Source organism: Streptomyces sp. NPDC053541 (assembly GCF_044544705.1).
GTDB lineage: Bacteria > Actinomycetota > Actinomycetes > Streptomycetales > Streptomycetaceae > Streptomyces.
The window spans coordinates 570,403-625,421 of record NZ_JBITXM010000004.1 but is presented as its reverse complement, the minus strand read 5'-3'; the positions used below and the strand labels follow the sequence as shown (position 1 = coordinate 625,421).

General features: G+C 73.4%; 55 protein-coding genes, 2 tRNA genes, 1 other RNA gene and 2 pseudogenes (2 of these 60 only partly in view). 38 read left to right on the top strand and 22 right to left on the bottom strand.

The genetic code is table 11. The features are described 5' to 3' along the window. Together ACIGW2_RS13485 and ffs are read right to left on the bottom strand one after the other, a co-directional pair. Positions 1-1,599 carry the 5' portion of a DNA polymerase III subunit gamma and tau gene (locus ACIGW2_RS13485; RefSeq protein ID WP_399843433.1) on the bottom strand. Its footprint begins 579 nt before the window's first position, so 1,599 of the gene's 2,178 nt are visible here — the first part of the coding sequence; it begins with the start codon at positions 1,597-1,599; its stop codon lies beyond the left edge, outside the window. Positions 1,600-1,682: 83 nt separating this feature from the next. Next, positions 1,683-1,781, bottom strand: an RNA gene (gene ffs, locus ACIGW2_RS13480) — signal recognition particle sRNA small type. Between the two features lie 141 nt (positions 1,782-1,922). Here ffs and ACIGW2_RS13475 point away from each other — a divergent pair. The 4 genes from ACIGW2_RS13475 (at position 1,923) to ACIGW2_RS13460 (ending at position 5,345) form a co-directional block, all read left to right on the top strand. Continuing rightward, positions 1,923-2,010: transfer RNA gene (locus ACIGW2_RS13475), tRNA-Ser, on the top strand. 191 nt (positions 2,011-2,201) lie between these two features. Further along, positions 2,202-4,619: a helicase-associated domain-containing protein gene (locus ACIGW2_RS13470; RefSeq protein WP_399843430.1), complete on the top strand. Its 2,418-nt coding sequence runs from the start codon at positions 2,202-2,204 to the stop codon at positions 4,617-4,619. Positions 4,620-4,710: 91 nt separating this feature from the next. Beyond that, positions 4,711-4,926 carry a type II toxin-antitoxin system VapB family antitoxin gene (locus ACIGW2_RS13465; protein ID WP_285527918.1) on the top strand — a complete coding sequence of 72 codons (216 nt, stop codon included), beginning with the start codon at positions 4,711-4,713 and terminating at the stop codon, positions 4,924-4,926. Continuing rightward, positions 4,923-5,345: a PIN domain nuclease gene (locus ACIGW2_RS13460; RefSeq protein WP_399843426.1), complete on the top strand. Its 423-nt coding sequence runs from the start codon at positions 4,923-4,925 to the stop codon at positions 5,343-5,345. Before ACIGW2_RS13465 ends, ACIGW2_RS13460 begins: the two co-directional genes overlap by 4 nt. A gap of 57 nt (positions 5,346-5,402) precedes the next feature. Here the strand turns inward: ACIGW2_RS13460 and ACIGW2_RS13455 are convergent. The 3 genes and pseudogenes from ACIGW2_RS13455 to ACIGW2_RS13445 all read right to left on the bottom strand — a co-directional run bounded on the left by ACIGW2_RS13455 (position 5,403) and on the right by ACIGW2_RS13445 (position 9,395). After that, a pseudogene (locus ACIGW2_RS13455) lies at positions 5,403-5,782 on the bottom strand (6-pyruvoyl trahydropterin synthase family protein). 55 nt (positions 5,783-5,837) lie between these two features. Continuing rightward, a complete protein-coding gene (locus ACIGW2_RS13450) occupies positions 5,838-8,516 on the bottom strand; it encodes an AAA family ATPase (RefSeq protein ID WP_391655841.1) in 2,679 nt (892 codons plus the stop codon). 225 nt (positions 8,517-8,741) lie between these two features. Further along, on the bottom strand, positions 8,742-9,395 hold the full coding sequence (locus ACIGW2_RS13445; RefSeq protein WP_391655842.1) for a LuxR C-terminal-related transcriptional regulator: 654 nt from the start codon (positions 9,393-9,395) through the stop codon (positions 8,742-8,744). Between the two features lie 332 nt (positions 9,396-9,727). Here ACIGW2_RS13445 and ACIGW2_RS13440 point away from each other — a divergent pair, with 332 nt between their 5' ends. From ACIGW2_RS13440 to ACIGW2_RS13405, 8 genes are all read left to right on the top strand, one after another. After that, the gene (locus ACIGW2_RS13440) at positions 9,728-10,009 is read left to right on the top strand and encodes a hypothetical protein (protein ID WP_354720413.1); all 282 of its coding nucleotides are present in this window, start codon (positions 9,728-9,730) and stop codon (positions 10,007-10,009) included. A gap of 143 nt (positions 10,010-10,152) precedes the next feature. Next, positions 10,153-10,704, top strand: coding sequence for a stage II sporulation protein M (locus tag ACIGW2_RS13435; RefSeq protein WP_391655843.1), 552 nt, complete (start codon positions 10,153-10,155; stop codon positions 10,702-10,704). A gap of 5 nt (positions 10,705-10,709) precedes the next feature. After that, entirely contained in the window at positions 10,710-11,468 is a 759-nt protein-coding gene (locus ACIGW2_RS13430) for a hypothetical protein (protein ID WP_399843420.1), read from the top strand. Between the two features lie 56 nt (positions 11,469-11,524). After that, complete coding sequence (locus ACIGW2_RS13425; RefSeq protein WP_399843417.1) at positions 11,525-12,151, top strand: hypothetical protein; 627 nt, start codon at positions 11,525-11,527, stop codon at positions 12,149-12,151. Further along, entirely contained in the window at positions 12,148-13,917 is a 1,770-nt protein-coding gene (locus ACIGW2_RS13420) for a hypothetical protein (RefSeq protein WP_399843414.1), read from the top strand. Before ACIGW2_RS13425 ends, ACIGW2_RS13420 begins: the two co-directional genes overlap by 4 nt. Continuing rightward, a complete protein-coding gene (locus ACIGW2_RS13415; protein ID WP_399843411.1) occupies positions 13,914-14,639 on the top strand; it encodes an ATP-binding cassette domain-containing protein in 726 nt (241 codons plus the stop codon). The genes ACIGW2_RS13420 and ACIGW2_RS13415 overlap by 4 nt, the downstream gene beginning before the upstream one ends. After that, positions 14,636-15,658 carry an ATP-binding cassette domain-containing protein gene (locus tag ACIGW2_RS13410; RefSeq protein WP_391655848.1) on the top strand — a complete coding sequence of 341 codons (1,023 nt, stop codon included), beginning with the start codon at positions 14,636-14,638 and terminating at the stop codon, positions 15,656-15,658. Before ACIGW2_RS13415 ends, ACIGW2_RS13410 begins: the two co-directional genes overlap by 4 nt. Beyond that, positions 15,651-16,472 carry an ABC transporter permease gene (locus tag ACIGW2_RS13405; protein ID WP_399843407.1) on the top strand — a complete coding sequence of 274 codons (822 nt, stop codon included), beginning with the start codon at positions 15,651-15,653 and terminating at the stop codon, positions 16,470-16,472. The genes ACIGW2_RS13410 and ACIGW2_RS13405 overlap by 8 nt, the downstream gene beginning before the upstream one ends. A gap of 25 nt (positions 16,473-16,497) precedes the next feature. Here ACIGW2_RS13405 and ACIGW2_RS13400 read toward each other — a convergent pair whose 3' ends face one another. Together ACIGW2_RS13400 and ACIGW2_RS13395 are read right to left on the bottom strand one after the other, a co-directional pair. Continuing rightward, on the bottom strand, positions 16,498-17,058 hold the full coding sequence (locus ACIGW2_RS13400; protein ID WP_399843405.1) for a hypothetical protein: 561 nt from the start codon (positions 17,056-17,058) through the stop codon (positions 16,498-16,500). A 169-nt stretch (positions 17,059-17,227) separates the two neighbouring features. Then, positions 17,228-17,548: a hypothetical protein gene (locus ACIGW2_RS13395; protein WP_361579017.1), complete on the bottom strand. Its 321-nt coding sequence runs from the start codon at positions 17,546-17,548 to the stop codon at positions 17,228-17,230. Positions 17,549-17,762: 214 nt separating this feature from the next. Between ACIGW2_RS13395 and ACIGW2_RS13390 the strand changes: the two genes are divergently transcribed. From ACIGW2_RS13390 to ACIGW2_RS13375, 4 genes are all read left to right on the top strand, one after another. After that, entirely contained in the window at positions 17,763-18,188 is a 426-nt protein-coding gene (locus tag ACIGW2_RS13390) for a hypothetical protein (protein WP_399843402.1), read from the top strand. Further along, positions 18,185-18,859, top strand: coding sequence for an ABC transporter ATP-binding protein (locus ACIGW2_RS13385; RefSeq protein WP_399843399.1), 675 nt, complete (start codon positions 18,185-18,187; stop codon positions 18,857-18,859). Before ACIGW2_RS13390 ends, ACIGW2_RS13385 begins: the two co-directional genes overlap by 4 nt. Then, entirely contained in the window at positions 18,856-21,138 is a 2,283-nt protein-coding gene (locus ACIGW2_RS13380; protein ID WP_399843397.1) for an FtsX-like permease family protein, read from the top strand. Before ACIGW2_RS13385 ends, ACIGW2_RS13380 begins: the two co-directional genes overlap by 4 nt. 118 nt (positions 21,139-21,256) lie before the next feature. Then, positions 21,257-21,490, top strand: coding sequence for a DUF4287 domain-containing protein (locus ACIGW2_RS13375; RefSeq protein WP_361579160.1), 234 nt, complete (start codon positions 21,257-21,259; stop codon positions 21,488-21,490). A gap of 33 nt (positions 21,491-21,523) precedes the next feature. Here the strand turns inward: ACIGW2_RS13375 and ACIGW2_RS13370 are convergent. Then, a pseudogene (locus ACIGW2_RS13370) lies at positions 21,524-22,621 on the bottom strand (MFS transporter); the annotation flags it as partial. A gap of 1 nt (position 22,622) precedes the next feature. On the opposite strand from ACIGW2_RS13370, the gene ACIGW2_RS13365 reads away from it, so the two are divergent. From ACIGW2_RS13365 to ACIGW2_RS13335, 7 genes are all read left to right on the top strand, one after another. Further along, on the top strand, positions 22,623-22,814 hold the full coding sequence (locus ACIGW2_RS13365; RefSeq protein WP_399843396.1) for a hypothetical protein: 192 nt from the start codon (positions 22,623-22,625) through the stop codon (positions 22,812-22,814). 91 nt (positions 22,815-22,905) lie between these two features. Further along, positions 22,906-23,970, top strand: a complete 1,065-nt coding sequence (locus ACIGW2_RS13360) for a DUF5937 family protein (RefSeq protein WP_399843393.1) — start codon at positions 22,906-22,908, stop codon at positions 23,968-23,970. Further along, positions 23,967-24,833: an alpha/beta fold hydrolase gene (locus ACIGW2_RS13355; protein WP_399843391.1), complete on the top strand. Its 867-nt coding sequence runs from the start codon at positions 23,967-23,969 to the stop codon at positions 24,831-24,833. Before ACIGW2_RS13360 ends, ACIGW2_RS13355 begins: the two co-directional genes overlap by 4 nt. A gap of 108 nt (positions 24,834-24,941) precedes the next feature. Beyond that, complete coding sequence (locus ACIGW2_RS13350; RefSeq protein WP_356070793.1) at positions 24,942-26,003, top strand: aldo/keto reductase; 1,062 nt, start codon at positions 24,942-24,944, stop codon at positions 26,001-26,003. A 135-nt stretch (positions 26,004-26,138) separates the two neighbouring features. Then, a complete protein-coding gene (locus tag ACIGW2_RS13345) occupies positions 26,139-27,569 on the top strand; it encodes a winged helix DNA-binding domain-containing protein (RefSeq protein ID WP_399843388.1) in 1,431 nt (476 codons plus the stop codon). Further along, positions 27,566-28,447, top strand: coding sequence for an ATP-grasp domain-containing protein (locus ACIGW2_RS13340; protein ID WP_399843385.1), 882 nt, complete (start codon positions 27,566-27,568; stop codon positions 28,445-28,447). The genes ACIGW2_RS13345 and ACIGW2_RS13340 overlap by 4 nt, the downstream gene beginning before the upstream one ends. Positions 28,448-28,528: 81 nt before the next feature. After that, positions 28,529-28,972: a YciI family protein gene (locus ACIGW2_RS13335; protein ID WP_399843382.1), complete on the top strand. Its 444-nt coding sequence runs from the start codon at positions 28,529-28,531 to the stop codon at positions 28,970-28,972. A 91-nt stretch (positions 28,973-29,063) separates the two neighbouring features. Here the strand turns inward: ACIGW2_RS13335 and ACIGW2_RS13330 are convergent, their stop codons facing one another. After that, positions 29,064-29,654: a rhodanese-like domain-containing protein gene (locus ACIGW2_RS13330; protein WP_399843379.1), complete on the bottom strand. Its 591-nt coding sequence runs from the start codon at positions 29,652-29,654 to the stop codon at positions 29,064-29,066. 81 nt (positions 29,655-29,735) lie between these two features. On the opposite strand from ACIGW2_RS13330, the gene ACIGW2_RS13325 reads away from it, so the two are divergent. Further along, positions 29,736-30,023, top strand: coding sequence for a metal-sensitive transcriptional regulator (locus ACIGW2_RS13325; RefSeq protein ID WP_361578997.1), 288 nt, complete (start codon positions 29,736-29,738; stop codon positions 30,021-30,023). Between the two features lie 33 nt (positions 30,024-30,056). On the opposite strand, the gene ACIGW2_RS13320 is transcribed toward ACIGW2_RS13325, so the two are convergent. Continuing rightward, positions 30,057-30,851, bottom strand: coding sequence for a sulfite exporter TauE/SafE family protein (locus ACIGW2_RS13320; protein ID WP_391655864.1), 795 nt, complete (start codon positions 30,849-30,851; stop codon positions 30,057-30,059). Positions 30,852-31,083: 232 nt separating this feature from the next. On the opposite strand from ACIGW2_RS13320, the gene ACIGW2_RS13315 reads away from it, so the two are divergent. The 5 genes from ACIGW2_RS13315 to ACIGW2_RS13295 all read left to right on the top strand — a co-directional run bounded on the left by ACIGW2_RS13315 (position 31,084) and on the right by ACIGW2_RS13295 (position 35,871). Continuing rightward, the gene (locus ACIGW2_RS13315) at positions 31,084-31,773 is read left to right on the top strand and encodes a TetR/AcrR family transcriptional regulator (protein ID WP_399843374.1); all 690 of its coding nucleotides are present in this window, start codon (positions 31,084-31,086) and stop codon (positions 31,771-31,773) included. A gap of 44 nt (positions 31,774-31,817) precedes the next feature. Then, a complete protein-coding gene (locus tag ACIGW2_RS13310) occupies positions 31,818-32,399 on the top strand; it encodes an RBBP9/YdeN family alpha/beta hydrolase (RefSeq protein ID WP_399843371.1) in 582 nt (193 codons plus the stop codon). Positions 32,400-32,409: 10 nt separating this feature from the next. Then, positions 32,410-33,486: a prolyl aminopeptidase gene (pip, locus tag ACIGW2_RS13305; protein ID WP_399843368.1), complete on the top strand. Its 1,077-nt coding sequence runs from the start codon at positions 32,410-32,412 to the stop codon at positions 33,484-33,486. Between the two features lie 41 nt (positions 33,487-33,527). Next, positions 33,528-34,187: an HhH-GPD-type base excision DNA repair protein gene (locus ACIGW2_RS13300; protein WP_399843365.1), complete on the top strand. Its 660-nt coding sequence runs from the start codon at positions 33,528-33,530 to the stop codon at positions 34,185-34,187. 130 nt (positions 34,188-34,317) lie between these two features. Continuing rightward, entirely contained in the window at positions 34,318-35,871 is a 1,554-nt protein-coding gene (locus tag ACIGW2_RS13295; RefSeq protein ID WP_399843362.1) for a M28 family metallopeptidase, read from the top strand. 30 nt (positions 35,872-35,901) lie between these two features. On the opposite strand, the gene ACIGW2_RS13290 is transcribed toward ACIGW2_RS13295, so the two are convergent. Further along, positions 35,902-37,536, bottom strand: coding sequence for a helicase HerA-like domain-containing protein (locus tag ACIGW2_RS13290; RefSeq protein WP_399843545.1), 1,635 nt, complete (start codon positions 37,534-37,536; stop codon positions 35,902-35,904). 87 nt (positions 37,537-37,623) lie between these two features. Here ACIGW2_RS13290 and ACIGW2_RS13285 point away from each other — a divergent pair, with 87 nt between their 5' ends. Beyond that, a complete protein-coding gene (locus tag ACIGW2_RS13285; RefSeq protein ID WP_009067182.1) occupies positions 37,624-37,920 on the top strand; it encodes a type II toxin-antitoxin system VapB family antitoxin in 297 nt (98 codons plus the stop codon). 141 nt (positions 37,921-38,061) lie between these two features. After that, positions 38,062-38,694 carry a LytR C-terminal domain-containing protein gene (locus tag ACIGW2_RS13280; protein ID WP_399843359.1) on the top strand — a complete coding sequence of 211 codons (633 nt, stop codon included), beginning with the start codon at positions 38,062-38,064 and terminating at the stop codon, positions 38,692-38,694. A 61-nt stretch (positions 38,695-38,755) separates the two neighbouring features. Here ACIGW2_RS13280 and upp read toward each other — a convergent pair whose 3' ends face one another. Then, entirely contained in the window at positions 38,756-39,391 is a 636-nt protein-coding gene (upp, locus tag ACIGW2_RS13275; RefSeq protein WP_391655871.1) for a uracil phosphoribosyltransferase, read from the bottom strand. 108 nt (positions 39,392-39,499) lie between these two features. On the opposite strand from upp, the gene ACIGW2_RS13270 reads away from it, so the two are divergent. The 4 genes from ACIGW2_RS13270 (at position 39,500) to ACIGW2_RS13255 (ending at position 41,183) form a co-directional block, all read left to right on the top strand. Then, positions 39,500-39,688: a hypothetical protein gene (locus ACIGW2_RS13270; protein WP_356070826.1), complete on the top strand. Its 189-nt coding sequence runs from the start codon at positions 39,500-39,502 to the stop codon at positions 39,686-39,688. 204 nt (positions 39,689-39,892) lie between these two features. Continuing rightward, complete coding sequence (locus ACIGW2_RS13265; protein WP_391655872.1) at positions 39,893-40,423, top strand: hypothetical protein; 531 nt, start codon at positions 39,893-39,895, stop codon at positions 40,421-40,423. Positions 40,424-40,545: 122 nt separating this feature from the next. Then, positions 40,546-40,974, top strand: coding sequence for a tRNA adenosine(34) deaminase TadA (gene tadA, locus ACIGW2_RS13260; RefSeq protein ID WP_391655873.1), 429 nt, complete (start codon positions 40,546-40,548; stop codon positions 40,972-40,974). Between the two features lie 124 nt (positions 40,975-41,098). Beyond that, positions 41,099-41,183: transfer RNA gene (locus ACIGW2_RS13255), tRNA-Ser, on the top strand. Between the two features lie 85 nt (positions 41,184-41,268). Here ACIGW2_RS13255 and ACIGW2_RS13250 read toward each other — a convergent pair. From ACIGW2_RS13250 to ACIGW2_RS13205, 10 genes are all read right to left on the bottom strand, one after another. Continuing rightward, positions 41,269-41,574, bottom strand: a complete 306-nt coding sequence (locus tag ACIGW2_RS13250; protein ID WP_399843354.1) for a cupin domain-containing protein — start codon at positions 41,572-41,574, stop codon at positions 41,269-41,271. A gap of 109 nt (positions 41,575-41,683) precedes the next feature. Continuing rightward, the gene (locus tag ACIGW2_RS13245; RefSeq protein WP_399843352.1) at positions 41,684-42,553 is read right to left on the bottom strand and encodes a TauD/TfdA dioxygenase family protein; all 870 of its coding nucleotides are present in this window, start codon (positions 42,551-42,553) and stop codon (positions 41,684-41,686) included. Between the two features lie 40 nt (positions 42,554-42,593). Then, positions 42,594-43,178, bottom strand: a complete 585-nt coding sequence (locus tag ACIGW2_RS13240; RefSeq protein WP_399843349.1) for an FcoT family thioesterase — start codon at positions 43,176-43,178, stop codon at positions 42,594-42,596. Between the two features lie 16 nt (positions 43,179-43,194). Beyond that, entirely contained in the window at positions 43,195-44,466 is a 1,272-nt protein-coding gene (locus ACIGW2_RS13235) for an aspartate kinase (protein WP_361578972.1), read from the bottom strand. Then, positions 44,463-45,689, bottom strand: coding sequence for an MFS transporter (locus ACIGW2_RS13230; protein ID WP_391655876.1), 1,227 nt, complete (start codon positions 45,687-45,689; stop codon positions 44,463-44,465). Before ACIGW2_RS13230 ends, ACIGW2_RS13235 begins: the two co-directional genes overlap by 4 nt. 155 nt (positions 45,690-45,844) lie before the next feature. Beyond that, on the bottom strand, positions 45,845-47,098 hold the full coding sequence (locus tag ACIGW2_RS13225; protein WP_361578968.1) for an ATP-grasp domain-containing protein: 1,254 nt from the start codon (positions 47,096-47,098) through the stop codon (positions 45,845-45,847). Between the two features lie 108 nt (positions 47,099-47,206). Next, entirely contained in the window at positions 47,207-48,103 is an 897-nt protein-coding gene (locus ACIGW2_RS13220; protein ID WP_356062498.1) for a homoserine O-succinyltransferase, read from the bottom strand. Positions 48,104-48,359: 256 nt separating this feature from the next. Further along, positions 48,360-49,709, bottom strand: coding sequence for a diaminobutyrate--2-oxoglutarate transaminase family protein (locus ACIGW2_RS13215; protein ID WP_361578964.1), 1,350 nt, complete (start codon positions 49,707-49,709; stop codon positions 48,360-48,362). Between the two features lie 134 nt (positions 49,710-49,843). Next, positions 49,844-51,160, bottom strand: a complete 1,317-nt coding sequence (locus tag ACIGW2_RS13210; RefSeq protein WP_399843342.1) for a lysine N(6)-hydroxylase/L-ornithine N(5)-oxygenase family protein — start codon at positions 51,158-51,160, stop codon at positions 49,844-49,846. A 487-nt stretch (positions 51,161-51,647) separates the two neighbouring features. Further along, positions 51,648-52,436, bottom strand: coding sequence for a helix-turn-helix domain-containing protein (locus tag ACIGW2_RS13205; protein WP_391655878.1), 789 nt, complete (start codon positions 52,434-52,436; stop codon positions 51,648-51,650). A 243-nt stretch (positions 52,437-52,679) separates the two neighbouring features. On the opposite strand from ACIGW2_RS13205, the gene ACIGW2_RS13200 reads away from it, so the two are divergent. From ACIGW2_RS13200 to ACIGW2_RS13190, 3 genes are all read left to right on the top strand, one after another. Next, positions 52,680-54,221 carry a beta-ketoacyl-[acyl-carrier-protein] synthase family protein gene (locus ACIGW2_RS13200; RefSeq protein ID WP_399843340.1) on the top strand — a complete coding sequence of 514 codons (1,542 nt, stop codon included), beginning with the start codon at positions 52,680-52,682 and terminating at the stop codon, positions 54,219-54,221. A 387-nt stretch (positions 54,222-54,608) separates the two neighbouring features. Continuing rightward, a complete protein-coding gene (locus ACIGW2_RS13195) occupies positions 54,609-54,773 on the top strand; it encodes a hypothetical protein (protein WP_164986384.1) in 165 nt (54 codons plus the stop codon). A gap of 9 nt (positions 54,774-54,782) precedes the next feature. Next, positions 54,783-55,019 carry the 5' portion of a Dabb family protein gene (locus ACIGW2_RS13190; protein WP_391655880.1) on the top strand. 63 nt of this gene lie beyond the right edge of the window, so the window shows 237 of its 300 coding nt (coding positions 1-237); the start codon lies at positions 54,783-54,785; its stop codon lies off the right edge, out of view.

The window sequence follows — 55,019 nt, the reverse complement described above, 5'->3', positions numbered from 1 at the left end:
CTGCGAGAGCAGGATCCAGGTGAAGCGACGCCGGTTCTTGACCGCCTCCAGGATCTGCGGCCACATGGTGCGCACCTGAGCGGCGCCGGCCGCCATGTCACCGGAGGGCGCGCCGCCCTGCGGGGCGGGAGCCTGCTGCGGCGCGGGAGCCTGCGGGGCCGGGGCCGGGGCGGGTGCCGCGGGTGCCGCTCCCGGCCACGCGCCGGGGGCCGCGCCGCCGCCGGGCCGGGCGGCTCCGGGCCAGGCACCGGGCTGCGGCGCGGCGGCCTGCGGGGCCGGAGCGGGCGCGTGGGCCGGGGGCTGCTGGACGGGCGCCGGGGCGGGCGCGGGCGCCTGGGGCGCGGGTGCGGGCGGCGGGACATGGGCCTCCGCCGTCGGCACGTACCCCATCTGCGGGGCGGGCGAGCTGGTCGTGAAGACGGCGGCGGGCGGCGCGGCGGCGGCCCCGCGCTCCAGACGGTCGAGGCGCGCCTGGAGCGAACGCTCGTCGTCGAAGGCGGCGGGCAGCAGCACGCGCGCGCAGATCAGCTCCAGCTGGAGGCGCGGCGAGGTCGCGCCGCGCATCTCGGTCAGGCCGGCGTTGACGAGGTCGGCAGCCCGGCTGAGCTCGGCGGCGCCGAACACGGAGGCCTGCGCCTGCATCCGCTCGATGACGTCGACGGGCGCGTCGACCAGGCCCTTCTCGGCGGCGTCCGGCACGGCGGCCAGGATCACCAGGTCACGCAGCCGCTCCAGGAGGTCGGCGACGAAGCGCCGCGGGTCGTTCCCGCCCTCGATCACCCGGTCCACGACCTCGAAGGCCGCGGCCCCGTCGCCGGCGGCGAAGGCGTCGACCACCGAGTCGAGCAGCGAGCCGTCGGTGTAGCCGAGCAGGGAGGTGGCCATGGCATAGGTCACACCGTCGTCGGCGGCGCCCGCGAGGAGCTGGTCCATCACGGACATCGAGTCACGCACCGACCCGGCACCGGCCCGGACCACCAGCGGCAGCACCCCGTCCTCGACCGGGATGCCCTCGCGGCCGCAGACCTCGCCGAGGTAGTCCCGCAGGGTGCCCGGCGGCACGAGCCGGAAGGGGTAGTGGTGGGTGCGCGAGCGGATCGTCCCGATGACCTTCTCGGGCTCCGTGGTCGCGAAGATGAACTTGAGGTGCTCCGGCGGCTCCTCGACCACCTTCAGCAGGGCGTTGAAGCCCGCCGAGGTGACCATGTGCGCCTCGTCGATGATGTAGATCTTGTAGCGGCTGGAGGCCGGCCCGAAGAACGCCTTCTCGCGCAGGTCACGGGCGTCGTCCACACCACCGTGCGAGGCCGCGTCGATCTCGATGACGTCGATCGACCCCGGCCCGTTGCGCGCGAGGTCCCGGCAGGACTGGCACTCCCCGCACGGGGTCGGGGTGGGACCCTTCTCACAGTTCAGACAGCGCGCGAGGATGCGCGCACTGGTCGTCTTGCCGCAGCCGCGCGGCCCGCTGAACAGGTACGCGTGATTGACCCGGTTGTTCCGCAGCGCCTGCTGCAGCGGGTCGGTGACATGCTCCTGCCCGATGACCTCGGCGAAGGACTCGGGGCGGTAGCGGCGGTACAGCGCGAGAGACGACACGTATACGAGGTTATAGGCGCCCACTGACAACCCGGGAACGATCGCCCGCCCCGCGGCGCCCCGCCCTCCGGGCCCCGCCCGGAAACGCAAGCGCCCCCCACGCACCCGCCAGAGCCGACCTACCCTTGCTGCCTTCCGGCCCTGGGGGAGTTCAGTCAGATAGCGCCACGTGAGGGGCTCCGCCCAGAGTACCCGATCCGAACCCCCACCCCGACCCCCGTCCCCCCACCCCCTCGACCTGCACCCTTCCCCCGACCCCCGCCGCGGACCCCCCTCGCGACGACGTGCGCGAGCACCCCTCCCAGTCATGTAATGTTCTCCCCGGAGGATTCGCCTAGAGGCCTAGGGCGCACGCTTGGAAAGCGTGTTGGGGGCAACCCCTCACGAGTTCGAATCTCGTATCCTCCGCCACCGCCTGAACAGGCGAAATGAGAAGCCGAGTCGCACAGCGACTCGGCTTCTCCTGTTCTCCGGGGCTACCGGTGCCCACCAACGGGGGACTCCTGCCCGTACGACAACTGCGGATCACGGGGATACGACATCCTCGGAGCCATGCAGCGGCTCACCCTTGCCACGGTCCTGATCCCCCGAGGTGCCCCGGCATGACGTCCCCTTCGACGCCGGCGACTTGGCTCGGCGGTCTTGACGGCTGTCGTCTGGCACGCGTGCTCGAGGCGCGGCGGGACGCCGCGTGCCCTCCGGAGCCCCTCTCGGTGGGGGAGCTGGCCGACCGCCTTCAGCGCCCGGGATCGGTGGCGCTCGCCCTGCCGCGGCTCGCGCTGCCGCATCTCCAGGTCGCCGAGGCACTGGCGGCGCTGGGTGCGCCCGCACCGCCCGATGCCCTGGCAGAACTGCTGGGTGCGGCCGACGAGGACACGACCCGCGACCTGGACGCCGTACTGGAGGCTCTGGCCGATCACGCTCTGGTCTGGCCGGACGGCGGGGGAAGGCTCCACATGGCCGGACCGCTGCGGCAGGCATGGGACGCGCCCCTGGGTCTCGACGCCCCGCTGGAGGAGCTGCTCACGGGCACGACCTCGGACGAGCTGCGCGGAATGCTGGCGACACTGGGCGTCAAGCCGCCCAGCAGCAAGGCGCAGCGACTGGCGGCGCTGGTGGACCACCACAGTGACCCGGAGCGCATCCGCTCCGCGGTCGCCGAGGCCTCTGCCGCGACCCGGAAGCTGCTCGAAGACCGGGCGGGAGCAGGGACCGACGGGCCCGTGCCGCTCATCGGCTTCGGGAGCGTGGGCCCCGATCCCGAACCGGACGCTCGATGGGCGCTGGAACGGGGGCTCCTGATCCAGGACCGCTACGGCCCGGCCCGTATGCCCGCCGAAGTGACGCTCGCGCTGCGCGGACCCGACTGGCACGCCCCGTTCCAGCCCGTCCCGCCTTCCGCGGGATGGACGCCCGTCGGCCCGAGGGAGGTCGACCACGAGGCGTCGGCCGCCGCCTCGGCGTTCGCCGCCGGTGCCGCCTCGGTCCTGTCGGCCTGCTCGACGACCCCGCCGGCCCGGCTGAAGTCCGGCGGGATCGGTGCGCGCGAACTGGCCCGGCTCGGCAAGGCGGCCCAGGCCGACGACGTCGTCGTACGCCTCACCCTGGAGACCGCGTACGCCGCCGGGCTGCTGGCCCGGGACGGCGACCAGGTGGCCCCCACCGAGGCGTACGACGCCTGGGCGGAGCGGGAACCACCGGAACAGTTCGCCGTACTGCTCCAGGCGTGGTGGAACCTGTCCCTCACCCCCACCCAGGCCCGCGACGAGGACGGCAAGGCACTCCCGGCGCTCGCCGGCGCACCTCCCTGCGGCGGCTGTGCGCAGGCCCGCCACGGGCTGCTGGCCGCGGCCGCGCGGTTCCCGGCAGGGCACGGTGTGCGGGTCACGGCGGATCTGGGGCCGCTGATCGTCTGGCACCGCCCCCTCGCCGACTCGTCGCCGGACGGGCCGCCGTTCGCCGCCGTGATCCGCGAGGCCGAAGTCCTCGGCGTCCTCGCGCGAGGCGCCCTGTCCGCCATCGGCATCCACCTGCGGACCGGCGACACCGAGGCGCTGGACGTCGAGTGCCGGCGGCTGCTGCCCCCGGCCACCGCGACGGCCCGGATCGGCGCCGACCTCACCGCCGTCGTCACCGGCCCGCCGTCGACGCGGCTGACCTCGCTCCTGAGCTCCGTCGCCGACCGGGAGACCAGCGGCACGGCGTCGGTGTGGCGGTTCAGCGCCGGCAGTGTCCGCCGGGCTCTGGACGCCGGCCGGTCCCCCGAGGACATCACGGCCGACCTGGCCGCTGTCGCCACCGGGCCCCTGCCGCAGCCGCTGACGTACCTGATCGCCGACACCGCACGCGGCCACGGGCGCGTACGCCTCGCCCCCGCCGCCTGCGTCCTGCACGGCGACGAGCCCGCGCTCCTGGCCGAACTCGCCGCCCACCGCGGGCTGGCCGAGCTCGGCCTGCGCCGGCTGGCGCCGACCGTGCTGATCAGCCGCAGCCCGCTCGACACGACCCTCGCCGCGCTCCGGGCCGAGGGGTACGCCCCCGTCGCCGAGACCGGCGAGGGAACGGTACGCATCGAGAGGACCCCGCCCCGGCGCGCCACCGCTCCCGTTCCGGCTCCGCGCGGCCCCCGTGCGAGGCGCGGCCGGATCGCCGTCACGAGCAAGGCGAGGGAATCCGCCGCCTTCGACCCGGGCACGTTGGCGGCCCGGCTGCTGGCCGCCCCGCCCACGACTCCCGAGCCGGCACCGTTCGACGGAGGAGAGCCCTACGCCACGGACACCGAGGAGATCGTCGCGAGTTCGGCGAAACTCCTTCCGTACACCGACGTCCGACAGCTCGCTCATGCCATCGATGCCGGTCGGGCCATCGCGGTCGAGTACGTCGCCGCCTCGGGCAACCGGACCGTGCGCACCCTCAGCAGTCTGACCCTCGATCCGCCGTTCCTCGAGGCCTGGTGCCATCTTCGGGACGCCGAGCGCGTCTTCACCCTCGCCCGCATCCACGGCGTTATGCCGGCATAGCCCCACGGACACGGCCGAGGCCCTGACTCCGATGACAGCGTGAACAGTGAGAGGTATAGTTTTCTCCATAGTTGATATAAGGAGGTGTACAATGAGCCGGACAGTGATCGACCTCGATGACGAGCTGGTGGCGGATGTAGCCAAGGCCCTAGGGACCAGCACCAAGAAAGAGACCGTCAACACGGCCCTGCGCGAGGTGCTGGAGAACCGGCGGCGCGCGTTGGCTCTGACCCGCCTGCGCGCAGCTGCCACCGAAGGTGCGTTCGATCTGACACTCTTCGAGGACAAGCGAAACTACCGACGGTGAACGCCGCTCTCTATCTGATCGACACCAGCGCCCTCGCCCACTTCATGCGGGGCGACGCGGAGCAGTACGGCTGGGACCAGGCTGCAGCCGCCGGCCTGATCGCCACGTGCCCCATCACGGAGCTGGAGTTCTTTTACAGCGCCCGGTCGGCCGCCGACCGGGCACGCGGCATCGAGGACCTCCGCCTGATCTTCGGCTGGGTCCCGGTTGACGACCGCGCCTACGCGCGGGCCTGGCAGGTCCAGGAGGCCCTGACCGAACAAGGCCGCCACCGCGGCGCCGGAGCAGTGGATCTCATCGTGGCCGCGACCGCCGAGCTGCAGGGACTCACTCTTCTGCACCGTGACCACGACTTCGAGTGCATCGCCGCGGTAACCGGCCAGCCCCTCCAGTGGTACGGCCCCGAGGGGCGTGCGTAGCCGAACGGTGGTTGCGGTGCTGGGGCGTCCCCAAGGGCTTATGGCGCCGAGCCGCGGTCAGGTCCGCCTGTGGTCCGGCCGATAGGTCGCCCAGGTCTTGGGGGTTTCCGAGACCCGGACCGCGGTCAGTTCCGGCAGGCGGTCACACCAGAGCTCGAAGATCCACACGGCGAGGTTCTCCGCCGACGGTGAGGTACCCCCTCCATCGCCTCATTCAGGTGCCGGTGGTCGAGGGTGTCGTCCATCCCTTGCTTGAACGCGTCGAGCTCACGGTAGTCGCGGACGAATCTCGCCTCGGTGAGGGCCTCGCGCGGGGCGGACAGTTCCAGGACCACGACGTAGTTGTGTCCGTGCATCCGGGCACACGGATGCCATGCGGGCAGCCGGTCGAGCACATGGCTCGCGAAGAAGTGGAACTCCTTGGTGATGGTCAGCATGGCCGCCCCAGTGTCACACAGCCGCCCCGGACCGCCCCGTCCCCGCCCCGGGGGCTCACGGCCTCCCCCGCTCGGCGTCGAGGACCCTCCGGTTCAACGGGACGGTGCGGAGGAAACCCTCCCGCAGTCGGGCGTCGGTGATGTTGTCGGCCTTGCGCATGATCTCGGCGCGCGCTCGCGCGAGCAGTGCGCCCGCCTCGGCGTGGTTCCCCGCCGCGTGGAGCACGGTGGCGACCTGGTGGAGCACCTCCTCCGTGCGCAGGGCCGGCATGTCGCCCACCTCGTTCAGGACACGCAGGGCCTCCCGGGCGCAGACCTCGGCCTCCTCCCGTTCACCCTGTTCGAGCAGCACACCGCTGCGGAGCGAGAGGGCGGCGATCTCGCTGCGGACCATGCCGCTGCGGCGCGTCTCCACGATGGTGTCCACCAGCAGCCGCGCCGCGCGGTCCCGGGCGTCCGCCGGCGGCTCGGCCGCCTCCAGCAGGGCTTGGGCGTAGAGGTTGCGGACGATCGGCACCAGGTTCGCCAGCCAGGTCCGCTCGGTCTCCGCCCAGGCGTCCTCCATCAGCCGGAGGCCCTCCGCGCTGCCGGACCGGCGCTGGACGAGCAGGTGCGCCAGCAGCGCGGCGTTGTACGCGTGCCATCCGCTGTCCCCGCCCCGCTCGGCCTCGAAGTCCAGGGCCCTGCGCAGGGCCTCCTCGGCCTCCGCCACCTCCCCCAGCGCCACGTACACCTGGGCGAGGTAATTGAGGGCTATGGGCAGCTCGGCCCGAAGGGAATCGCCGGCGAGGCGCTCCGTGCAGCGTCGCAGCCGCACCAGCGCCTCTTCGAGGTGCCCGCTGTCGAAGAGCGAGACGCCGAGCTGCATCTCGCCCAGGTTCCGGGCGTGCTGCAGCACCGGGTCGTCCCGGCGCCCGAGCCGCGGGTCGGTGGCGTACAGCCGCTCGGCCTCCTGGAGCTGGGCGAGCCCGTCGGAGAGCCGCCGCTTGGAGACCTGCCGGCCGTATTCGACCTTGGCCACGAACAGGGCGACCGGATCCCCGTGCGCCTCGGCGAGGTCGACCGCTTCCCGCAGCTTCGCCAGCGAGGGCACGAGTCCCTCGGTCGCCAGGAGGGTCTTGCCGCGCAGGAGCGCGGTGCGGATACGGAGCTCGGGCACCGCGCACCGTACGGCGGCCGCCTCCGCCTCCGCGGCCAGGGCATCGATGTCCGGGCCCCCCGCCGGCGTGCTGTTGCCCCGCCACCGCACCTCCGTGAGCGACAGCAACAACTCGGTGGCCTGAATCAGCAGGCGGTCCCTCACGGGATCGCCCGAAGGCAGCGCCCGGGCCGCGCGGATCGCCTCTTCGCAGTGTTGCTCCGCCTCGGCGAACGACAGCCCCTCGGTCGCCGCCAGCCGGGCCAGTTCGTAGTGGGCCTCGGCCGACGCCGGGAGGCAGCCCGGACCACCGCGGCGCAGGTGGCTCGCGATCTCGAGCAGCAACGGCAGCGTCCTGTCGTCGCCCCGCTCCGCCGCGAGAGCACGCGCGATCTTGGCGTGCCGTGTCCTCGACTGGCCGGGGCTCTGGCTCTCGTAGATGACCCGCCACAGCGCGCCGTGCTGGAACCGATAGCAGTCCGCCGCCTCCGAGCCCGCCCACGACGGCGGGGCGGTCAGCTCGATGAGGCCGGTGCCGGCGATCCGGCGGAGCCGTTCCATCACGTCGGTGTCACGGGCGTCCAGGACGCTCGCCACGACCCGGGACAGGAAGACGGCCCCCTGCGTCGAGGCCACGGCGAGGAGTTCGCGGTCCTCGTCCGACAGGATCCGCATGCGCGCCTCGACGACCCGGGACAGGCTCGGGGGCAGGTCGATCTCGTCGCCGGCGTCCTGACGCCACCCGTCCAGGCAGAGGCGTACGAAAATGGCGTGCCCGCCCGTCAGCTGCGCGAGCTTCTCGGAGAAGGACGCGGGGGCCGTGGGGTGGGTGATCCGTACCAGCTCGTGGATCGCGTCGGACGGCAGTCCGCCGAGGCGTCGACGGGTCAGCACCCCGTCGTCCGCCCAGCGCTGGAGCATCTCCTCCACCATGGCCGCGTGGCCGCCGCCGTGTGCGGCGTCGGTGGTGTGGCTGAGGACCAGGCCGAGCGGAGCGTCCGCGAGGTGCCGCAGGAGCCGGTCGATCACCAGCATGCTGCTCGGATCGATGTGCTGGACGTCGTCGATGGTCAGCACGACGGGCGCGTCAGGGCGGGCGAGTTCGAGCACGGCATCGGTGATCTGCATCGCCACGCCCTGCTGGAAGGGCTGCAGGCTGTCGAGCGGCATCGATCCCGCGGCGAGCGACGCCCGGGTGACCTCCTGGCCGACGGTGAAGGCCGTACCGAGACCGGGCACCATGGCCGAGAGCAGCTCGGGCGCGGACTTCACGAGTCCACGGCGCGTGAAGCTCAGGAACTGGCGCACGGGGCCCGGCTGCTTCACGGCCCGCGCCAGAGGCAGCATGAGGTCCACGACGGGGCCGTACACGAGCCCGGGGCCGATGCCGGGATGGCAACGCGCGGCGACGACCCTCAGGGCCCGGAGGTCGGGATCGGTCTCCGCCAGCCGTGCGAAGGCGCCGAGCAGGGACGTCTTGCCCATGCCGGCGACGCTGTCCAGGACCACCGCCCCGCCACGCCCCGAGAACAGCCCCTCCGCCAGCGCGCGCAGCTCAGCGATGTGCTCCACACGGTCGACGAACTCGGTCCGCACGACGCTCCCCCAAAGCCTCAGCCGGTACAGAACTAGCTTGCTTCCACGCACTGTTCAGGCAATCACCGTAGATCACCAGACCTCCGGTCGGCCTCGATCGGCGCGGTTTCGGCCACGAGCGATACCCGCACGGCGTCGGACCGTTGACGGGGGGGAGGGCCCGCCCCGGCGCCCTGGGGCGGATGCCCTGGGGACGCCGGGGAGAGAGAGGGGGTAAGGGCCGGGTCAGGCGGCGAGGACTTCGATGCCGTGGGCGAAGAGGGCGGCCTGGACGCGGTTGTCGACGCCGCACTTGGTGTAGACGGCGCTGATGTACGACTTCACCGTGCCGGCGCCGAGGCCGAGCCGCTTGCCGATCTGCTGGTTGGTGAGCCCCTGGCCGAGCAGGACGAGCACCTCGCGCTCGCGCAGCGAGAGCGACAGCGGGCCGCCCGGCACGCGGGTGTCCGGCGCACGGGTGTCCGCGCGGACGGCGGCGGCGCCCGTGTGGCGGATCCAGGAGGCGGGCAGCACCGCCGCACCCGAGGCCAGGGTGTGGACGGCGTGCGACAGGGCGCTCGCGTCGGCGTCCTCCGGCAGGTAGCCCGAGGCGCCCGGCGGCAGCCCCACCGCGGCGGGACGCGCGGCACCGGCCTCGCCCAGCAGCGCCACCGGGACCCCCGGCCCGCCGGGCGGCGCCTCGGTGCCCTTCAGTGCGGCGAGCAGGCGGCCGACCCCGGGCAGGGTGCGGGAGGCGAGCACGACCGACCGCCCCCCGTCCCGTACCCAGGCGAGTACCTCGTCCACGTCGCCGTGGCCGGCGACCGCGAACTCGCCGCGTCTTGCGAGGGATTGCGCGAGCGCCTCGCGGATCAGCGGGTGGTGGTGGGCAATCGACACTTTCAACACGGTTCCCCCGAGAACTCGATCGATCGACTGGACGTCAAGCGTGGTCGGGGTCAAGTTACTTCAAAGTATGGGGCGCATGTCAGCCAGTCCCCCTATGTCCCACCTCAGTCGGATTCCCACCGGTCTGCTCTGCTTCGCACCGGCTACGCCCCGGTAACTGCCGAACGGACCCGCCGACAGGCAGTACAGGCGCCCTTCGACGCCCACCAAGATCAACACCGGCCCGGTGCGATGACGCCGGGCCGGACGGTGTGCCCGCCCCGCGCCAATCGGGGCGGGCACGCCCTCCGATCGTAATGAACGCACACGAAGGAACACTCCTCATGAACCGCTCGGCAGCCCGCCGTCCCCTGTCCGCCGCCGCCGTCACCGCCACCGTCCTCGGCGCCTTCATGGTCGCGGCCACCGCCACCCCGTTCTTCCTGAAGAGCGCCCTGAACATGAGCAAGGACTCGGCCTCCACCGCCTACCAGGCGATCATGACCGGCATGGACGTGGCCTCCGCCATCGGTCTGGTCTCCGGCGGCCTCGCCGTCGGCTCCATCGTGATCTGGGGCGTCAAGCAGGCCATCAAGAAGGGCGGCAAGAAGGCCGTCATCGCCTAAGGGCCACACCACCCCGCACCGCGCCCGCCGGCCCCGTTCACCGGGGCCGGCGGGCCGGCGGGGGCCATGAAAGAGCACAGGCTCAGGCTCAGGCGCAGGCACAGGCGCAGGCACACGGACAACGACCGGGCGGCGACAGGCAGATGGAGACGACGACCAGCGGGCTCTTCCGGCGGCAGTGGCCCGCCGTGGTGTGCGGCACCCTGCTGTGGCTCGGCGCCTTCGGCGCCGGCTGGCACTGGGCGCCCACCGACCCCACCGGGGTGAGCCTCGCCCCCAAGGACGGTGACTGGAATCTCTTCACCGAGATCCTCGCGCGGAACGTCGGCGTCTCCGCGGCCCTCTTCCTCGGTGTCCTCACGCTCGGCGTGATGACGATCCCGCTGACCCTCCTGACCGGCGTCCTCGCCGGTTACTACGGGGGCCAGGGCAGCGCCGTCCTCGGCACGGACGGCGTCGTACGGCACCTGCTGCCGCACATGCCCCTGGAGCTGGCCTGCCTCGCGCTCGCGGCGGCGGCCGGCCTCGTGCCGCTGGTGGGCTGGGCGCGCGCCGGGCTCACCGGGCGGCCCTCCGGGGCGCCGGGCGCCGGACTGCTCGCGCGGGCCGGACTGCCGGACGCCTGCCGGCTGTGGGGCGTGGCGGTGGCGGGACTGGTCGTGGCGGCGGGAATCGAGACGTGGGTGAGTACGTGAGCGGCATGAGCAACGTGAGCAACGTGAGCGGCATGAGCAACATGAGCACGACTGGGCGAGACATGGGTACGGACAAGGTGCGCGCGGCGATCAGGACGGACGGCCCCGACGGGCTGCCCGGCTACCGGGGCGACGACGACACCGCACCCGGCCTCGGAACCGGCGGCGGTGCTGCCCGTCTCCCCGGCCGCCGCCTCCACGCCCTCGGCGTCTGCGCCCTCGTCCTCGCCACCCTCGGCTTCGGCGTCCCCCTGTGGGGCGAGATACGGGAGCGGGTCCTCGACCGCGTCGGGCCCGTGTCCGACGGGGCCGTCGGCATCGGCACCGGCATCGCCTGGACGACCAGCGCGCTCGCCAACATCGTCACGCTCGGCGTCCTCGGGGTCCTCGTCGGCGTGCTCGGCGCCCTCGCCGTACGCCACCTCCCCCTGCCCCTCCCCCTCCCCCTGTCCCCGTCCCGGAACGGTGAGCGGCGCCCGCGTCCGACCGCCGAATTCACCGAACTGCGGCGGGCCTTCACGCTCGGTTGGATCGGCTTCGTCCTCGCCAAGCTGACCGGCTGGACCCTGGCCCGGCTCGTCACCGGCGGTTCGACCGCCTGGGCCGTGCCGTCCGTGACCCAGCTCGACGCCTGGCTGCCGCTGCTGCCCTGCGCCCTGCTGCTGACCGGCCGCGCCATCGGGGCCTCCTGGCCGCGCGCCGCGACCGTCGCCGTCGGGATCACCGCCCTGTACGCCCTCGCGCTCGGCCTCCTCCCGTCCTGACCCTGACCCCGACCCTGGCCCCACCACGACCGTCACCACCCGCGTTTCGGAGAAACATGCTGCACCGCCTCCTCTTCGGCACCCTGGCGAACCCCAAGGTGATCCGGTTCCTGCTGCGTTGCCGGACGGTGGTGGTGGACGGCGTCTCCCGGCCCGGGGTACGGATCGCGGGCGGGGTGCTCGCCGCGGCGGCCGGGGTCTGCGCCATCGCGTACTGCGTGGCCTTCCGCCTCACGACGGACGAGACCCGGCGCGCCGTCACGGCCTCCCCCGATCTGCGCGGCGAGCCCGGCAACGTCATGGACGTCCTGCACCTCCTCAGCGTCGTCTGGCTGGTGAGCGGTGTCGTACTGCTCGCGCTCGGCCTGCTCGTCGCTCTCGCCCGCTGGGGCAGCGTCGCGATGATCGTGGGCGGTGTGCTGTGGTGGGCGCCGCTCGGCCTCCTCGGCCTGTACCTGCCGACCGCGACCGCCCCCAAGCTGCTCGCCGCGCTCTTCGTCGGCCTGATCGTCCCGGCGACCCTGCTGTGCCCCGCGCAGCGCTTCGGCGGGACGGCGGCACGCGCGCGTACGGGCGCGGACGCGGAAGACCGTACGGGCGCGGACGCGGAAGACCGTACGGGCGCGGACGCGGGAGACCGCGCGGGCTCGGACGCGGGTACGGGCATGGGCGCCGCCTCGTGAGCCGTACGGCTCCGGGGGCCCCGGCCCGTCCCCGTACCCGTACCTCCCTCGCCTGGCCCCGCACCGTCCACGCGCTCTGCCTCGCCGACGCCCGCCGGCGGCTCAACCTCCTCGTCGGCGCGGGCCCTTCGGCGCGGCGCCGGCGCAGGGCCGCGCGGCTGGTCGTCGCCGGCGGGGCCGCCGCCGTGCTCGGTGCCCTGGTCGTCGTCGGGCGCACCCTCGGCGCGCTGGCCCCGCCCGGGCCCGACGTGCGCACCGAGCTGGCGGCGTGGACGTGGGCGCCGGTCGTGGCGTGGTTCCTGCACCAGGTCCTGACCGCCGAACCGGCGAAGGCCCGCGCCCTGGTCAGCCCGCCCGACGCGAGTGTCCTGCGCACCCTCCCGGTCTCCCGCGCCCAGCTCGTCACCGCCCGGCTGGTCGTTCCCGCCGCCGGGATCGCCGTCCTGGTGCTGGTCGCGGCGACCGCCGTCGGCGCCCCCTGGCTGGCGGGCGGCGCGGAGGGGCGCCGGCTGCTCCCGGTGTTCCTGCTGCACTGCGCGGGCGCGGCCGCGACCGCAGTCGCACTGCACATCGCCCTGGTCACGGCCCTGATGGTCCGGGTCGTGCGGATCCCCCACCTGCCGCGCCTGCTCGGCGCCGCGCTGGTCGGCGGCGCCGTCGGGGCCGTGGCCGCGCCCTTCGTACGCGCCCTCACGGACGGCACCGGCCCGTCCCGGGCCGACGTGGCCCGGCTCGTCGGTGACGCGCTCACCGCCGCCCGTCCCCAGCTGTGGACGGCCGCCCACCGCCCGGAGAACGCACTGTGGACGGCCGCCTCGTACGCCGGCCTCACGCTCCTCCTGACCGCCGCGGCCGTCCTCCGGCTGCGCGCCACCGTGCGCCGCGACGCTGCGGGTACGGGCCTCGGGGACCCGTCCACCACGGCTCCCGCGCGCGCGGGAGCGGGCAGGGCAGGCGGCTTCAGGGCCTGGTCCTCCTCCCCGTACGCCCTGGTCGGGGGGGTGACCTGGCTGCGGTTCCTGCGCGGACATCCGCAGACGGTCGGCGGCCTCGCCCGTCTCCAGCGGCTCGGCGTGCTGCTCGGCACCGGCTGCCTGGGGGTCGCCGTCGGGCTCGGCGGCCCGCTGTGGGAGCTGCCGTTCGCCGCCGTGGGCGGGCTCTTCGTGGCCGCCGCGCTGGTCACCACCGGCGAGGTCGTGCAGGTCTGCGGCATCGAGGCGGACCGGGAGTGCTGGGACGCGCTGCGGCAGGCGCCGCGGGCCGCCGGCGCCTGGGTGGCGGCGAAGGTCGCCACCGCCTCGGTGGCGGTGGCGGCGGTGACCGGTCCGTTCGCGCTCGGGATCGCGGCCCTGTGCGGCGTCCACGGCGCGGCCGGCTGGGTCCGCGCCCTCCTCGCGTACGCCGTGGTGGCCGCGGCCACCGGCTGCGCCGTCGTCCTCACGTACTTCCTCGTGCCCCGCCCCGAGGCCTTCGCCGAGGGCCGGATCACCCGGGCCCCGGCCGCCGAGGTCACGGAGGGCGTGCTCGTCGCGCTGCTCACGCTGCCGGTCACGGCGGGCGCGGGCGTGCTCTCCGCGCTGGGTGACGGGCTGGGTGACGGGCTGGGTGACGGATGGGGGAGGGACCTGGCGCACGGGGTGCTGCTCGTCCTCGCCCTCGCCGCCGGGTGGGCGGCCGTACGCGCGGTGGCGCGGAGCGACCTCCGGCCGCCCTCCGCGGACACCCGCCCCACCCCCGAAACCCCTACCTCCCGGAGCTCCCCATGACCGCCGCCGAGGCCGACATCCATCGCCACATCGACATCGACAACCACATCGACATCGACATAGACACCGACATCGCCATCGACATCGACATCGACATCAAGATCCAGGACCTCGTCGTGCACCGAGGCGAGAGCCGGGTCCTGCGCGGCCTCACCGCCCACGTTCCCGCGGGCACGACGGTGCGCGTCGCGGGCCCGAACGGCAGCGGCAAGAGCACGCTGCTGCGCGTGCTCGCCGGCCTCACCGCCCCCGACGCGGGCAGCGTCACCATCTCCGGAAAGCCGCCCGCCGACCCGGCCGTACGGGCCGTGCGCGGCTTCGTGCAGGAGCCGCCGCCGTTGTACGAACACCTCACCGCGGAGGAACAGTTGGGGCTGGTCGCGGGCGTGTGGGGGCTGCGCGCGGCCGAGCTGCGGGAACGCGCCGCGGGCCTGGGACTCGGCGACCGCTTCGACGTGCTCGTCGGGGACCTGTCCCTCGGCCAGCGCAAGAAGCTCGGCTATGTGTGCGCCACCGCGCACGAGCCGCGCCTGGTGCTGCTCGACGAGCCGTTCAACGGGCTCGACGCCGCCGCCGAGCGCGCGGTGCGCGAGGACCTCGCCCGCTGGCGGGCGGAGGGCCGCACCCTCGTCCTCGTCTCGCACGCCGACGGCTCGGTGGCGGACCTGGTGGACACCACCCTCACCCTGGGCCCCGCCGGCACGCCGGAGGGGGACGCGTGATCGAGGTCAGCGGGCTCGTGAAGTCGTACGGCGGGCGCCGGGTCTTGGACGGACTGTCGTTCACCGCCGCGCCCGGCCGCGTCACGGCCTTCCTCGGCCCCAACGGCGCGGGCAAGAGCACCACCCTGCGCATGGTCCTGGGCCTCGGCACCCCCGACGCCGGCCACGCCCTCGTCCACGGGGTCCGGTACGCCGAACTGCGCGACCCGCTCCGTACGGTCGGCGCCCTGCTCGACGCGTCCGCCTGCCATCCCGCGCGCAGCCCCCGCGCCCACCTGTCCTGGCTGGCCCGCACCCACCGGATCCCGCACGCGCGCGTGGACGAGGTGCTCGACCTGGTCGGCCTCGGCCCGGCCGCCCGCCGGCCCGTACGGGGCTTCTCGCTCGGCATGCGGCAGCGCCTCGGCATCGCCGTCGCCCTCCTGGGCGACCCGGGGACGCTGCTGCTCGACGAGCCGATGAACGGCCTCGACCCCGAGGGCATCCAGTGGCTGCGCGGCCTGCTGCGCGCGCTCGCCGACGACGGCCGCACGGTCCTCGTCTCCAGTCACCTCATGCGCGAGATGGCGGTCACCGCCGACCACGTGCTGGTGATCGGGCGCGGCCGGGTGCTGGCCGACGGCGGCCTCGCCGCCCTCCTCGACACCGACCTGCCGCCGGTCCGCCTCGTCACGCCCCGCCTCGACGAACTGGCCGACGCCCTGCGCGCGGAGGGCGGGCAGGTGACGTACGAGAACACTCCGTCCGAGAACACTCCGTCCGAGAACACTCCGTCCGAGAACACTCCGTACGGGAACACTCCGTACGAGAACATTCCCCGGACCGCGACCGTGACCGGCCTCCCGAGCACCCGCATCGGCGACATCGCCGCCCGCAACGCGTGGAGCGTCCACGAACTCACCCCGCTGCGGCCCTCCTTGGAGGAGGCGTACATGCGCCTGACGGAGGAGGCCGTGGAGTACCGGGCGGCGACCGTCGGCCCGACGACACCCCGAGTACAGGAGACCGTGCATGCCTGACGTGATCGATCCGACGGGCGTGGGCGGTGCGGTTCCCGGCATGGGGACCAGGGGCGGGGTCCGTCTGTACGACGCCGTCGCCGCCGAGTGGGTGAAGCTGCGCTCACTGCGCTCCACGTGGACCCTGCTGGCCCTCGGCGCGGTCCTCACCGTCCTGGTGAGCCTGGCGTTCTGCGCCCTCATCGGCCCCGAGTTCCGCCGCGCGGACCCGGCCCAGCGAGCCGCCCTGGACCCGGTCGGACTCACCTTCACCGGCGTGCAGTTCGGCCAGGTGCCCGTGGTGATCCTGGCGGTGCTGTCGGTCGGCGGCGAGTACGGCACCGGCATGATCCGCACCAGCCTCGCCGCCGTACCGCGCCGGGGCAGGCTCCTCGCGGCCAAACTGACCGTCCTCGGCGCCACCGGCCTGCTCTGGGGCCTGGTCACCGGCGCGGCCACCCTGACCGTCGGCAGCGCCGCCCTCGGCGCCCCGGCCCCGCTCCACGCGGCCGCGCTCCGCGCCCTGGCCGGCGCGGGCCTCTACGCGGGGCTGCTCGCGGTGCTCGCGGCGGCGCTCACCTTCGCCGTGCGCCGCTCCCTCACCGCCCTCGGCAGCCTGCTCCCCCTCCTCTTCGTCGTCTCCGGCGCCCTCGCCGCGACCCCCCGGCTCCGCCCCCTGGCCCGCCTCCTCCCGGACCGCGCCGGCCTCCGCCTGATGCAGGCCCACCAGGACACCGGCGACCTCTCCCCCACGGCCGGCGGCACCGTCCTCCTCCTGTGGGCCCTCCTGGCGGCGGCGGGCGCGTACGCCGTGCTGCGCCGCCAGGAGTGCTGAGCTACAGGGGGTGGGGGGAGGGGCATCACACCGGGCAGGGCCGGTATTCCAGGCTCAGTTCGCGGTCGACGGCGTAGCTGGTGCGCATGGAGGCGTCGGTGACCTTCTCCCAGGAGCCGTACTTCGCGTACAGCTGGTCGGCCGTCGGGCCGAGGGGGTTGCCGTACTTGGCCATGTTGCGCTCCTCCAGGACCCGGACCTCCTCCGGGGTCATGCCGGCGCGGGTGATCTCCTTGGCCTGGTTGCGCATGTCGACGAGCTCGCGGGCGATCTCCTCCTCGGTGGCGCCCGCGGCGCGCATGTCTGCCTCCGTGCGGTGCATGTCCTCCAGGAGTTCGTGGTAGCGGATGCGGGTCCGCTGGGCCTCGACCTTCTGGTCCATCGGCATCACGCGGATGCGGCACACGACGGGGTCGGTGCTCGGACACGGGTCGTCGGCGGCGACGGGCGGGGCGAGCGGGGCGGTGATGATCGAGCCGCACGCCTCGGCAGCGCCCGCCGTGGCCGCGGCCCAGGTGGTGACCAGGGCGACGGCGGTGACGAACGGGACGAGGACACGGCGCGAGAGAGTCGAGGAGAAGCGCATGGGCGCATCCTCGGCAGCGGGCCCGCGCCCGTTCACGCAGGCGCACCGGTCACGCGCGGTGATCAGACCGGCGATCACCCCGGCGAGTGATGACCGCGGCGAGTGATCGCTGCGGGCGAGTGATCACCGGGGACGGTGGAGGGCGTGGCCGCCGTTTCGGGGCTCCGCCTCAGTCCTCGAAGCCGTCGCTGGCCAGCCGCAGCGCCAGCTCCTGGAGGATCGGCTCGGTGGCCGGTACGGCGCCGGAGGCGTCGTGGGCGTCGGCGACGGCCTCGAAGGCCAGGATGAAGCCGTTGACGAGCGCGCTCAGCGGTTCCGAGAGCTGCGCGAGCACCGAGAGCCCGACCTCCTCCGCGGTGGCGTCCGCCGGCACCGCGAACTCCCCCGGGATCACCTCACCCAGCAAATCCGAGATCAGACTCTCGTCGACGCCGCCGCGGAGCGCCGTCAGTGCGGCGATGGCCTTGAGTTTGATCTCGTTCTCCGTCACGGGCAACGAGCCTAGGAGCAACACCCCTTCCGGGGGACGCAAACGCCGCGACACGCGGGGCGGAGGGGGCGCCGGCGGGGCATCACGAGGCGGCTGGGCGGCAGCGGGTTGACGATCCGTTCGTCGGTTCACCAGATGGTGGGAAGGAAACGATCCCGCATTTCACTACGCTGAGCGACGACCCCGATACTCATCGCCACCAGATCTTCTGGGCGTGACGAGTGGAGGAGACATGCGCAAGTGGGTGTCGGTGGCGATCGCCGCCGGGTTGTTCTTCGGAGGAGCCAGCGGGGCGGTGGCGGCCGGTTGGCACAGGCTGGACCTCACCACCAAGGGCGCCGCGTTCGCGGGCGAATACGCCTGGGAGCCCAAGAACAAGAACCATGGAGGTTTCCACTTCAGGGGATACCTGCAGGACTCCGTGGCCGGCGATGGCCACAACGTCTACATCCTGGCCAGGGTGGAGGCGTACCCCTTCAGCCGCTACAACGGCGTGCAGCGCCGCAAGGACGTGCACCTGGACGAGATCCTGTACGACGGCGCCGCCTTGTACTCAAGCACCGCCGACATCCGGGTCTGCCGTGACCGCGGCTCCCTCCGCCCCGACAACTGCTCCCCGACCCGCTTCTTCCGTCGATGAGCGGGCTTCTCCGCGCCGAAGGCGTTGATCTCTACTACGGGGAACACCGGGCCGTCAGCGGCGTCGACTTCACCCTCCGGCGCGGAGAAGTGGCCGCCGTCATGGGGAGCAGCGGGTCCGGGAAGTCCTCGTTGCTCTACTGCCTGGCCGGGGTCCTCGCCCCGGCCGGGGGCCGGGTGGTGTTCGAGGGGGTGGACCTCGCCGGGCTGGAGGACGAGGAGCTGAGCGCGCTGCGGCGCGAGCGCTTCGGGTTCGTCTTCCAGTACGGGGAGCTGCTGCCCGAGCTGACCGTCGAGGAGAACGCCGCCCTGCCGCTCCGGCTTGCCGGACAGCGCAAGGCGCCGGCGCACGCGGCCGCCGGGGAGGTGCTGGGGCGGCTGGGGATGACCGGGCTGCTCCAGCGCCGGACCTCGCAGTTGTCCGGCGGCCAGAGCCAGCGCGTCGCCGTCGCGCGGGCGCTCGTGCACCGGCCCGCCGTCGTGTTCGCCGACGAGCCGACCGGCGCGCTCGACAGCACCAACGCCACCGCCGTACTCGACGAGTTCCTGCGCCTCGCCCGCGACCAGGACACCGCCGTGGTGATCGTGACCCACGACGAGGGCGTCGCCGCCCGCGCCGACGTCCGCTACGCGATGGTCGACGGGGTCCTGAGCGCCGAGGTGAACGCGTGAACCCCTTCCTCCTCGGCCTGCGCCTGCTGTGGCGCGGCGGCAACCGGGCCCGCGCCCGGTTCCTGCTCATGACCGGTGGCTGCGCGCTCGGCGTGGCCTGCCTCGCCGCCGTGCTCACCATCCCCACGATCCTCGCCGCCAACGAGGGCCGCGACGCCGCCCGCAACATCCGCCTGGTCGACCCGTACGCCAGCCCGCGTCCCGTCTCGACCGTCGACGTCGCGGAACGTGAGGACGCGTACGGCGCCGAGCCGATGTACCGGGTCTTCGTCGCCCGCACCAGGCCCGGCGCCACCCCGGTGCCTCCCGGACTCGAACGGCTGCCCGCCGCCGGCGAGGCCGTCGTCTCGCCCCGGCTGCGGCGGCTCCTCGCCGAACGCCCCGCCCTCGCCGGGCTCGTACCCGGCCGGATCGTCGGCGTCATCGGGCCGGCCGGGCTCGCCGCCCCGGACGACCTCTACGCGTACATCGGCCGCACCCGCACCCAACTGCCGTCCGACTCAGGGCCCTTGGCCGGGTTCGGCAAGGGCTACGCCGACCACCAGGTCGTGGAACCGTCCACCCTCGACATCCTGCGCTTCACCCTCTCCTGTGTCGTCCTCCTCCCCCTCGCCGTCTTCCTCTCCGTCTGCGCCCGCCTCTCCGCCGAGACCCGCGCCCGCCGGCTCGCCGCACTCCGCCTCGTCGGGCTGAGCGTGAAGGACACCCTCCGGGTCAACGCCGGCGAGACCGTCGCCGCCGCCTTCCTCGGCGCGGTCGTCGGAGTCGTCGGCTACCTCGGCTTCAACGAGGTCATGGCGCGGATCGGCCTGCCGGGACTGCACTGGTACCCGGCCGACGGACGACCCGAGGCCGGCACCCTCGCCGTCTGCCTCCTGCTGTGCCCGGCCCTCGCCTGGTTCGTGGGCCGGCGGTCCTCGCGCGAGGCGGCGCTCAGGCCGCTCAACGTCCGCCGCACCGCGCAGCGCAGGCCGCCGCGGAAGTACGGCACCCTGCTCCTGCTCCCCGGCCTCGGGGTCATCGGCGGCTACTGCGTCCTCAGCGTCATCGGCCGCGACCCGTCCGGCGGCGCCGCCTCCAGTCTGCTGATCCCCGGAGCCGTGCTGCTGACCGGCGCGGGCCTCGTGTTCGGGCTCGCCCCCATGACCGCCTGGCTCGCCCGGAAGCTCGCCGACCGCGTGCAGTCCCTGCCGCTCGCCCTCGCGATGCGGCGCGCCGAGGTCGAACCGGGCAGCGCGCTGCGGGTCGTCACCGGCCTCGTGCTGCTGGTGTACGCGACCTCGCTCACCCAGGGCGTGCTCGTGGAACTGGACCAGGTGAGCCGGCGCACCGCGCCCGTACAGGAGTACCAGATCCCCCTGAACGAGCTGGACGACCGCCAGCGCGAGCAGTTGGCCCGCATCGATGGCGTCCGGGCGAGCGTCGTCGGCCTCTCGTCCTGGACCCCCGTCGGCAGCGATCCCTCCCCCTACGTGCAGGCCGTGGTCGCCACCTGCGCCCAAGTGGCCGCCTTCGTCGAGTCGTCGAAGGGCTGTGTGGACGGCAAGGTCATCCGGCTGCACCGGCCGGGGGACCCGCCGGACTACGACGCCAAGCCCGGCGCCTCCTACCCGTTCGAGCTGAGGGACGGACGGCATCGCACGCTCACCGTGCCGCACGAGCAAGTCGTAGTCGAGGTCTACGACCCCTCCGTCATCTCACCGGGCGGACTCCTCATCCCGCCGTCCGTCCTGCCGGGGGCCGAGCTGTCACGCGACGAGGCCACGCTCTACCTCGTCACCCCCGCCGACCCCACCACCGTCCGCGCCACCCTCGACGCCATCGGGGCCATCGCCCCCACCGCGCACGTCGAGCCCGTCGGCATCGTCGTGGAGTCGCTGCACCAGCTCACCGTGATCCGCAGCCTGCTCGTGTCCGGGATGGTGCTCGGGCTCGTCGTCGGGGTGGCGGCGTTCGGGGTGTCCGTGGCCGATCGGGCGATGGAGCGGCGGGGGCAGGTGGCCGCGCTCGCGCTGTTGGGGGCGCGGGGCGGGACGTTGCGGGTGGCGCAGTGTGCGCAGGTCGTGCTGCCGCTCGGGGTGGGGCTCGGGGCGGCTGTGGTGACCGGGTGGCTCGCGGAGTCGAGCTATCTGATCACCGGGGGCGGGGCCGTGCACTGGGACTGGGAGGGGTTGCCGCTGCTCGTGGGGTGCGCGGTCGGGGTGCTGGTGGTCGGTGGGGTGGCGGCGCTGCCGGTCGTACGGCGGCACGTCGATCCGGAGCACATCCGGCGGGACTGAGCAGGAAGTGACGGGCAACACGAAAGGATCGCGGGGCGCGCCGATGAGTTCTCGGCGCGCCCCACGTCTACCTCTTCGCAAGCCCCACCACGGCGTCCCGACGAGAAGAGGTCACGTCATGTCCAGCACCGCTGCCACCCCCGCCAAGGCGCCCGTCAAGGGTCCCGCCAGCTACTTCCCCTCCATCGAGAAGAAGTACGGGCGCCCCATCGCCGAGTGGCTGGAGATCGTCGACGCCTCCCCGCTCGTCAAGCACATGGAGCTGGTCGGCTGGCTCAAGAGCGAGTACGGGCTCGGGCACGGCCACGCCAACGCCCTCGTCGCGCACGTCCTCGCCGGCCGGAAGGCATAGCTCCCGTTCGAGGTCCGTCGTGGCCGTGCGTTCCGTGACGCGGGACGTCAGGGCGAGCGTCGCGGCCGCGGTGGCGAGGCCGGCGGCGAGGGCGGTCCACCAGAGGGCGGCGGGGCCGAGGCCCGTGTAGAGGGTGACGCCCAGGGTGAGGGAGCCGAAGCGGGCGACGCCCCAGGTCCAGCTGAACGCGCCCTGGTAGCGGCCGCGGGCGTGTGCCGGGGCCAGGTTGGCGACGACGGCGGCGCCGATGCCGGCGACCACGACCTCGCCGAGCGACCAGACGACGACCGAGACGGCGAAGCCGGCCGTGCTGTCGGCGAGTCCGGTGAGGGCGACGCCGACGGCGATGAGGACACTGCCCGCGACGTGCACGGGCAGTTGCGGCAGGCGGGCGAGCCGCGCGGTGGTGAAGGGCTGGAGCCCGACCACCAGGACGGCGTTGAGCGCGGCCATCGTGCCGTACACGGCGGGGGACAGGCCGTGGTCGCGGATGGCGAGCGGCAGGGCGACCTCGGTGAGGGAGTAGACGAACAACTGCACGCCGAAGAGCGGCAGGAGGAGGACGGCGAGGCGGTCGCGCAGGACGACGCCGTACCCGAGGCCGTCGCCGGCGGGCCGGGGGCCGCGGGGCGGCTCGGTCAGCCGGGTGGCGACCACCACCGCGTACAGCAGCATCGAACCGGCGTCGACGGCGAACAGCAGCCAGTACCCCTGCGCGGCGAGGAAGCCGCCGAGGACGCCCGCGACCGCCGTGCCGATGTTCACGCCCCAGCCGAAGAGGGCGTACGCGCGCTGCCGGCGCTCCGCGTCGACGGCGTCGGCCATCAGCGCGTACGCCGCCGGGGACACGGCCATGCCAGTGGCGCTGATCAGCAGCGCCGCGGCCGCCATCGTCCACACCCCGGGCGCCACGAACAGCGCGCCCTGTGCCAGGGCCGAGCCGAGCAGACCGATCAGCATCGTCGGGCGGCGGCCGACGCGGTCGGCGAGGACGCCGCCGACGGCCGGGCCGACGAGGTTGCCGGCGCCGAGCGCGCCGAGGACGTACGTGGTGTCGGTGCCGGTGACCCCGCGCGAGGCGAGGAAGAAGACGAGGAACGGGGTGACGAGGTAGCCGAGCCGGTTGATCACCGTGCCCGCGAACACCGTCCAGACGACGGACGGAAGGTTCCCGAACGAGGAGAAGGAGGAGGAAGAGGAAGAGGAAGGGGAAGAGGGGGCAGAGGAGGTGGGCGAAGGGGCGGTCTTCGCGGGGTTGGAGGGCTTGGAGGGCTTGGAGGGCATGGGAGGAGCTTGCGAGGGTGTCCCCCGGACCCTCCAATGATTAAGCTCCAGCCGAATCTATCCGCCGTCTCACCGTCCCACCGTCCAACCGTCCACCCGACGACCGCCGTTCACGGGGGCAGCAGGCACACATGGACTCCGCGCTCAGCTTCTCCGCCGCCGACCTCGCCCAGACCCGCTTCGCGGTCTCCCCCATGTGGGAGGTCGTCACCAGCTTCCGTCTCCTCCGCAACGCCAACACACCATCCCTGCACCGGCGTTGGGCTGACCAGGTACGGCCCCGCGTACGCGCCGCCGGGCTCGACCGGGGGCGGCTCGCCGCGCTCGTGCCGGCGCGCGGCTACCTCGCCGACTTCCTCACTCCCACCCCCGCCGGGCCGTTCCCCACCCTGGAGGGGGAACTCGACGCCATCGAGCGCACGCCCGCCGAGCAGATCGCCCGCGACCTGGAGACGCTCGGAATCACCACCCGAAACCCGCCCGGGAACCCGCCCGCGAACCCGCCCGGGAACCCACCCGGCACCACGCCGGCGCCCCTGGCCGGGCTCCGCGACGAGCTCCTCACCTACTGGGAACTCGCCCTCGCCCCCTACTGGGCGCGCATCCGCGGCCTCCTCGAAGCCGATGTGTTCCACCGTGCCCGCCAGGTCGCCGAACACGGATCGGCGCGCGTGCTCGGCGAGCTCCACGAGACCGTGCGCTGGGACGACGGCACGCTCCGGCTCGTCCGGCGGGCCTGCGCGCTCACCCGGGACCAGGCGGGGTCGGGGCTGCTGCTGATCCCGTCCGCGTTCGCGTGGCCGCGGGTCCTGACCCGCTCGGTCGCCCCCGATCCGCCCCAACTGGCCTATCCGGCCCGGGGCATCGGCAACCTCTGGGAGCCGCGCACCACCTCCACCGCCACCGAGGCCGTCGCCGGCGTCCTCGGACGGTCCCGCGCCCTGCTGCTCGCCGAGCTCGACACCCCGGCGTCCACCACCCAGCTCGCGACCGTCCTCCCGCTCTCCGCCGCCGCCGTGTCCCAGCACCTCACCGCCCTGCGCCACGCCGGTCTCGTCACCGCGCACCGCAGCGGCCGGTCCGTCCTCTACGCCCGCACCGCCGTCGCCGATGCGCTGCTCTGCCCGGACGCCACCGGCTCCCCCGCCCGGACCGACTCCCCCACCCGGACCGACTCCCCCTTGGAGCCCCGATGACCACGGCCCCCTGGACCGAGCACGTGCTCGTACGGAAGAGCGCGCGCGAGCCCGAGGGCGTACGGCTCTCCCTGCGCGACTGGGGCGGCGACGGGCGGCGGCCCTTCCTGCTGCTCCACGGGCTCGCCGGGCACGCCGGCGAATGGGACGGGCTCGCCCGGCGGCTGCGCGCCGACGGACATCGGGTCCTCGCGCTCGACCAGCGCGGGCACGGGGCGAGCGAGCGGCACCCGGTCGACGTGTCGCGTGCCGCGTACGTCGCCGACGCCCTCGCCGTACTCGATCACTTCGCGCTCGACGGGGCCGTCCTCCTCGGGCAGTCGTACGGCGCGCATGCCGCGCTCCTCGCCGCCGGCAGCCCGGAGGCGGAGCGGCGGGCGGCCCGTCTCGCCGCCGTCGTCCTCGTCGAGGCCGGTCCCGCGGCGGCCGAGCCCTCGGTCCTGGACGAGGTCGGGGGCTGGCTGCGGGCCTGGCCGGTGCCGTTCCCGGACCGGGAGGCGGCCGTCGCGCATCTCGGCGGCGGTCCCGTAGGGGAAGGCTGGGCCGACGGCCTGGAGGTACGGGACGACGGCCTCTGGCCCCGATTCGACCCCGAGGTGATGGTGGCCTCACTCGCCGAGAACACCCGCCCCGACCACCCCGGCTGGTGGCGGGAGTGGGCGGCGATCCGCGTCCCCGTCCTCGCCGTGCTCGGCGAGAAGGGGATCATCGCGGCCGAGGAGTACGCGGAGATGGCCCGGCTCCAGCCCGACCGCCTGCACGGCGTCGGCCTGCCCGGAGCCGGCCACGACCTGCACCTGGAGCGGCCCGAACTGCTCCACGCGCTCGTACGGGCCTTCCTCGCCGGGACGCGACTCGCGTAACCCGCAAGGCCGGAGGGCAAAGTCCACAGCCCACCCCTCCCCCCTTCCGGCCCCATGGGACCCAACTCCCTTGCCCTGAAGTGCACTCCAACACCTAGGGTGCGGCGCATGCGTTATCGGGTACTCGGCGGGACCGGGATCGAAGTCAGCACGTACTGCCTCGGCACGATGATGTTCGGGGCCATCGGCAATCGCGACCACCAGGACTGCGCGCGGATCATCCACAGCGCCCTGGACCAGGGCATCAACTTCGTCGACACCGCCGACATGTACTCGGCGGGCGAGTCCGAGGAGATCGTCGGCAAGGCGCTGAGCGACCCGCGGCGCCGGGACGACACCGTCCTCGCCACCAAGGTGTACTTTCCGGTCGGCGACGACGGCCCCAACCGAGGCGGTTCGTCCCGCCGTTGGATCGTGCAGGCGGTGGAGAACAGCCTGCGGCGGCTCGGCACCGACCGGATCGACCTCTACCAGGTGCACCGGCCCGACGAGCGCACCGACCTCGAGGAGACCCTCGACGTCCTCGGCGACCTCGTCACCCAGGGGAAGATCCGGGCCTTCGGCTGCTCCTCCTTCCCCGCCGAGCGGATCGTCGAGGCGCACGCCGTCGCCGAGCGGCGCGGGCTGCGCCGCTTCCGCACCGAGCAGCCGCCGTACTCGCTGCTCGCCCGGGGCGTCGAGACCTCCGTGCTGCCCGTCGCGCAGCGGTACGGGATGGGCGTGCTGACCTGGTCGCCGCTGGCGTCCGGCTTCCTCACCGGCAAGTACCGCAAGGGGCGCCCGATGGACCTCGGCTCCGGGCGGCCCACGCTCCATCCGCACCGCTTCGACCCGGAGCTGCCGGTGACCGCGGCCAAGCTCGACGCGGTCGAGGAGTTCACCGCGCTCGCCGAGGAGATCGGCCACACGCTGCCCGAACTCGCGATCGCCTTCGCGGCGGCCCACCCGGCGGTCACCTCCGTCATCCTCGGGCCGCGCACCCAGGAGCAGTTGGACGGCCTGCTCAAGGGCGCCTCCCTGGAGCTCGACGACGAGGTCCTGGACCGGATCGACGCCATCGTGCCGCCCGGCACCGACGTCTACCGGCCGGACGGGGTCTGGCAGCCGCGTTCCCTCACCGACCCGAGGGCCCGGCGCCGCCCGGCCGGCGAGCGCGCCGCCGCGGACTGAGGGCCCGCGTGATCCGTGATCCATGATCCGTGATCCCGGATCCCGGATCGGAATCGGGATCGGGATCGGGATCGGGATCGGTCCATCCGTGATCCTGCTCCTGCGTCGCACTCCAGCTCCTGCATTCTTGGGGCCATGGGTGAGAGTGGGACGACAGCACCGCTGAGAACGATCGCTCCCGAGGAGCGCCGGGCCCGGCTCGCGGTGCGCCACCGGCTGGCGGGCGCGGCCAGGGCGGCGACCGCCGAGGAGGTCGCCGACTCGCTCGTGGCGCTGCACGCGACGGACCCGGCGACGGTGTTCCTGGCGGCGGGCGCACGGCTGGCGCCGGGACGTGACCCGGTGGCGGAGGTGGAGCGCGCGCTGTACGGCGAGGGGGCGGGGTACCGCGAGGGGGCGAAGCCCGGCAGCGGGATCGTGCCCGGCAACGGGATCACGCCCGACGGAGGAACCCCGCCCGACGGAGGAACCACGTCCAACGGAGGAACCCCGCCCGACGAAGGAACCACGTCTGCCGAAGGAACCACGTCTGCCGAATCCGGGGCCTTCCGCCGGGCGTCGACGGCGCTGACGCGGATGCACGGCATGCGGCACACCGTCTTCGTCGTGCCGTCGCGGCTGGCCGCCGTCGTCCACGCCTCGACCGCCGACGCCGCCTCCGCCCGCGAACGCGCCCGGCTGGTCAAGCAGTTGGTGGCCGGCAGTGACTACGACGCGGCCTGGCTCGCCGAGACCGAGCGGCAGGTCCTGGCCGAGCTGGCGGCGCGCGGCGAGGCGACCGGCACGGAGCTCGGGGCGGCCGTGCCGCGGCTGCGGGCGCAGTACGTGTACGGGGTGGGCACCAGCCAGGAGGGGCCTCAGTCGGTCGGGAGCCGGGTGCTGCGGGTGCTGGGCATGGAGGGGCGGATCGTGCGGGGCCGGCCGCAGGGCGGCTGGACGTCGAGCCGGTTCCGCTGGGCGCCGGCCCCGCCGTACGCGGAGCTCGCGCCGGACGAGGCGCAGGCGGAGCTCGTACGGCACTGGCTGGCCGCGTACGGTCCGGCGACCGAGGCGGACCTGAAGTGGTGGACGGGCTGGAAGGCCACGGACGTGCGGCGCGCGCTCGCGGCGGTGGGCGCGGTACGGGTGGCCCTGGCGGACGAGGCCGGGACGGGGGCCGGGTCCGGAGCCGGAGCCGGAGCCGGGCCCGAGGTCGTGGGGTATCTGCTGCCGGACGACCTCGATCCCGTACCGGCGCCGGAGGAACCGTGGGCGGCGCTGCTGCCGGCGCTCGATCCGACGCCGATGGGCTGGCAGTCCCGCGACTGGTACCTGGATCCTGCGCACCGGGCCGCGCTCTTCGACCGGAGCGGGAACATCGGGCCGACGGTGTGGTGGAACGGGCGGATCGTCGGCGGCTGGGCGCAGCGCGCGGACGGCGAGGTCGTGTGGCGGGCGCTGGCGGAGCTGGACGGCGAGGCGGTCCGCGCGGTGGACGCGGAGGCGGCGCGGCTGGCGGACTGGGTCGGCGCGGTCCGGGTCACGCCCCGTTTCCGTACGCCCCTGGAGAAGGAACTCACCTCGTGACCGGCACCGACCTGCTGCTGATCTCCGCGCAGCGCACCTCCACGGCGCTGCTCCTCGCCGATGCGGCCCGGCGGCGCGGGATGGTGAGCCGGGTGCTCGACGGGCGGGCGGTGGCGGACGGCGTGGTGCGCCCGGGCGAGGCCGTGCACTGGCACGGCGGACCGCGGCTCGCCGACCGGATCACCCGGCGGCCCGGGCCCGACCTCGAACCCGGACCAGGACCCGGACCCGGCCTTGGCCTCGGCCTTGACCTCGGGCTTCTGGAGCCGGGGGACGGGTGGCTGGCGGGGCTGCCGCGGGAGTTCACGCGCCGGCGGATCACGCTGGAGCCGTTCTCGTCCGTACGACGGGAGGCGCGGGGGCCGGTGTTCCTGAAGCCGCCGTCGGACAAGTCCTTCGCGCCGGGGGTGTACGGCTCCGGGCCCGACCGCGGCCCCGCCGCACGCGACCTCGCGGACCTCGCGGACCTCGCCCGCACGCTGGCCCCGCATACCCCGGTGCTGGTCTCGGACCCGGTGACGTTCACGGCGGAGTACCGCCTCTTCGTCCTCGACGGGCGGGTGGTGACCGGCAGCCGCTACGCGGTGTACGGGCGGCTCGACCCGGGCCCGCTCGCGCCGGGGGCTCGCGGTTTCGGCGAGGAGCTGCTCGCGGCGGTGGGCGGGACGCTGCCGAGCGGGGTGGTCGTGGACGTGGGCACCCTGGAGGGCGGGGGCTGGGCGGTGGTGGAGGCGAACATGGCGTGGTTCGCCCAGTGCTACGCGGCGGACCCCGACGCCGTCCTGGACGTCGTGCTGCGGGCGGCGGGCCCCCTCTCGCGGGTCACGGAGCGGGACCGCTCGTTCCTCCGGGTGACATCGCGCCCGGAATCGGGCTGAGCGGTGGCCGCCGCGGCCGTGCTCCGGCGTCCTGGTGGAAGAAGCACATACGCACAGACTTCCTTGGACGAGGAGCACGCCGTGAAATACCTCGTGATGGTGCAGGGCTCGCAGGCCGACTACGACGCGATGAAGGGCGAGGCCTCGCCGCAGAGCCCGGCCTGGAGCGAGCAGGACCTGCGGGCGATGTTCGCCTACATGAACTCGATCAACGACGACCTCGCGGAGAGCGGCGAGTGGATCGACGGCCAGGGCCTGGTCGAACCGTCCAGGACCCGCTTCGTCACCGCCGACTCCGAGGGCCGCCCCGTCGTGCAGGACGGCCCCTACGATCCGGCCCAGGCGGTCCTCGCCGGCTACTGGGTCCTCGAATGCACGAGCCTGGACCGCGTCACGGAGATCGCCGCCCGCGTCGCCCAGTGCCCCCAGCCCCCGGGCGCCCCCGAGTACCCGGTGGTGATCCGCCCGATCGACGAGTCGGGCGGCTCCGACCTCGGCCCGGCCACGGACACCGCCACCGGGTGACCTGGCCTCTGTCGCCCCCCCCGGTACCGGCACCGGTACCGGGGGGGCGCCCCCGGGTCTTCGCCGCCTCCCCGCCGCCCCCTGGCCCGTCTCAGGCGTCCTGCCTGAGACGGGCCAGGGTCGTGTCGAGGTCCAGGGCGCAGGAGGTGGTGCGGTTGTGGGGGAGTTTGGCGAGGAGGGCCGCCATGCCGCAGGTGTTGGTGAGGGCCGAGAAGACCAGGCCGGCCGCGATCGCCGCCGAGAGGAGCTGGAAGGCGGGGTGGGCCAGGAGGGCGAGGAGGAGGCCCAGGAGGACGAGGGTGCCGGCGGTGAGGCGGACCTGGCGGTCCATGGCCCAGGGTGTGCGGGTGGGGGCGGGGCCCTGCGGGTGGGCGAGGGCGTGGCCGAGGGCGGACCAGGCGGAGGTGCCGCCGGCGAGGTCGAGCGCCGGGATGCCGTGGGCGGCGAGGCGGGTGCAGGCGGTGCGGGAGCGGTTGCCGGACTGGCAGACGACGAGCAGCTCGCGGCGGGCCGCGGCCTCCTTGAGTGCGGGGACGGCCCGGTCGAGGCGGTCGAGCGGCACGTTGAGGGCGCCGGGCAGGTGGCCGCCCGCGTACTCGGCGGGGGTGCGGACGTCGATGACGGTCAGTTCGGCGAGCCGGGCGTGCGTCCGGTCGACGTCGAGGGAGGCGGGGGTGGGCATCGCAGGTGTCATCCTTGGTTTTCGACGGGACCCCGTGGTGGGGAGTAAATTACCCCCTGGGGTATCTGCTGAGGAGTGGTTGTGGAACTGGATCTCGCGGGCGCCGAGCTCAAGGCCGTGCTGAACCGGCTGCGCCGGGCGCAGGGGCAGATCTCCGGCGTGATCCGGATGATCGAGGAGGGCCGCGACTGCGAGGAGGTCGTGACCCAGCTCGCGGCCGCTTCCCGGGCCCTCGACCGGGCCGGGTTCGCGATCATCGCGACCGGTCTCCAGCAGTGCCTGACGGACATGGAGAACGGGCGCCGCGACGGCGAGGACCCCGAGCAGATGCGGGCCCGCCTGGAGAAGCTCTTCCTCTCCCTGGCCTGACCCCCACCCGCCCCGGGCGCGCCCCGCACCCGCCTACACGGCGAGGTCCAGGAGCATCAGGGCCGCGACCGCGAGGAGCACCACCCCGAAGGCCCGGCGCAGCGCGTCCGCCGGGATGCGGGAGGCGAGCCGCCGGCCGTCCCAGGCCGCCAGGACCGCCGCGCCCGTGAACGGGGCCACGACCGCCCAGTCCACCGGCGCCGAGCCGCCCGCCCTGGCCAGCAGCGCGACCAGCGCGTTGACCGCGACGACCAGCAGGCTGGTGCCCACCGCGGGACGCATCCGCAGGCCGACGACCTGCACCAGCGCCGGTACGGTCAGGAAGCCGCCGCCCACCCCGAGCACCCCGGTCACGGCGCCGAGCCCGGCGCCCGCGCCCACGACGGCCGGGGCCGAGCGGCGCGCGCCGGCCCCTTCGCCCGGCTCCCCGCCCCGCTCCCCGGCCGGCGCCTCGGCAGGCTCCCCGGCCGGCGCCCGGCGGATCATCCCGAGCGCCGCGACCGCCGCCACCCCCGCGAAGCCGAGGGTGAGCAGCCGGTCCGGGAGGCGTGCGGAGAGCAGGCCGCCCAGCGCCGCCGGCAGCAGTCCGGCCGCGGCGAACAGCGCTCCCGTACGCCACTGGACCTGCCCGTCGCGGGCGTGCCCGTACAGCGCGGTGGCGGCCGTGCCGAGCACGATGACCAGGCTGGCCGTCGCGGCGGCGGCCGGGCCGAAGCCGAGCAGGTAGATCAGCGCGGGCACGGCGAGGACGCTGCCGCCCCCGCCCAGCGCGCCGAGCGCGAGCCCGACCACACCCCCGGCCGCCAGCGCGGCCACGGTGGTCACCATCGCCCGTCCTCCTCCCTGTCTCCGAAACCACAGCCCGCAACCCACCCCCGAGATACCTCGGGGGGTATACGAGCGAACGGCGTCGACCCTAACAGAATTACCCCCGGGGGTATATTTCGCGATCAAGCGGAGCGCTATCCGGTTCCTTCGGTGCGGGGCGGTATCCTCGACAGCGAGAACGGAACGGCGCACGCGAGGGGGACGCGCGGACCAGGAAGGCAGGAAGCGGCCGATGAGCACCACCGGGCGGCAGCACGACGACGGATCCACCCCCGGGTCCACCGGCCCCCTGCTCGACCTCCTCCCCGGCGTCGGCGGCCCCCCGCCCGAGCGGGCCGACGCCGCCCGCAACCGGCGCAAGATCCTCGACGCCGCCGCCCGGATCGTCGCCGAGCAGGGCCCCGAGGCCGTGACCATGAACCAGGTCGCCCACGCCAGCGGCATCGGCGTCGGCACCGTCTACCGGCGCTTCGGCGACGTCTCCCAGCTGCTCTGGGCGCTGCTCGACGACCGCGAGCGCCAGTTCCAGGAGGCCTGTCTGAGCGGGCCGCCGCCGCTCGGACCCGGCGCGCCCGCCGCCGAGCGGCTCGACGCCTTCCTCGACGCCCTGGTCGACCGCGTCGTCGAGCAGCGCGACCTCCTCCTCGCCGCCCAGACCGCCGCACCCGTCGCCCGCTACACCAGCGGCGCCTACCTCGCGATGCACACCCACGTCACCCTGCTGATCGCGCAGGCCCGCCCCGACACCAACGCCCCGCTCCTCGCCCACCTCCTCCTCGCCCCGTTCTCGCCGAGCCTGATGCACCACCTCTCCCACGAGCAGCAGCTGTCGGCCGCCGAACTCAAGGTGGGCGTACGGCAGTTGCTCGGCCTCCGGCCCGGCGCGGCCCCCGCCGCCCCGGCTCCCCCGTCCAGCACCTGAAACGCCCTGGACCCCGCCCGCGGCACGGCGCCACGATCGGCACCATGACCCACACCTTTCTCGTCCTCCACGGCTTCCAGAACCACCGGCCGCCCGGCCACTGGCAGCACTGGCTGGCCGGCGCGCTGGCCGAGCGCGGGCACGAGGTGCGCTACCCGCAGCTGCCCGAGCCCGACGCGCCGCGCCTCGCGGACTGGCTGACCGCGCTGGACGAGCACGGCACCCGGCCGGCCGGCGACGGCGAGTTCGTGGTGCTCGCGCACAGCCTCGGCGTCCTGCTGTGGCTGCGCGCCCTCGCCGCCGGACGGGCGCCCGAGGCCGACCGGGTGCTCCTCGTCGCCCCGCCGTCGCCGCAGGTCACGGCGTCGATCCCGGAGATCGCCGGGTTCGCCGACGGCCTGGACCTCGCCGCCGTACGCCCGAAGGCGCCGACCCGGCTCGTGTACGGGGACGGCGACCCGTACTGCGCCGAGGGCGCCGACGTCCCCTACGGGATCCCGCTCGGCCTCGACCTCGACCACGTGCCGGGCGGCGGGCACCTCAACCCCGACCACGGGTACGGCGCCTGGCCCGACGTCCTCGCCTGGTGCGAAAACCCGGAGGTCCGGGTGGGCGGCAACCGCTAGCGTCGGCCGGATGGCCACCTCACCCACCGGTTCCACCGGTTCCACCGGTTCCACCGAGCCCACCGAGCCCACCGAGCTCAACGAGTCCACCGGTTCCGCCGGATCTCCCGGCTCCCCCGCGTCCCCCGACTCCGTCCCGCCCGTCCACGACTCCGGGCTGCTCGACGTCGGCGACGGCCACCGCGTCTTCTGGTCCGTCGCCGGCAACCCGGACGGAAAGCCCGCGCTGATCGTGCACGGCGGCCCCGGCTCCGGCTCCTCGCCGACCGCGCGCCGGGTCTTCGACCCGGCCGTCTACCGCATCGTCCAGCTCGACCAGCGCGGCTGCGGCCGCTCCACCCCGCACGCGAGCACCCCTCCCGCCCAGGCCCCTGCCGCCGACCTCGCCGCCAACACCACGGCCCACCTCGTCGCCGACATGGAGCGCCTGCGCGAGCACCTCGGCATCGACCGCTGGCTGCTGTACGGCGGCTCCTGGGGGTCGACCCTGATCCTGGCGTACGCCGAGGCGCACCCCGAAAGGGTCTCCGAGATCGTCATCGCCGCCGTCACGACCACCCGCCGCTCCGAGATCTGCTGGCTGTACGAGGGCGTCGGCCGGTTCTTCCCGGAGGCGCAGGAGCGCTTCCGCGCGGGCGTGGACGACGCCGAGGACGTGCTGGGCGCCTACGCGGCCCGGATGAACGACCCCGATCCGGCCGTACGGGAGCGGGCCGCGGCCGACTGGTGCGCCTGGGAGGACGCCGTGCTGTCCGGAGAGGGCCAGGGCACCCCGTACGCCGACCGGCCCGACGCCGCCCGGCTCGCCATGGTCCGGATCTGCTCGCACTACTTCTCGCAGGGCGCGTTCCTGGAGGAGGGCGTCCTGATCCGCGACGCGCACCGGCTCGCCGGCATCCCCGGCGTCCTCATCCACGGGCGCTTCGACATGGGCGGCCCGCTGACCACCGCCTGGGAACTGGCCAGGGCCTGGCCCGGCGCCGAGCTGCACGTCGTGGAGGGCGCAGGCCACCTCGGCGACGGCGAGAGCCGGCAACTCGTCCGCGCCGCCCTCGATCGCTTCGCCCAGGCGGGTCCGACCGGGTGAGCCACCGGGCGGGAGCGGCCGCCGGGCCGGATGATCGGGGCATGAGCCCCGTGATCCACCTCGCCCAGCAGCCGGAAGCAGACGAGCTGCTCGGCCGCTCCCCGCTCGCCGCGCTGGTCGGCATGCTGCTCGACCAGCAGGTGCCGATGGAGTGGGCGTTCTCCGGCCCGTACACCATCGCCACCCGCATGGGCCACGACGACCTGGACGCGCACGAGATCGCCGCCCGGGACCCCGAGGCCTTCGCCGCCCTGCTCTCCGAGAAGCCGGCCGTGCACCGCTACCCCGGCTCCATGGCCAAGCGGATCCAGCAGCTGTGCCGCTTCCTCGTCGACGAGTACGGCGGCGACGCGGAGGCGGTCTGGCGGGACGCCGCCGACGGCAAGGAGCTGCTCGCCCGTCTGGAGGCGCTGCCCGGCTTCGGCAGGCAGAAGGCGCAGATCTTCCTCGCGCTGCTCGGCAAGCAGTACGGGGTCGCGCCGAAGGGCTGGCGGGAGGCGGCCGGCTCGTACGGCGAGAAGGACTGCTACCGCTCGGCCGCCGACATCACCGGCCCGGACTCCCTGGCGAAGGTGCGCGCCCACAAACAGGAGATGAAGGCGGCGGCCAAGGCCGCCAAGACTCCGAAGGCCACGAAGGCGGCCAAGACCTCCAGCCCCGCCAAGACCGCCAAGGCAACGCGGAGCGCCACATCCTCCTGAATCTCCCGGAATTGGGGATTCCCTCACTCCATCCTGTTCGACCTGACAGGAATCCCGCCCGATGTGTTCACAGGATCCCCCGGCGATCGCTAACTTCCCCTCAACCTCGTCCGCACCGGGAAGGACTTCTGTGAACGCATCACAGCGCAGGGCAGCCGCCGTACTGGCCGTCGCAGCACTCGCCACCCCGCTGATGCTCGCCGCGCCCGCCACCGCCACCCCCGCGCCCGGGGCCGCGGAGGCCCGCGACGCCGCCCGGCTCGCGAAGAGGCTGGTCCGCGAGACGTCCGCCGAGGGCGCCTACCGGCACCTGCAGAAGTTCCAGGCGATAGCCGACTCGGCCGAGGGCAACCGGGCGGCCGGCACCCTCGGGCACGACGCCTCCGCCGCGTACGTGTACACGCAGCTCAAGAAGGCCGGCTACGCCGTCACGTACCAGAAGTTCGACTTCGTCTACACGAAGACGCTCGCCGAGAAGGCCTCCGTCGTCTCCCCCGCCCCGCGCGACCTGCCGATCCGGGCGATGACCTACACGAAGTCGACCCCCGTCGGCGGCGTCAGGGCCGCCGTGGCCGCCACCCCTGTCGACGCCGACGGCAGCAACGGCTGCGAGCCGGGCGACTTCGCCGCCGGCGCGTTCACCGGCAAGCTCGCCCTGATCAAGCGCGGCGGCTGCGCCTTCGCCGTCAAGCAGGCGAACGCCGCCGCGGCCGGCGCCGTCGGCGCGATCGTCTACAACAACGTCGAGGGCGTGCTCTCCGGCACCCTCGGCGACGTGGAGTCCGGGAAGATCCCGACCGGCGGCATCACCCTGGCGGAGGGCGAGCGGCTCGCCGCCGACCTCGCCAAGGGGCCGGTGACCCTCGACTTCGAGATCCGGCAGTTCCAGGAGAAGCGTTCCACCAACAACGTCATCGCGGAGACCAAGGGCGGCAACGCCGCCAACACCGTGATGCTCGGCGCCCACCTCGACTCCGTCACCGCGGGCCCCGGCATCAACGACAACGGCTCCGGCTCCGCCGGCCTCCTCCAGACCGCCCTGGAGCTCGCCAAGTCCAGGGACCAGGTCCGCAACAAGATCCGCTTCGCCTGGTGGTCCGCCGAGGAGGTCGGGCTGCTCGGCTCCGAGCACTACGTCGCCAACCTGACGCCGCTCGGCCGCAAGGAGATCAAGCTCTACCTCAACTTCGACATGATCGCCTCGCCGAACTACGGGCTCTTCGTCTACGACGGGGACAACTCCGACGGCGTCGGCGCGGGCGCCGGCCCCGAGGGCTCCGCCCAACTGGAGCGGGACATCACCGACTTCATGGACCGGATCGGCGCCCCGCACGAGGGCACCGACTTCACCGGCCGCTCCGACTACGGGCCGTTCATCGAGGTCGGCATCCCCTCCGGCGGCACCTTCACCGGCGCCGAGGGCATCAAGACCGCGGGCCAGGCCGAGAAGTTCGGCGGCCAGGCGGGCGTCGCGTACGACGTGAACTACCACGCGCCGGGCGACGACCTCAGCAACATCGACATGACGGCCTTCGACATCAACATCGACGTCATCGCCCACGCCGTGGGCACCTACGCCCACGACATCAGCTCCCTCAAGAAGCCGGTCGTCTCCGTGCCGACCACCGGTGACGCGGGCAGCGGCGGCGGCCTGCACTCCGACCACGACGAGGTCACCGAGTAGCCGGTCCGGGGCTCCTCCGCCTCCCTCCGCCTACCTCCGCCTGCGCGCGGTCCCGAACAGCGAGCGGCTGATCTCCCGGCCCAGCTGGGTGCCGACGGACCGCGCCAGTGACTTGAACAGGCCGCTCCCGACGACCTGTTGGGCGAGCGAGGGTTCCTCCTTCGGCCGGCTTCCGGCCCGAGGGGCCCTCGCCGCCTCCTTCTCCTCCGACGCGCGCTCCTTCTCCTCCGCCGCGCGCAGCGCCTCCGCCTCCGCGGCCTGCTGCTCGGCGGTCAGCTTCTCGTACGCGGACTCGCGGTCCACCGCCTCCGCGTACCGCCCGTACAGCAGCGAGCCCCGCACCGCCGCCGCCAGATCGGGCGCCGGGACCGGTCCCATCAGGGACTCCGGGGCGCGCAGGCGGGTGGCCGCCACCGGGGTCGGGGCGCCCTTCTCGCTGAGCACGGTGATCACCGCCTCGCCGGTGCCGAGGCCGGTGAGCACCTCCTCCAGGTCGTACGCCGAGTTCGGGAAGGTCCGTACGGTCGCCTTCAGCGCCTTGGCGTCGTCCGGGGTGAAGGCGCGCAGCGCGTGCTGCACCCGGTTGCCGAGCTGGGCCAGGACGTCACCGGGCACGTCCTTCGGGGTCTGGGTCACGAAGAACACCCCGACGCCCTTGGAGCGGATCAGCCGCACGGTCTGGGTGACCGACTCCAGGAACGCCTTGGAGGCGCCGTTGAACAGCAGGTGCGCCTCGTCGAAGAAGAAGACCAGCTTGGGCTTGTCGAGGTCGCCGACCTCGGGCAGGTCCCCGTAGAGGTCGGCGAGCAGCCACATGAGGAAGGTCGAGAACAGCTGCGGCTTGTCCTGCACGGCGGGGAGCTCCAGTACGGAGACGATCCCGCGCCCGTCCGGGGCGGTGCGCAGGAACTCGCCGGTGTCGAACTCCGGCTCGCCGAAGAAGGAGCCCGCGCCCTGCTGCTCGAAGGCGGTGATGGCGCGCAGGATCACCCCGGCGGTGACGGTCGACAGGCCGCCGATCCCCTTCAGCTCCGCCTTGCCGGTGTCGGAGACCAGGAAGGCGACGACGGCCCGCAGGTCCTTGAGGTCGACGAGTTCCAGGCCCTTGCTGTCGGCGTAGTGGAAGATCAGGCCGAGGGACTGCTCCTGGGTCTGGTTGAGCTGGAGCACCTTGGACAGGAGCACCGGCCCGAAGCTGGTGACGGTGGCCCGTACGGGAATGCCGGTGCCGCCCTTGGCGTTCTCGGAGGCTCCTTCGCCGCCGCTGTCGCCGAGGGCGTAGAACTCGCAGGGGAAGCCGGTCGGCGTCCACTCCTGGCCGACCTGGGCGGCCCGCTCGCGCACCTTCTCGCCGTCGGCGCCGGGCGCCGAGATGCCCGAGACGTCGCCCTTGATGTCGGCGAGGAAGACCGGCACGCCGTGCGCGGACAGCTGCTCGGCGATCAGCTGGAGGGTCTTCGTCTTGCCGGTGCCGGTCGCCCCGGCCACCAGACCGTGCCGGTTGAGCATCGGGAGCGGGATGCGGATCTGCGCGTCCGGGTGACACGCGCCGTCCCAGAGCAGCGCGCCCAGGTCGAGCGCGGGGCCGTCGAAGGCGTACCCGGCCGCGATCTCCGCCCGGGGGCCGGCGGCCGTGTCCGCACCCGGCTGCTCGCTCACGCTCATCATGGACCCCTTCGTCACGGTTTGTCCCAGCATCGCACCGGCGTCGCGTGGCTGCGCCGGGAGCCGCTTGCCCGGTAGGCTTTCCGTGTGATCTTCAAGCGCATCGGAAACGGCCGGCCGTATCCCGACCACGGCCGGGAAAGCACCCGGCAGTGGGCGGACGTGGCACCGCGCCCGGTCCGCCTCGATCAGCTGGTGACCACCAAGGGCCAGCTGGACCTGGAGACGCTGCTCGCCGAGGACTCGACCTTCTACGGCGACCTCTTCGCGCACGTCGTGAAGTGGCGGGGCGATCTCTACCTGGAGGACGGGCTGCACCGCGCGGTCCGGGCCGCGCTCCAGCAGCGGCAGGTCCTGCACGCCCGCGTGCTCGAAATGGACTGAGGACCGGGCGACGGACGGCCTGGCGCCGGCCACCTCGGGCGGCCTCCCGGGTGATCCTTTCGAGGTCTGTTCGCGCCCATCCGGACGCGATCACATGATCATCCAGTAGGCATCCTCCACGGGCGGCATTACGCTGCGTTCATGAGCATGCTCACTCCCCCCGGAATGGGCGGAAAGTACCGCATCACGGGGGACGTCTACCCCCGCATGCGCCGCCCCCACCGCCGGCGCAGGATCGTCCTCGGGGCCGCGGCCGCCGTGCTCGCGCTCGGCGCGGCCGGCTGGGGGACGCTGCAGCTCGTCGACGTCTTCTCCGGCGGCGACGAGAAGACCAAGACGGCCGCCGGCAAACAGACGGACTGCAAGCCCGCCCCGGCCCCCACGCCGAGCGCGCGGGCCGCCGCCCTCCCCAGGCCCGGCCAGATCACGGTCAACGTCTACAACGCGACCCCGCGCGCCGGGCTCGCCAAGTCGACCGCCGACGAGCTGAAGAAGCGCGGCTTCGTCATCGGCAAGGTGGGCAACGCGCCCGTCGCCTACGACAAGAAGGTCCCCGGCTCCGGGCTGCTGCTCGGCTCCCCCGGCGCCACCAAGGGCACCTTCTCCGTGGTCGGCACACAGCTCAAGGGCGCGACGACGAAGGTCGACGCCCGCACCACGGCGGACGTCGACCTGATCATCGGTACGGCGTTCAAGACGCTGGACCCGAAGGCGGCGGCGGACGCGGCCCTCGTGGCCCTCAACAAGCCCAAGCCGGTGCCGGGCCGCTGCTGAGGAGCCCGCCGGGCCCCCGGGGCCCGGACCGCTCCTCGTGGCGCCGCGGCGCCGCGGCGCCCTATTCGGCGGAGCCGTACATCCGGTCGCCCGCGTCGCCGAGGCCCGGCACGATGTAGCCCTGCTCGTTGAGCCGCTCGTCGACCGAGGCCGTCACGACGGTCACCGGCGTGCCCGCCAGCTCGCGCTCCATGACCTCGACGCCCTCCGGGGCGGCGAGCAGCACGACCGCGGTCACGTCGTCGGCACCGCGCTTGATCAGCTCCTGGATCGCCGCGACGAGCGTGCCGCCGGTCGCCAGCATCGGGTCCAGGACGTACACCTGGCGGCCGGACAGGTCCTCCGGCATCCGGGTCGCGTAGGTCGACGCCTCCAGCGTCTCCTCGTTGCGGATCATGCCCAGGAAGCCGACCTCGGCGGTGGGCAGCAGCCGCACCATGCCGTCGAGCATGCCCAGACCGGCCCGCAGGATCGGGACCACCAGCGGCCGCGGGTGCGAGAGCTTGACGCCGGTCGTCGGCGTCACCGGGGTCTCGATGTCGACCTGCTCCGTGCGCACGTCCCTGGTCGCCTCGTAGGCGAGGAGGGTGACCAGCTCGTCGGCGAGCCGGCGGAAGGTGGCGGAGTCCGTGCGCTTGTCGCGCAGGGTGGTGAGCTTGTGGGCGACCAGCGGGTGATCGACGACGTGGAGACGCATGCCTCAACAGTAGCCGGGACCTGGCCGAGGACTGGCGTCAACCCGTGGCGGAGGGGGAAGGTGGGGGCTACAGGGACCCCTGTCACGCGGTGGATGGGTGGTGTGTCCATGCCCGACAGTCCAGAGGAACCGGACCCGGCCGAGCGGCCGGAGACGGACGCGGAGCGCCGCAGGCGCCGCGCGCAGTTCCTGCGCGAGCTGAACGAGGCGAAGGCGCTGCGCGACCGCGTGCAGCCGCGACGCGCCCGGGCGGCCCGGATGCGACAGGCGATGCGGATGCGCACGTTCCGGTGGTGAGGCGGCCCCACGGCACCCCCGCCGTGCGCCCCCTCCGTGCGCCGGGGTCGCACGCCCGCCCGATCCGGGCGTCGTTCAGACTGATGCACGACGCAAGAGCCGAAGACCTCTCCTGAGGGCGAGGTTTCTGTCACGATGCCGATTGGGCGGGGCATCAGGAGCGCGCCGCCGGATCATCACACCTCTGATCAGTGGGAGAGTCAGGTGTACTTCGCCGCACTGCTCGCGCGCACCGAAGACGGGTGGGAAGCGAGCGATATCGAGCTCGACAACGTGGAGACGCTGGCGGACCTGGCCGATCTGGCCCGGGAGTCCGCCGCCGACGACGGGGAAACGGTGATCGTCTTCATCGAGCAGGAGGACGCGTGGTTCGGCCTCGTGCGCGTCGACGGCGAGGACGACCCCCGGGTCTTCGTCTCGAACGCGGCCGCCGCGGCCCGCTCCTCCTACGGGGAGATCCTCACCTCGGAACTCCTCGGCGACGACGACCGGGACGGCGCGCTCGACGAACTCACCGACCTGGACGGCACCGAGGACGGCGAGCCGGAGCACGAGGACGAGGACGACGACGTGGCCGCCACCGCCGGGATCGCCCCGGCCGGCCCGCTCGGCGAGGGCCGCATCCTGGCCGACCTCGGGATGACCGAGCGCGACCTGATCGACCTGACCGAGGACGCCCTCGGCGAGATCGCCGACGCCATCGGCGCCTCGGACATCCTGGAGGCCGTGCGCTAGTGGCCTCCGCCGTACGTGGCCCGGGCGCGGGCGCGCATCCCGTACGGGATCCCGGGCCGGAACCCGGGCCCGCTCCCGTACCTCCCGTAGCGGATCCCGTACGGGACCCCTGGCGGGAGTCCATGGGGCTCGCGCTCGCCGAGGCCGAGCTGGCCGCGGCGGCCGGCGACGTGCCGGTCGGCGCGGTCGTGCTGTCCCCGGACGGCACCGTCCTCGCCCGCGGCCACAACGAGCGCGAGGCCACCGGCGACCCCACCGCCCACGCGGAGGTGCTCGCCCTGCGGCGGGCCGCGGCGGCGACCGGCGAGTGGCGGCTGACCGGCTGCACGCTCGTGGTGACCCTGGAGCCCTGTGTGATGTGTGCGGGCGCGCTCGTCCAGGCGCGGGTCGAACGGGTGGTCTTCGGCGCCTTCGACGAGAAGGCCGGCGCCACCGGCTCGCTCTGGGACCTGGTCCGCGACCGGCGCCTCAACCACCGCCCGGAGGTGATCACGGGCGTTCTGGAGGCGGAGTGCTCGGACCGCCTGACCCGCTTCTTCCGGGACCGCTGACCCCTGCGCAGGCCCTCGGCCGACCCTCCGCCGGGCCGCTCTCGATCCCTCCGCCGACCCCGCCCCTGACCTGCTCGGGAACGCGGATTTCAGTCCACGGCACCTTTGGGCTAAGCTCTCTCTCGGTAGCGTGTCCGAGCGGCCGAAGGAGCTCGCCTCGAAAGCGAGTGTGGGGAAACTCACCGAGGGTTCAAATCCCTCCGCTACCGCTGACAACGCCCCCCTGAAGCAGCACGCTTCAGGGGGGCGTTCGCATGTCCGGCCGCGTCCGGGCCTGCCCGGCCGCGACTCCGGCTACGACTCCGGGACCTCCACGATCAGCAGGGTGCCGTGGCTGCCCGGGCGGACCGCGTGCCGCGCGCCCGCCGGGACGAGGCAGAGCTCACCGGGGCCGGCGGTCATCGGGGCGTCGTCCACGACCAGTTCCAGGCTTCCGTCGAGGACGATCAGCGCCTCGGCGACCCGGTGGGCCTCCTCCTCAACCGGCAACTCGTCCATCCGGAGCACCTTCACGCAGGCCGTGCCGACCTGGCCCAGCGTCTGCGAGCGCCAGGCGGCGGGAAGTCGTGACGCGACGTCGAACAGGTTGACCGGACTCATGGGGCCTCCAGCGGTACTACGGATGTCTGGAAGCTACCCCGGCGGCGCCGGTCGCTGGTCGACCGGAGGGTAAAGGATCGCGGTCACCCCGCCCCGGCCCCGGCCCGGGTCACCAGTGGTGGCCGTCCTGGACCGTGACGCGGAAGGACACGGCGGGCTCCGGCTGCGTGGTGTGCAGGGCGCGGTGGATCAGGCTGCGGTTGTCCCAGATCAGCAGGTCGCCCTCGGAGAACGTCTGGAGGTGGATGTTCTCGTGGGTGAAGGTGTCGTCGAGCTGCCCGGTGGCCTCCAGGAGGCTCTGCAGCAGCGTGGCGTCGAGCGGCGTGCCGGACCCGTCGACGAGCTCCTGCACCACGGCGGCGCTGATGTAGAGCACGTCCTCGCCGGTCACCGGGTGGGTGACGACGGTCGGGTGGAAGACGTCCGGGCTCTCCTCCTCCATCTCGGCGATGACCTCGGACAGCGGGCGGAAGACGTCCGTGGGCCGGATCTTGAAGTAGCGCCGCACGCTGTGCCGGGCCCGGGTGCCGGCGGCGGCCCGCTTCAGGGCCTCCGGCAGCTTCGCGTACGCCTTGCCCATGTCGATGAAGTAGGTGCCGCGGTCCTTCTTCGGCACCACCTGCGGGTAGATGAAGGTGAGCGCGAACGGCCGGGGCATGAACGAGTAGTCGGAGTGCCAGAACTTGCCGGTCTGCGGCACGCCCACCCGCTTGTCGCCCTCGACCACGTTCGAGGACACGAAGATCTCGGGGACCTCCGGGTGGTGGTACATCGGCTGGTAGTACGTCTCGGGCTCGCCGAAGCGCCGGCCGAGGGCCAGGAACTCCTCGGGCGACAGGTGCTGGTCCTTCAGCACCACGATCTTCTCCGCGTACACCGCCTTGCGGACGAGTTCGACGTCCTCGTCGGAGGCGGTGGCGGCATCGAAGCCCTGGACCACGACGCCGAGTTCGCGGTCTTCCTGGGGGATCATCTCCATGAGCGGGGGTCCTTGGGGTCGGGGTGGTGGATGGTCACGGTCATCTGCGGGGCGGGTCGACGACGACGAAGCGGACCTTGCCGTCCGCGCGTCCCCGCCCGTCGTCCCAGTAGCGGCAGGTGCTCTCCGCGAGGACCAGCGGCTGCCGCCCGTCCGCGCCGTCGCGCTCCCGCACGCTCGTGACGGCGATCTCGCCGTGGAAGCGCCGGCCGTCCATGGGACGCCGGAACGTGCTCTCGAAGTGGGAGATGAGGATGCTCGACAGCTGGCGCTCGCGGAAGTCGTCCAGGTCCCACCGGTCGAAGGGGGCGACCAGGGCGTCCCTGACGCTCTTGGCGATCAGGTAGTAGGCCATCTGGTTGTAACAGATGTTGAACTCCACCGAGTTGAAGTGCCCGGTGTCGTCGATGTAGCAGGACTCGGGGATGTGGAAGGTGCACCGCGCCGCCGGAAGTCCGTCCCGCAGGAAGACCGTGGCCTCCTGCAGGTAGCGGCAGTTCGGGCGGTACGGTGCGAGCACCTCCGCGAGGAGGTCCGCGTCGGTCGGAGCCCCCGGGGCGGGGGCCGGGGCCGAAGTCGGGGCCGGGATCGGAATCGGAGCCTGGGCCGGGGTCAGGACGGTCATCGGTGCGTGCCCCTCCTCAGCGGCCGGTTCCGGCGTGGACCACCGCTTCGCCCTCCGCCCGGTCCAGGGCGAAGCTCGTGTGCACGGCCCGGGTGGCGGCCCTGACCTGGTCCTCGTGGACGAGCGCGGCGACGGAGCTGCCCGAGGAGGACACGAGGCGCACGTCGACGCCCTCCGTGGACAGCGCCTCGACGAAGGTCGCGGCGATCCCGGGGGTGGTCCGCACGCCGGCCCCCACCAGGGAGATCCGGGCGACGTCCAGGTCGCAGTCGAGCGAGGTCCAGCCGACGCCGGGCCGGATCTCGTGCAGGACGGCCGCGGCGCGGTCCACCTCGCCGCGCGGCACCAGGAAGGACACGTCGGTCAGGTCCGGGGCGTCCGGGGAGACCTTCGCGGTCACCATGTCGATGCTGAGTCCGGCGTCCGCGAGCACCCGGAACAGCCGGGCCATGTCCTGCGGCTTGTCCGGGACGCCCCGCACCACGACCCGGGCGGCCGAGGTGTCGTGGGCGACACCGGAGATGACGGCGTGCTCCACCTTCTGATCCCCTGTCGGTTCGTGGCTGATCCAGGTGCCCGGCTGCCCCGTGAAGGAGGAGCGGACGTGGATCGGGATGTCGTAACGGCGCGCGTACTCGACGCAGCGGTGCAGCAGCACCTTGGAGCCGGAGGCGGCGAGCTCCAGCATGTCCTCGAAGGAGATCCAGTCGATCTTCTTCGCCTTCTTCACCACGCGCGGATCGGCGGTGAACACGCCGTCCACGTCGGTGTAGATCTCGCAGACCTCGGCGCCCAGTGCCGCCGCCAGCGCGACGGCGGTCGTGTCCGAGCCGCCGCGACCCAGCGTCGTGATGTCGTCGCCGTCCACCGAGACGCCCTGGAAACCGGCCACGATCGCGATGCTGCCGCGGTCCAGGGCCGCGCGGACCCGCCGCGGGGACACCTCCACGATCCGGGCCCGGTTGTGGGCCGAGTCGGTGAGGACACCCGCCTGGCTGCCCGTGAACGACTGGGCCTCGTGGCCCAGGTTCTCGATCGCCAGGGCCAGCAGGGCCATGGAGATCCGTTCCCCGGCGGTCAGCAGCATGTCGAACTCACGGCCGGCCGGCGCCGGCGCCACCTGCTCGGCGAGATCGATCAACTCGTCCGTCGTGTCGCCCATCGCGGACACCACGACCACCACCTGGTGGCCCTGCTCCTTGGCCGCCACGATCCGCCGCGCCACCCGCTTGATGCCCTCGGCGTCCGCGACGGAGGAGCCCCCGTACTTCTGCACGACCAGACTCATGACCGCACCGCCTCCGCCTCGATCGAACGTGCCGGGGCGTCCTCTTGACGTACCGTCAACAGGCGGAACACCAGTGGCGCCGCCACGACACCCAGGCCCGCGCTCACCAGCCAGGGCCACAGCGGCCCGAAGCCGTAGAGCAGCACGCCGAAGGCCGGTCCCAGGGACATCCCGGTCGACTGGCAGAAGCCCAGGAAGGACTGGTAGCGGGCCTCCGCGCCGCGGGGAGCGGCGGCCGTCGCGGCAGCGGCGGCGACGGGCGAGATCAGCATCTCGCCGACCGTCCACAGCAGCACACCGCCGATGAGCACCGGCCAGTTCGCGCCCAGCGCGTTGACGGCGAACCCGCCGAAGACGCACACCGCGCCCAGGGTGATCGGCACCCGGGTGGGCAGCTTGCCGATCAGCATGGCCAGCGGCACCTCGCAGAGGATCACCACGACCGCGTTCATCGTCAGGAGCGCCCCGAAGGCGCTGGTGCTGAAGCCGCCGTCCTTCATGGCGAGCGGCAGCGGCCCGGTCTGCTGGGCGTAGACCAGCGCGATGACGCCGAGCAGCACGCTCACCCCGACGAAGCGGAGGTCGGCGAGCACGCCCGCGCGCACCGCGCCGGCGCCCGCACCCCGCTTCCCGGCCCCCTCGGCCCCGGCCCCGCCGTCGGCGGTCCCGGCCGCGCGCCGCGGCACGTCCCGTTCGAGCCCGAGGAGCAGCAGCAGACCGGCGAGCGCGGACACCACCGCGTTGCCGACGAGCAGCGAGCCCATGTCGCTCGCGGCCCAGAAGCCGCCGATCAGCGGGCCGATCGCGGCGCCGATGTTCAGCGCCATGCGGTAGAGCGCGAAGAGCGTCACGCGTCGCTCGGCGGGCGCCGCCTCGCCGACCACGGCCTGGGCGACGGGCCCGTACGCCTGGACGGCGGCGCCCATCAGACAGGCCAGGACCAGCGTCCCCCAGTAGCCCGTGACCTCGACGAGGGCCAGGGAGAACGCCGAGGTCAGGAAGGTGGCGAGGAGCAGCGTGCTGCGCCGCCCGATCCGGTCGGCGATCAGCCCGGACACCCCGGCGCCCGCCATGCCGGAGACGGCGACCAGGGCGAGGCCCAGGGTGATCTCGCGCGGGCCGTAGCCGCGGTCGGCGAGGACGAGGGTCAGGAAGATGGAGAAGAAGCCGCCGACGCGGTTGAGGAAGACGCCGAGGGAGACGACGGCGATCGGCCGCGGCACCCCCTTCCCGGCGAACCTCCCGAAGAGCCCGCCGGAGCCCCGGACCGGGGCCTCCCCCGCCGGTCCGGCGGGCCCGGGGCCGCCGCCCGCGGCCCCGGGCGCCTGGCCCGCGGCGGACCCGTCACGCGCCCCGCCGCGGGTGTCACGGGGGACCGTCACGACGTCACCAGCGGCTCGTACTCCAGGTGCACCAGGCTCTCGGCGGCGTCGAGCCGCTTGGCGCACTCGTCCTCGTCCGCGCCCTCGGCGACCACGAACGCGTACCGCGCGACGAAGTCGCCCGGCGGGACCCGCAGTTCGGCGCCCGGCGGGACGGCCGCGACCATCTGCACGATGCCCTCCAGGGCGCCCGGCTCGTCGAAGGTGATCGACCGGACCCGCAGGTCCTCCTGGGGGCCGAGGAAGCGGATGCCGAGCGTCTTGGCGTGGGTCTGCGCGAACTCGGGGCGCCGGCCGGTGACGACGTCCACCGCGATCAGACCGGGGTCGATGCCCGTGGCGAGCTTGCCGAGGTACGGGATGAGGTCGCCGCCCAGCCGGCCGTTGACCTCGACGATCACCGGGCCGCGCGAGGTCAGCTTGATCTCGGTGTGGGTGGTGCCGTGCGTGATGCCGAGCGCGGCGTGCGCCTGCTGGAGCATGTCGACGATCTCGGGGTCCGTCAGGAGCGGGTCGCCGGCCGAGACGAAGTGCCCGGTCTCGACGAAGTACGGCTCGCCGCCGAGCTGCTTGCGGCCCACGAAGAGCGGCGTGTACGCGCCCTCGAAGACCGCGCCGTCGATGCTGACCTCGGGTCCGTCGAGGTACTGCTCGATGATGTAGTCGTCCGGCACGTGCACGCCCGGGTAGACCGCGGACGTCGTGATCTCGAAGGCCTCCGCCATCTCCTGCGGGCCGGACACCTTCACCACGCCGAGGCTGGACCCGAGCGTGCGCGGCTTGAGGACGACCGGGTACTCCAGCCGCTCCGCCGCGGCGAGCGCCTCCTCGGCCGAGCGCACGGTCGCGAACTGCGGCTGGCGCACCCCGGCCGCGGTGAGCCGGGCCCGGCTGAGCTTCTTGTCGCGGCAGCCCAGGACGGTGTCGACCGACATGCCCGGGACGCCCAGCATCTCGGTGACGTGCGCGGCGGACAGCAGGGTGCCCTCGTCGGGGCAGAACATGCCGATGAGCCGGTGCTGCTCGGCGAGGTCGCGGGCCGCCTGGACGACCGCCTCGGGGTCGTAACAGTTCAGGGCCGTGGCGCCGACGACGTACTCCGACTGCCAGGTCGGCTCGTCCGAGTCGAAGAGCCACAGCTTGAAGCGCTGCGCGGCGGCGGAGAGCAGGTACTCGCGGTAGGGGCGGCTGTCCCGGTCCTTCTGGCTGCCGATGCCGATGACCAGCAGGATTCCGTCTGTGTCAGTCATGTGCGCTCAGGTTTCCTCGTACGGATGGAGGGCGGGGGTCGGGGGTACGGATGGGGGCCCGGGTACGGCCGGGGGCACCGGGCGTACGGGCGCCGGGGGCGCGGGCGCTCAGCGGGCCGCCGGGCGCCGGCTCAGGACGTAGTGCTGGAGCCAGTTCGCGTAGAGCAGCCGGCCGTGCGCGTGCCAGTTGCGCACCGGGCGCCGCGCGGGGTCCTCGTCCGGGTAGTAGCCCGGCGGCACGTGCATGGGCAGGCCCTTGGCGACGTCCCGCTCGTACTGGTCGCGCAGGGTGTCGCGGTCGTACTCGGGGTGCCCCGACACGTAGAACTCGCGGCCGTCGCGGCGCCCGGCGACGTAGAAGCCGGTGTCGGCGGCCTGCGCCAGCACCTCGATCTCGGGCTCGGCGAGCAGGTCCTCCAGCGCGGTGCCCGTGTAGCGGGAGTGCGGGACCCGGAACTCCTCGTCGAAGCCGGCCACCAGCGGCGCGTTCTCGTCGACGGCCTGCGTCGCGAAGTTGCCGAACAGCTTGCCGCCCAGGTGGTGCTTGGCGATGCCGTAGCGGTGGTAGAGCGCGGCCTGCGCGCCCCAGCAGATGTACATCGTGGACGTGACGTTCTCGAACGCCCAGTCCATGATCCCGCGCAGCTCGTCCCAGTAGGTGACCTCCTCGAAGGCGATCTCCTCGACGGGCGCGCCGGTCACGATCATCGCGTCGAAGCGGCGGTCGGCGACGTCGGCGTGCACCTGGTAGTGCTCGTCGAGATAGGCCTGCGGGGTGCTCTTGGAGACGTGGTTCGCGGGGCGCAGCCAGGTGGTGCGCACCGGCAGCGGGGAGACGGAGAGCAGCCGGAGCAGCTGGGTCTCGGTCACCGGCTTGTCCGGCATGATGTTGAAGACGGCGACGTCGAGCACATCGGTGCCGGCCGGGACGTCGTCGACGATCGCGATGTTCTCCTTGGCCAGTTGGGCCTTGGCGGGCATCGGCTTGGGCAGGATCAGGGGCATCCGCTGGCTCCCGGTTCGGGTCGGTCGGATCAAGTCGGGTCGGTCGGATCCGTGGGCCGGTCGGGTCGGCCGGGTCGGTCGGATCGTCGGGTCAGGGGTGGTGCGGGGGCCGGAAGCCGGTTGGCTCCGGGGCTTCCGGCCCCCGCACCGGTCGGGGGCCCGGGCGGATCGCCCGGGCGCGGGAGGACGCCCGATCGGGCCGTACGCGCCCTCAGGCCGTACGTGGCGCCTGTCGGGACATCGGGCAGTCAGGCCGTCAGGCGGTCAGGCGATCCAGGACCCGGTCGAGCACGTCGGCCGCGAAGTCGGCCTCGGCCTCGGTGAGGATGAGCGGCGGCAGCAGGCGGACGACGCAGTCGTCCCGGCCGCCGAGCTCCAGGATCAGTCCCTCCGCGAGGGCCGCCGACTGCACGGCCTTGGCCAGGGCGGAGCCGCGCGCGCCGGTCTCGGGGTCGGTCAGCTCGATGCCGAGCATCAGGCCCTTGCCGCGGACGTCGCTGACCCAGGCGCACCGCTCGCGCAGCGCGTGGAGCCGGCCCATCAGCTGCTCGCCGCGGGCGCGCACGTTCTCCAGGATGCCGTCGCGGCGGATCACCCGGATCGCCTCCGCGCCGGTGGCGAAGGCCATCTGGTTGCCGCGGAAGGTGCCGGAGTGGGCGCCGGGTGCCCAGGTGTCCAGCCGCTCGTGGTACATGATCACGGCGGCGGGCAGGCCCATGCCGCTGAGCGCCTTGGAGGCGACGATCACGTCGGGCTCGATGCCGTACTGCTCGAAGGCGAACCAGGTGCCGGTCCGGCCGCAGCCGGTCTGCACCTCGTCGACGATCAGCGGGATGTCGAGCTCCCGCGTCACGTCCCGCACCCGGCGCACGAAGTCGCGGTCGGCGGGGATCACGCCGCCCTCGCCCTGCACGAGTTCGAGGATGACGGCGGCGGGCTTGGCGATGCCGCCGTTGGGGTCCCGCAGGGACTTCTCCAGGTAGGTGGCGCAGTTGGTGCCGCAGCTGTCCGGGCGCAGCCCGAGCGGGCAGTCGTGGCACGCGGAGTACGGGAAGAAGTGGACGCCCGGCATGCCGTTGGCGATCGGGCTCTTCTGCTCGACGAGGCCGGTCAGGGCCATCGCCGCGTGCGTGCTGCCGTGGAAGCCGCCCTGGAAGGAGACGATGTCGCCGCGACCGGTGTGCGTCTTGCACAGCTTGACGGCGGCGTCGACGGCGTTGGCGCCGGTGGGGCCGCAGAACTGGATGCGGGTGGTGTGCCGCATCGGCTCGGGGAGCATGGAGAGCTGCTCCTCGACGAAGTCGTCCTTGGGCGCGGTCGGCAGGTCGAGGCCGTGCACGAAGGTGCGCAGCTGGCGCTCGGCGGCGGCGACGAGGTCGGGGTGGCCGTGCCCGAGGGACAGCACGCCGGCGCCGGCCAGACAGTCGAGGAAGACGTTGCCGTCGAGGTCCTCGATCAGGCTGCCCTCGGCCCGGGCGACCGCGATGGGCAGCCGGCGCGGATAGCTGCGGGCGTTGGACTCGCGGTCGGCCTGCCGTTTGAGGAGACCGGCGCTGCGGGGGCCGGGGATCTCGGTGGAGACCCGGGGGACGGTCAGCGAAGTCATGGGTGGGGCCTGGGGCCTTTCGGTGGGAGAAGGAGGCGGGATCCGGGTGGCGGCGGCCGGCGGTCGTACGGACGCGGTCGTACGGTGGCGGTCGTACGGACGCGGTCGTACGGGTCAGACGGACGCCGTACGGGTCAGGCGGACGCCGTCGCGGATGCCGTGCTGCTCGCCGCGCCCGCGCGCTTGCGGATGCCGTCGAGGAGGGTCTGGGCGCGCAGGGACAGCAGGCTGAAGGAGCCCGCGTCGCCGATGCCGTGGGAGGACTCGCACAGGCCGTTCAGGAACAGCGGCGGGGTGCCGGCGGCCTCGTCGAGCGCTTCGAGCGCGTAGTCGGCGGACACCTGGAGGGCGCCGGACTCCTCGGTCCGGAAGCGGCCGGCGACGTCCTTGATGACCTGCGGGAAGAGCTCCTGGTGCGGGCCGGGGCCGAGGTCGCGGAAGCCCGTGGCGACGACGACCAGGTCGAAGGAGTCCGTCTCGACCGCGCCGGTGTTGAGCTCGCGCAGTTCGAGGACGACCTTGCCGTCCTGCTCGGCGGCCGTGACCGCCTGGAGGTTGCCGTCCACGGAGACCTTCTGGTCGCCGTCGAGCCGCTGCTCGTAGATGAGCAGGTACAGCTCCTTGAGGACGTCGCCGTCCACCGAGGAGTAGTTGGTGGCGTGCATGTACGCGTCGAGGCGGCGCCGCGCCTCGGGCGAGACCTGGTGGTAGTAGTCCGTGAACGCGGGGAAGTAGCCCTCCTCGCTGAACGGGCTGGTGTCCTTCAGGCGCAGGCTGAAGGAGCGCACCAGGTTGCGCACCCGGGCGCCGGGGAAGCGGTGCGCGAGGTCGAGCGTGAGCTCGGCGGCGCTCTGGCTGCCGCCGATGACGGCCACCGACTCGGGCGCCCGGTCGGCGGTGAACTCCGCGAGCCGGAACAGGTAGTCGGTCAGGTGGAAGACCCGGCGGCTGCCGGCGGAGGCGAAGGGTTCGGGGACGTACGGGGTGCGGCCGGGGCCCACCACCAGGGTGCGGCCCAGGTAGGTCTCGCCGGTGTCGGCGGTGACCTCGTACAGCTGCTCGCCGTCCCGCTCGACGACCCGGACCTCGCCCGCGCGCCGCCCGTAGTCGACGACGTGGTCGAACTGGCGGGCCACCCAGGTGATGTAGCGGGCGTACTCCTTGCGGAGCGGGAACTCGATGGGGAGGTTCAGGTGCTCCAGGAGCCGCCCGTTCTCGTGCAGGTAGTTCAGGAACGAGTAGCGGCTCCGCGGATTGCGCAGCGAGACGAGGTCGCGGGAGGGGTGGTTCTGGATGTCGGAACCGTCCAGGAGCATGCCGGGCTGCCAGGCGGGCTCCGTGCGCGCCTCCAGGAAGCGGGCGCTGAGGCCGGCCTCCTGCTCCTCAAGCGCGATGGCGAGAGCCAGGTTGGCCGGACCGAAACCGATGCCGATGACGTCGTGGATTGTCACGTGATTGCCTTCTGCTCGAAAACGCAAAGAACGGCGGGCGACTGCCTTGCGGATGCCCGGCGAAGCGACGCACATAAGCGACGGAATTCCGCCGACGGCGATTCACTCGGGGCAGCAACTCATGAAAGCCATTCACCAGGCATTCACGAGAGCCATTCATGCGGGGCTTACGCCGCTCTCGCACGACAGGAACACTGACACCGGGTCCACGACCCGTCAAGCGGCAAGTAATTGCCGCACGGCGGCCCCGCGAGGGCCCTCCCGGCCGACCTGACAGACTCGTCCGGCATTTTTCTGCCGGTGCCCCGGGAATGCCCCCGTAATGGCCCGGGAATCACGCCCTCCGCAGAATGCGGCACTTTTTTGCCGCTGTACACCCGACTTCTCGCCGTGTCAGGGTGACCGGGCCGAAACGAAAACCCCGGCCCCCTCGAAGGGGGCCGGGGCGGGCGCGGATGCCAGGGGGGCACGCGTTCGGGGCACGGGTTCAGCCGGGGGGCGCCTGCACCTCGGGAGCGTCCCTGCGCACCAGCAGGACGCAGCGGACGTCCTGGTGGTACGCGGGAGTGAGCACCACGGACTGGAGGACCAGTTCCCCGGCGGCGACATGAGGGAGGGAAAGCCGGAAGTGATGCCCTTGGCGGTAGGCGACGACCTGCGGTCGGCGGTCCCAGACCTTCCGGACCCCGGGATCCCGGAGGAGCTCGTCGAGCAGGGCGCCGAGCTCGGCGCTCTCCGGCCGGCTGGCCAGGGCGAACCTCAGCATCGCGAGGTAGACCTCGGCGTGCACGGGCCAGTCGACGAACTGCTCGCGCGCCTCGTCCGTGGTCAGCGCCCAGCGCATCAGGTTGGCGCCGGGGGCGAGCACCCAGGGGAACCACTCGGCCATGGGGGCGTTGTACCCCCGGATGTTCCACATGTGGTCCGTCAGATAGGCCGGCAGCGGATGCGCCTCGATCAGCTTCGTCAGGGCGTCCAGGTCGGCCGCCGCGGCGGCGGAGTCGGGGGCCGCCAGCGAGGTGCCGCCGAAGGTCTGCCCGTACAGCACCATGCGCTCGTCCTGCCCGAGCACGAGCGCCTCGGCCAGCCGGCCGAGCACCTCGGGGGTCAGTGAGACGGCGGCGCCGTTCTCCAGGCCGCGGTACCAGCGCTCGCTGACGCCCATCCGCTCGGCGACCTCGGTCTGCGGCAGCGGCTTGCCCCGGCCCAGTTTGACGCCGGCCACGACCCGCCACGCCCGGAGCAGTTCGGGGAGTTCTATGAAACCGTCTCTCACGAAAACTGCCCCCGCCCGCTCACACGTATCTCAAGAATCACATGATACAGCATCAGGTCTGCTGAATAGCGGGGGCGCGGACCGGTCCGCATTCGTTAATGAAGCCTTCACACCACTCCCCTTTCGGGACCCCCTCCCACGGGTCTCCCTCCACCCTTCCCCCTGCCCTTCCCCCTGCCCTTCCCCCGCCCTTTTCCCCGCCCTTTCACCCAGGTCCATCGCCCTTCGAAAGCAGCCACCGTCATGAGCCTGCCCGCGGACGTCTCCACCGACAGCATCACGCCCCTGCCGACCGCCTTCCGGGACGGTGACCGGATCACGCTCCCCAGCAGCCACGCCGAGCGCCCCGGAGTGCGCACCTACACCCGGCGCTGGGGCCGCTGGCACGAGAGCCTGGACCGCAGGGGCGGCCGCCCGCTGTCCGACGCCGAGCTGCGCGGGCGGGCCGGCGCCGAGGGCGGGGCGATCGGTTACGAGCCCGCGCCCAGGGCCGCGGCGCGGGTACGGGAGCGCTCCGGCGGCGGCCGCAAGGTGGTCGTCACCGGCCTCGGCGCCATCACCCCGCTGGGCCTGGGCGCGGCCGAGCTGTGGGCCGGGCTGCTCGACGGGCGCTGCGGGGTGCGGCCGCTCGACCGGCCGGACTTCGCCGACCAGCCCGTACGGATCGCGGGCACGGTGCCGGTCGACCCGGCCGGGCTGCTGCCCCCGGCGAAGGCCCGGCGGATGAACCGGGCCGCGCAGTTCGCGGTGATCGCGGCCCGCGAGGCCTGGCGGGACGCCGGCTTCGCGGAGGGCGGCACCGCCGAGAGCGGTCTCGACCCGGACCGGGTCGGCGTCAGCATGGGCACGATCATCGGCGGGGCGCCGGTCCTGGTCGAGGGCGACCGCCGGCTGCGCGACCGCGGGGTGCGGGCGGTCCCGCCGCTCACCGCCCCGATGACGGTGCCCTCGCAGGCCGCCTCCCAGATCTCCCTGGACCTCACCATCACCGGCGAGGCCCGCACCGTGGTCAGCGCCTGCGCGTCCGGCACCGAGGCGATCGGGCAGGCCGTGGACCGGATCCGGTACGGGAAGGTCGACGTGATGCTGGCCGGCGGCACCGAGGCGGTGATCACCCCGGCCGTGATGGCCTCCTTCTGCGCGATGCGCGCCATGTCCACCCGCAACGACGAGCCGGGCGCCGCCTCGCGCCCCTTCGACCGGGACCGCGACGGCTTCGTGCACGGCGAGGGCGCGGGCCTGCTCGTCCTGGAGTCGGAGGAGCACGCCCTGGCCCGCGGCGCCCGCATCTACTGCGAGGCGGCCGGCTGGGGCCTGTCCGCGGACGCCCACCACATCGCGGCCCCCGACCCCTCGGGCCGGGGCGTCGCGCTGGCCCTCCGCCGCGCTCTCGCCGACGCCGACGGGCACGCGGTGGACGTGCTGCACGTCAACGCGCACGCCACGGCCACGGTCGAGGGCGACCTCGCCGAGTCCACGGCGCTGCGCGAGGTGCTGGGCGACCCGGGCGCGTACCCGGCGGTCCCGGTCACCGCGGTCAAGGGGAACATCGGGCACCTCCAGGGTGCCGCCGGCGGCGTCGAGGCCGTGGCCACCGCGCTGACCCTGCACCACGGGCTCATCCCGCCCACCATCGGCTGCGAGGAGCAGGACGCGGCGATCCCGCTGGACGTGGTGCGGCGGGCGCGCCCGCTGCCCGCCGACGGGGACCTGGCCCTGAGCAACTCGTTCGGCTTCGGCGGCCACAACGCGGTCCTGGCCCTGCGCCGCCACCCGGCGGCCTGAGGATCGGAGGACGTGAAGGGGAGCAGGAGGAGCCGGAGGAGCAGGAACAGAAGGAGCAGAGGGGGGAAGGGGGAAGGACGGGGGGAGCGGCATCGGGGGGACAAGCCGCTCCCCCCGGCGAGAACCGGACCCACAAGCCCTGCGCCGCGTTCAGGGGGGAAGCTCGCGGCGCGGGCCCCGCAGTGAGGGCCGGTTCCTCGGCCCCGCGGATTCCTGCCAGATCCGCCGGGCTCGACATCCATCCTGCGCGTCCGTCACCCTTCCGGGGGTCGGCGAAAGACCCCGATCCACGGGCCCTTGGTCCATAAAGGGCACGCAAAAGGCCGCAAACACGGCTCGGCTAGACTCGGCGACCGCTCAGGGGCGGCTCAAGGGGAGGGCAGACGGATGGCGCAGGCGAAGAAGATCGCGCTCTATGCGGTCGTGGTCTTTGTGCTGTACACAATCATCACCTCCCCGGCCCGGGCGGCGGACCTCGTCCAGGTAGGGTTCGAGGGCATATCGAGCGCCGCTCAAGGAGTCGGTCAGTTCATGACCGAGCTCGTGAATTAGGAGACGACAGTGATCCGCCATCTGGTCCTCTTCAAGCTCAACGACGGCGTGCAGCGCGACGAGCCGCGCGTCGTCGCCGGTGTCGAGGCCTTCCGCGCCCTCGGTGCGCAGATCCCGGAACTGACCTTCTGGGAGTGCGACTGGAACATCAGCGACCGGCCGATCGCGTACGACTTCGCCATCAATTCCGCCGTCGCCGACCTCGACGCCCTCCAGCGCTACCTGGACCACCCCGCCCACCAGGCG

Excerpts from the sequence above, each read along its gene's own strand:
- ACIGW2_RS13470 (WP_399843430.1), top strand. The coding sequence starts at position 2,202 with ATGACGTCCCCTTCGACGCCGGCGACTTGGCTCGGCGGTCTTGACGGC.
- ACIGW2_RS13465 (WP_285527918.1), top strand. The coding sequence starts at position 4,711 with ATGAGCCGGACAGTGATCGACCTCGATGACGAGCTGGTGGCGGATGTA.
- ACIGW2_RS13440 (WP_354720413.1), top strand. The coding sequence starts at position 9,728 with ATGAACCGCTCGGCAGCCCGCCGTCCCCTGTCCGCCGCCGCCGTCACC.
- ACIGW2_RS13435 (WP_391655843.1), top strand. The coding sequence starts at position 10,153 with ATGGAGACGACGACCAGCGGGCTCTTCCGGCGGCAGTGGCCCGCCGTG.
- ACIGW2_RS13430 (WP_399843420.1), top strand. The coding sequence starts at position 10,710 with ATGAGCAACGTGAGCAACGTGAGCGGCATGAGCAACATGAGCACGACT.
- ACIGW2_RS13425 (WP_399843417.1), top strand. The coding sequence starts at position 11,525 with ATGCTGCACCGCCTCCTCTTCGGCACCCTGGCGAACCCCAAGGTGATC.
- ACIGW2_RS13415 (WP_399843411.1), top strand. The coding sequence starts at position 13,914 with ATGACCGCCGCCGAGGCCGACATCCATCGCCACATCGACATCGACAAC.
- ACIGW2_RS13405 (WP_399843407.1), top strand. The coding sequence starts at position 15,651 with ATGCCTGACGTGATCGATCCGACGGGCGTGGGCGGTGCGGTTCCCGGC.
- ACIGW2_RS13400 (WP_399843405.1), bottom strand. The coding sequence starts at position 17,058 with ATGCGCTTCTCCTCGACTCTCTCGCGCCGTGTCCTCGTCCCGTTCGTC.
- ACIGW2_RS13385 (WP_399843399.1), top strand. The coding sequence starts at position 18,185 with ATGAGCGGGCTTCTCCGCGCCGAAGGCGTTGATCTCTACTACGGGGAA.
- ACIGW2_RS13375 (WP_361579160.1), top strand. The coding sequence starts at position 21,257 with ATGTCCAGCACCGCTGCCACCCCCGCCAAGGCGCCCGTCAAGGGTCCC.
- ACIGW2_RS13360 (WP_399843393.1), top strand. The coding sequence starts at position 22,906 with ATGGACTCCGCGCTCAGCTTCTCCGCCGCCGACCTCGCCCAGACCCGC.
- ACIGW2_RS13355 (WP_399843391.1), top strand. The coding sequence starts at position 23,967 with ATGACCACGGCCCCCTGGACCGAGCACGTGCTCGTACGGAAGAGCGCG.
- ACIGW2_RS13350 (WP_356070793.1), top strand. The coding sequence starts at position 24,942 with ATGCGTTATCGGGTACTCGGCGGGACCGGGATCGAAGTCAGCACGTAC.
- ACIGW2_RS13345 (WP_399843388.1), top strand. The coding sequence starts at position 26,139 with ATGGGTGAGAGTGGGACGACAGCACCGCTGAGAACGATCGCTCCCGAG.
- ACIGW2_RS13330 (WP_399843379.1), bottom strand. The coding sequence starts at position 29,654 with ATGCCCACCCCCGCCTCCCTCGACGTCGACCGGACGCACGCCCGGCTC.
- ACIGW2_RS13320 (WP_391655864.1), bottom strand. The coding sequence starts at position 30,851 with ATGGTGACCACCGTGGCCGCGCTGGCGGCCGGGGGTGTGGTCGGGCTC.
- ACIGW2_RS13315 (WP_399843374.1), top strand. The coding sequence starts at position 31,084 with ATGAGCACCACCGGGCGGCAGCACGACGACGGATCCACCCCCGGGTCC.
- ACIGW2_RS13310 (WP_399843371.1), top strand. The coding sequence starts at position 31,818 with ATGACCCACACCTTTCTCGTCCTCCACGGCTTCCAGAACCACCGGCCG.
- pip (WP_399843368.1), top strand. The coding sequence starts at position 32,410 with ATGGCCACCTCACCCACCGGTTCCACCGGTTCCACCGGTTCCACCGAG.
- ACIGW2_RS13300 (WP_399843365.1), top strand. The coding sequence starts at position 33,528 with ATGAGCCCCGTGATCCACCTCGCCCAGCAGCCGGAAGCAGACGAGCTG.
- ACIGW2_RS13290 (WP_399843545.1), bottom strand. The coding sequence starts at position 37,536 with ATGAGCGTGAGCGAGCAGCCGGGTGCGGACACGGCCGCCGGCCCCCGG.
- ACIGW2_RS13280 (WP_399843359.1), top strand. The coding sequence starts at position 38,062 with ATGAGCATGCTCACTCCCCCCGGAATGGGCGGAAAGTACCGCATCACG.
- upp (WP_391655871.1), bottom strand. The coding sequence starts at position 39,391 with ATGCGTCTCCACGTCGTCGATCACCCGCTGGTCGCCCACAAGCTCACC.
- ACIGW2_RS13270 (WP_356070826.1), top strand. The coding sequence starts at position 39,500 with ATGCCCGACAGTCCAGAGGAACCGGACCCGGCCGAGCGGCCGGAGACG.
- tadA (WP_391655873.1), top strand. The coding sequence starts at position 40,546 with ATGGGGCTCGCGCTCGCCGAGGCCGAGCTGGCCGCGGCGGCCGGCGAC.
- ACIGW2_RS13250 (WP_399843354.1), bottom strand. The coding sequence starts at position 41,574 with ATGAGTCCGGTCAACCTGTTCGACGTCGCGTCACGACTTCCCGCCGCC.
- ACIGW2_RS13245 (WP_399843352.1), bottom strand. The coding sequence starts at position 42,553 with ATGGAGATGATCCCCCAGGAAGACCGCGAACTCGGCGTCGTGGTCCAG.
- ACIGW2_RS13240 (WP_399843349.1), bottom strand. The coding sequence starts at position 43,178 with ATGACCGTCCTGACCCCGGCCCAGGCTCCGATTCCGATCCCGGCCCCG.
- ACIGW2_RS13235 (WP_361578972.1), bottom strand. The coding sequence starts at position 44,466 with ATGAGTCTGGTCGTGCAGAAGTACGGGGGCTCCTCCGTCGCGGACGCC.
- ACIGW2_RS13225 (WP_361578968.1), bottom strand. The coding sequence starts at position 47,098 with ATGACTGACACAGACGGAATCCTGCTGGTCATCGGCATCGGCAGCCAG.
- ACIGW2_RS13220 (WP_356062498.1), bottom strand. The coding sequence starts at position 48,103 with ATGCCCCTGATCCTGCCCAAGCCGATGCCCGCCAAGGCCCAACTGGCC.
- ACIGW2_RS13215 (WP_361578964.1), bottom strand. The coding sequence starts at position 49,709 with ATGACTTCGCTGACCGTCCCCCGGGTCTCCACCGAGATCCCCGGCCCC.
- ACIGW2_RS13200 (WP_399843340.1), top strand. The coding sequence starts at position 52,680 with ATGAGCCTGCCCGCGGACGTCTCCACCGACAGCATCACGCCCCTGCCG.
- ACIGW2_RS13195 (WP_164986384.1), top strand. The coding sequence starts at position 54,609 with ATGGCGCAGGCGAAGAAGATCGCGCTCTATGCGGTCGTGGTCTTTGTG.